This is a genomic window from Mesorhizobium sp. WSM4307 (assembly GCF_007003945.1).
GTDB lineage: Bacteria > Pseudomonadota > Alphaproteobacteria > Rhizobiales > Rhizobiaceae > Mesorhizobium.
This window is the reverse complement of the sequence record NZ_VFTB01000024.1, coordinates 1-57501: the sequence shown is the minus strand read 5'-3', so window position 1 is coordinate 57501 and position 57501 is coordinate 1. Positions and strand designations below refer to the sequence as shown.

Genomic DNA, 57501 nt, shown 5'->3' with positions numbered 1-57501 from the left:
TTCGCGCATCGGGACCTCCGAGGTCTCGATTGAAGTCGATCCATTCACAGATGCCGCACAGGTTATGTCGCCGCATTTGGGCGAAGCAGATATAAGGCCAGTGGGAAACCATCGAGGCAAAGTGACGGATCTAGCCCAGCTACGATCCGCATCCGACATTGTCGGACATCGGACAGCACCGCGATTCGCTGCATAGGAAGCCTGGAGTCGCGATTTCCCCTGGGGGAATCAGCGCATGAAAGGAGAGCTGGGTCGTGTCTGCCGAAATGAGAAATTGCTCCCCCTTATTGCATCACCGAGGAATGTTACCCAGCGCGATAGACGGACATGCCCTATCTCCCCCCGTTGCAGCTGAGGGAGATAGGGGCCAGCTCTTCATTCAACCCTCATGGAGGATGATCAGCCCAGCCATTTCCATGCGCCGGCCTTCACAAGCCGTGCACCATTCAGGTTCTTTTCCTTGAAGCGCGACGATCCTTGTCAGACGTCGCAACACTTGCTGCCGAGAGCACGAGCTCTTCCTCGAGCATGCCTTGATCTGCGCCTCGAACGGCTCGCACATGCTGGGTTTCAACGACTTCGCAGAGGTTGATATTCTGCAGTGACTTCGTCTCGCTGCTGCACGGCATTGACGCTGGGAGCCATGCTCGCGTGGCGCAATTGTGCTGAAGCCGGTGCCCACGGCAACGTTTCTTAACCCGCCCCAGATCCTGGCGTTTGGCTATTTCCGACATTCGTGTCCGGCTTCGGACAAAGGCCGGGTTTGCCGAACGGAGTCGCACCCAATTTCCAGTGCTGCTTGAGCAATAATATCGACCGGCATTACTGCACAACACGAAAGTTGCTGCAAAAACCGAAGTGAACCCAAGGCATCGGGTCAATTGGCATGGCGCTTGCGACTCGGTCGATAGAACGCAGTCAAAATCACGGTTGCAGACCATGCCTACCTCTCAAAGCTCGATAAAGCACGCGAGCAAAATTCCCCGTCTCCGCGGAAGCTCGTCGCCGTTAAACGTGCCTGCTCGGGGGCGGTCTTGCACAAGACCGGTCCGAGGCAACCACGCCAAGGCGCGAGGCTGCCGGAACTGTCGACCGAAGTCGATGCCGCTTCAGTTTAACCGAAAAATGCACCGTACCACTTTGGCCTGGAAGCAAATCAATGACCTATAGAAAGAACGTTCCTCTCGTGACCTTTCGCACGCGTGTTCGCGATGAGTCGATCGGGGGGCCAAATCCTTATCAGTGGGAGAACAAGACCTCCGACGATTATTTCGGGGGCAAGCGCATCATCCTGTTCTCGCTGCCTGGCGCCTTCACCCCGACCTGCTCGACCTTCCAACTGCCCGATTTCGAAAAACTCTATGATCAATTTCTGGAACTGCGAATTGACGCGATCTACTGCGTCTCGGTCAACGATGCTTTCGTCATGAATGCGTGGGGAAAGTCCTTGGGGCTGCAGAAGATCGAGCTGATCCCAGACGGGTCGGGCGAGTTCACGCGCAAAATGGGCATGCTGGTCGCGAAGGACAATCTGGGCTTTGGCATGCGCTCCTGGCGATACGCCGCTCTGATCGACGATGGCGTGGTGGAGCAGTGGTTCGAGGAGGAAGGCTTCTGTGACAACTGCGAGACGGACCCCTATGGCGTTTCATCCCCGCAAAACGTTCTCGACAAATTGAAGGCGGCGGCATGACCCAGAAGTGGAAAGTCTCACACAACCCAAGCACACACTAGAGCCTCCTCGGCAGATCACGGTTCAACATGCATCTCTCAGCAAGCCTGCTTCAACGCCAGAAGCAACGTATGGTCTTATCGCCTCAAGCCATTGAAGCTATTCGCTTGCTGCGATTGACGCATACTGAACTCCATCAGCTCGTGCAGCAGGCACTCGAGAAGAACCCCGTTTTGAAGCCTGACCCGTTTGACGACGATTCGCCGCTGCCAGGGGTGGATCAGCGGAGCAGTCAAAGCAGAAGCGAAATCGGCGAATCGCCCATTGGCGGGCCGTCTGGCGGGCGCGGGCAATGGAAGTCGCAACGCAGTAGCGGCAACGATCGACCTGCCGTCGAGGAGTTTACCGCCCACACCGAAACATTGCACGACCATGTCGCCCGCCAGGTCGCCCTCAACCCGTTCACCCCCCAGGAGCGGCTGATTGCCGGACAGCTCGCCGCTCATCTGGAGGACACTGGCTATCTTCAGGTAAACCTTTTCGATCTGGCCAGGACGTTAAACGTTCGGCAAGCTGATGTGGAACGGGTCATCGGAATCTTGCAGCAATTTGATCCGCCGGGCATTTTTGCGCGAACTCTCAGCGAATGCCTGGAGATTCAGCTGCGCCAGCAAGACCGGTTCGACCCGGCTATGGCAGCTTTGGTCGCCAATCTCGAGATGCTTGCACGGGGGGATTTTCAGGGATTGAAGCAGCGTTGCGGAGTCGACGAGGAGGATCTCCTCGACATGAGGAACGAAATCCGCGCGCTCGATCCCAAGCCTGGAGACCGGTTCCAGTCCGGGACGCCGGAAACCATCGTACCGGACGTCTGGGTAATGCCCAAGTCCGAAGGTGGATGGCGGGTGGAGCTTGATCCGGCCACGCTGCCCAAAGTGTTGATCAACCACACCTATGTCGCCGAAATCTCGCAGCTGACCAAGCAAAATCCGGAAGGCAAAGCGTTTCTCGACAATTGCCAGGAAAAAGGGAACTGGCTGATCAGCAGTCTCAAGCAGCGCGCTAAGACGATCCTTAAGGTTGCGACCGAAATCGTGCGCCAGCAGGATGCCTTTTTTACACACGGCGCCGCCCATCTGCGGCCTCTCTGTCTCAAAAATGTCGCTGACGAGATCGGCATGCACGAGTCGACGGTAAGCCGGGTGACTTCGAACAGGTACATGTTGACTCCGCGCGGGGTGTTCGAGCTGAAGTATTTTTTCGCTGCGCCAATCGCATCCTGCGAGGGCGGCGATGCGCACTCCGCCAAAGCTGTCTGCCATCGGATCAAGGCAATCATAGCCGAAGAATCGCTCGACAAGGTACATTCCGACGAAGACATCGTTGCTCAACTCAAGGAGACCGGCATCGATGTCGCTCGCCGTACCGTCACCAAATATCGCGAGGCGATGAACATCCCTTCCTCCATACGACGGCGCCGCGATAAGCGTTTGTCCGCAGCTGCGATCAAGCGAAGTGACTAACCGACATTCGTGGTCGGCGAGAGGCGACTCTCAACTTCCTCCGGGCCGAAGCAGCTTTCGAAGTCATGGCATTCCCCGCAACTGGGTGCTGTGCATGACGAAAAGCCTTCGGCCTCACACAGCTTGCGGTAAAAGTACTTTTTCCATTTCATGTTTTCTGTGTTGCCTGCCGCCAGCGCGGGAAAATGTCTGGCAAGCAGGCGGCTGAGCTCAGCGCGATTTGAGAGGCCAAGATCCCGCCAAAGATGGTCCATGCGCATCGCACGCCGGGCGATGATCTTGGCCAAGCGGGCGCTCGCCGGGTCGGCCGGCGCAGCATGCGCTAGCAGCAGCCGGCGTAGCAGTTCCTCTTCCAGTTCCGGCTCGGGCTCGCTCAACTCCTCCAAAGCGAATACGCTGCTGGAGGTAGACGGGAAAGTTGCGGCCAAGACATCACGCAATTCGACAGACGAAAGGCCTGTCCCCTCCGTCGCCAACACCTCGCCCGCCTGGACCTCCTCAAGCGAACGTGAATGTACGCAGGGCAGCACATGCTGATCGAAGCTCCTCCCTAGCTCGGACCCACGCCATTGCGCGCTGGATAGGCAGCCATCATCGTAACGGCCGGCTTCAGCTTCCGGCATGACAAAGCGCCTTGTTGACCGCAGGGATGATCTTGTCGCCCCAGAGCTCGATCTGGCGCAGCATCGTCTTTTGGTCGAAGTCGCCCAATTGAGTCTGAACTGCGATCTGGTCCGGTTTCAAGATATCGATCTCTTCCAGCAGGCGATCAATCACGCGATTTACGCTGCCAATCGGCAAATTTTTGCGCATGGTCTCGAAGGACAGATCCTGCTGGGTCGGTGTCTCCTGCAGCAGGTAGCCATCGTGGCTCTGTTGGCGACGCTGATGCAGGGCTTCAGAAAGCCGGCGCTGGAAGCGGGCATTGTCGAGATAGCTGTTGATCTCCAACTCGTCGTGGCTGGCATAGCAGCAGCGCAGCAGCGATATCTTGACGTCGGTGACGTTCTTTTCCTCGGATGCCGCCGCCCTCTCGACTGATTCACGCAGTGTGGTCAAAGTCTCTAAGCCGTCGTGGAAGGCTGTGACAAAAAAATTGTGCCCCTCGCGGTAGGCCCGAGCCATCCGTGCGGCTCCGCCAGCGATCCAGATAGGCGGCGTCGGCTGCTGGACTGTGCGGACCGAAATCGCTGTTGGGGGGATCTTCTCATACTGGCCGTCGTGTTCGAAGACGTTTTGGTTGAGGCCCTTGAGAATGATGTCCAGGTATTCCGAAAAGACGGCCGGCGCCTCATCGATGTCCACGCCGAACCGTTCGAACTCGAACTGCTGGTATCCCAAGCCTACGCCGAGCTCGAGACGGCCGTTCGCAACGATGTCGGCGAAGCCGATCTCGGACAGCAGGCGCTGCGGTTGGTAAAGCGGCAGCACGCAGACGGCAGTGCCCAGGCGAATCGTGCTTGTCAAGCCGCCGCAGTGCGCCACCATCATCAGCGGGGATGGTATGAGGCTGTAATTGTTGAAGTGGTGCTCAGCAAACCACGCGGTGTTGAACCCAGCCTGCTCCGAAGCGACGGCCTGTTCGATGGAGTTGCGGATGACGCTTTCTGAGGATTGGTGATAGCCACGCTGGGCGGCCAGAATGAAAGTGGCAAATTCCATGATTTCTCCTCGTTATAGACACGTCAGCCGACCGGGAATGTGCTCGGCATGCGCATGCTTGGATCTCAAGCACCTCAGGTGCGTCGTGGAGCCGAGGCTTCATAATGCTCGGCCGGTCGCCCTGCGAAGGCCTGGCAATTAACCTGCGGCCTCCGCAAAACATTCGTCATAGAGCTCGCTGGCGTTTCCCGCATCACCGAACGAGGTCCAGCCGCCGTCCACGTAGAGGATCGAGCCGTTGATGTATGAGGCGTCAGACGAAGCAAGGAAGAACGATGCATCTGCGACGTCTTCTGGCCGTCCCATCCTGCCCATGGGGATGCGTCGTCCGATTGCTGTCAGGTCGATGCGGCCGGCTTTGGCCAACTGAGCAAGTGCGGGCGTGCGGATGTGGCCAGGAGCGACGGTGGCTGTCCGAATTCCGACCGGCCCGAGTTCGGCCGCCATGCAACGGGTCAGCATATCCATCCCCGCCTTGGAGGCGCCGTAGGCATGGCGCGGCGCGAACGGCAGAAAGCTGTCGATCGACCCGAGATTGAGGATCACGCCGCCCGGGCGCATAGCCTTGATCGCTTCGCGCGCGCAGGTGAAGGCGCCGGTAAGGTTGACATCCAGGACGTGTTCGAGCTGTTTCGACAGTTGCTCGATCGCAGGCACAATCCTGTCGGCGGTATCAGCACTATTGACCAGAACATCGATATACCCGAAGCGTCCCCTCAGTTCTTCGAACATCGACACCACATCGCTCTCGACGGCCACGTCCAGCGATTTCGCCAGATGCTTGCCGGGGAGCGATGTAGCCAGCTCTGCCGCTGCAGTGCCATCTTTATCAGCAATCACGACGGTGTCGCCGTTCGCGGCAAAGCGGCGAGCGACGGCCGCGCCAATGCTTTTTGCGCCACCGGTGACGAGCACGATTCGCGCATCTGTGCATTCGGCCGGACAGGAGAGCTCGGCTTGGAGCGCACCATCCACCGGCGGGTGAGCATCCCCCGGCTGGTTGAATGACATCCAGCCTCCGTCGACTGCCAGCACCGAGCCGGTGATGTAGCGCGCCTGCGTGCTGCTCAGAAAACGCACGACCCTGGCGATCTCGTCGGGGCGAGCCAAGCGCCCCATCGGCACGCGGCGGCGTATCGCCGCGAGGTCCATTTTGCCAGCGCGTGCCAGTTCTGTGACCATTGGGGTGCGGACGGAGCCCGGCGCCACCGCCGTGACGCGGATTCCTCGCATAGCCCACTCGCATGCAAGGGACTTTGTCAACGAGATCACGCCAGCTTTCGAGGCTGCGTAGGCGTTGCGCCTGGGATTGCCGACCACGCCCGCCATCGAAGCCACATTGACGATCGCACCGCCCGGCTTCATGCGCCGCGCCGCTTCCCGGGCCATAACGAATGGCCCAATAAGGTTCACTGTCACGCCGCGTCGGAAGGTATCGACAGCGGTGTCGATGATCCTATCCATCGTGGGTCCAACCGCCGCATTGTTGATGAGGACATCGATTTGCGCGAACCGTGCTTCGACCTGGCCGAAAAGTGAGAGCATGTCCTTCTCTCGCGACACATCGCACTCCAGACCGACGTGCGGCGACCCGAGATCCCGAGCCAGTTCAACCACACCACTGCCCGGAAGGTCCACCGCAACTACAGTGTCTCCGTCCGCGGCAAGGATATCGACCAGGGCACGGCCGATCCCGCCCGCAGCGCCTGTGATGATTACGGTGCGTGCTGCCAGTTTCACGAGAGCTTCTCCACGATGACCGCTTGTGATCTCAGCCCATCAACCTTGGGCGGAATGAAGGGCCGAGCCAAATCGTTGCAGTGACCGCCAGTCGCGGCCCCACACAGATGTCGTTCCCGTAGGGCGCTCATCCTCCATTCCTACCCACTTATGCAGCTCCCAGTTGGGGACCCTCGACGCCATCTTGGTCGGTGGGGATGTGACCCTTGAGCAACTGGTAGATGGGATCGTCTGGATGTGGTGCTCCAATCGGCTGTCGCCGGCCGAACCTATCTGCCTCAAGAATCGCTGGCGGGATTTGCTCCTCAACCCAATCGTAGACGACTGTCCGTTCCGCAATTCGCCACTCGTCCTGCCTCTTCTGAAACAGATCGCAGTAACGGCCGCAAAGCAGCGTCTGACGTATTTCTTGGTCTGTATCCGGTCCGCGTTGCAGCGCGGTGAAATAGCTCTCGACCGCGGCCTCTGCTGAACTGATGAAGTCGATCAGGCTGTTCGTGATTTGATGGATGTTACGGTGCCCCGGCAGACCGAGAGCAAATTGGATGAAGTCCTCTGCCGGTCCGCAATAGGGACCGTGCCTGTCATACGCTTCGGGCCAGTATGCGCTACGCAGCGCCGCCTCATCGGCGCGGTCTATCCCGCGGCAGTACCGATACAGGCAGTTGCGGATCGCCTCTCGGTCACGCAGTTCGGTAATTTTCGCGTGGTCGACAGGGTCTGTCGCGAATTGTATGATTGTTTTGTCCTTCCCGATGCCAGTCTGCACTTTGCGTGTGTCTCTCTCTACAACTGAGTTAGCGGGGGGCTCGTCAACTTCCAGAGCTTGTTCGGGGCAGGCTCGTACCCCTTTTGAGGCAAGCAGTTGCTCCCCATCGGCAACATCAATATCACCGGGCAAGATGTAGCCGGCGTCATCAAGCTTGAAGACTCTCGGCGCCCGCGCCCAGCAGCGCGCATGACCCTGGCATCTGGCTTTATGTACGACGACACGCATAGCGAACTCCAATGTCGTTGGCTGAAACTTCAGGACCATTCCAGGATCAGATTCTCGATCCCGAACACATGGCCGCCGAAGGTGATAGGTTCAGTCCCTGTCTTGATCCGAAAGGCTGGGATGCGCGCCAGCCACTCCTCCAGGCCAATGACAATCTCCCGCCGGGCAAGGTGTGAGCCAAGACAACGATGGGGACCATAGCCAAAGGCAGCGTGCCGGTTGTCCTCGCGCGCCAGATCGATCTCATTCGGGCATTCGAATTCCGCCGGGTCACGATTGGCAATCATCGTGGCACAGGAAACATAATCTCCCTTGCGGATCGGCGCGCCTTTGAAGTCGACATCCTTCGTTGCCACTCGGATCATCTGAATGGTCGAATAGGCGCGCAGCAATTCTTCCGCAGCGACGGCAATCCGGTCAGGTTCGCTTCGTAGCAATTCCTGATCTTTGGGGTTGCGCGCGAGATGGGCCAAGTCGAAGCATATGGCTGCTGAGACCGTGTCGAGTCCCGCGACGAACACAAGCACGCCGATGCCACGGACTTCTTCGTCACTGAGCAGACGACCCTCGACCTTTGCCTTCACGATGAAGGTCATGAAATCATCGACCGGCTCCTTGCGGCGCTCGGTGGCAAGTTCGTCGATGAAGGCCACGATCGTCCGGGCTGCGGGTGGTCGTTGCTCCTTATCGCCGTGGAGCAGATCTCTAGCCCAGCCGACAAATGTTTCTAGTCCGTTGTCCGAAAGCCCAATAAAGCGAAGGAAGATATTGACCGCGAACGGAACTGCAAAATCCTTCATGATGTCGCAGCTCGTGCCTGATGCGGCGATCCTGTCGATCAGCTTGATCGCTCGTTCCCGGACAGCCGGCTCCAATGCCATTACCCGCTTTGGCGAAAGCAGCGGATTGAGCAGTGAGCGAAAAACACCGTGGAATGGCGGATCGAGCTCAAGCGGGATCATCGGCCAGCTCTCGCCGAGCACAGAGGCGAAGATGCTGCGATGGCTGGAAAACGTTTCGGTGTCCTGCAGCACCCGGCGCTGGTCGCTCGCGCGAGTGATGACCCAGGTACCCCGACCGTCGCGCGTGTTGCTGGTTGAATAAAAGATCGGAGGCCCGGCATGAACGCAAGCAACCGCTGCATGCGGATCCCCGTTAGCCGTCGGCAACATGCCGGGCGACGTAAACAGGTTGAAGTCCCTCACCATTTCGGGCGGGACATGATCTGGAACCGGCCGCGATTTAACCGCGCCAGAATCGAGAGACCGTTCATGAGATGCTGTCGGCATTTGCATGCAATCGTCGGTGCAAGCTCCGTGCCGAATTCGTCTTTCGATAATCCTTGCCGTTTGCTGGGCAACAGGTGGCGCCTGCGCTGACTTGCTGGTCGGGATTGCAACATTCTTGTCCAGCGTCGGACACAGAATGTAGAATGCTAGACAGCGACTTGGAGCAACTCAACTGGTGGGATCGCTAGCCGATCATGTGCCCGGGGAGCATCCAGTTCGAAAGCTTGCGCTAAGCGGCTTGGTGACTTGGCCGAGGTCACCAGGTGGAAACGACCAACACTTGGGGTGAGCCTAGTGGCGCTCCCCTCGATGATGTCTGGCGGGGTGGTTAGCCGCCTCCGTAGGACAAGATCAGTCTACACGAATGGACTATAGCCTCTCCTCGCATGCCTCATTGGCCGTCCTTCAGAGCCGGCCACACGAGCTTTTGTCTTTCAGCAGGGCGTTTTTCTCGCCAGCTACAGAGCCACACCGACGCCATTAATGAGCGTCCAGTCGACGGGTTGGATGGCCCTGTCCATCTTGCCCAGCACCTTGGCTTAGCATTTGCCGGTGCGGCGGAAGCCTTCAAGACGCAGTTCTTGACCTTCTCCAGATCAGCCTCGGATGGATATCGGCAAGGGTTCAGCTCGTCCTTTTGAACTTGCGCATCTTCGTGTTGGCCAACCCCAGGCCGCCCGACATATTTGCGGTCTATCCGGCACCTCAACTTCGAACAACCTTGCGGCAAGCTCTTGGGATAGCCCACGCTCGTGCCTCCACCACCCGCTCAGCAGAGCCAGATTTGTCGTTGATGGCACGGAACTTGCGGAGTCATTCGCAGATGCGTCACGGACCGAGAGTGTCGTCCCATGAATTCGATCACCAAAAAGGCCGCCCGACGTTGCTGGGACCGCCTGCAATTACCTTATCCCAGAATTGGGAGCAACGGCTTCAAAAGGGATAACTCATCACCTCAATTTTGTCGATCGCGCGGCCATCGAACCGCAGCCATCGATCAGACTTCCGCCTCGTTGCACTCATTGCGACCGCCTTGGTGCTTGCGACAACCGCTCAATTCTGGCTGCCAGGATAACCACATATGGCGACGGAACTTCCTGCTTCAAAGCAATATAGAGATCGTCGATCATCCCCCCATCAAGGCCTCGATCGAGGACACCGCGTTCGGCTTGCTTGGTTCGCAGTGAACAGACCGCACTTCGACGAATGCGATCGATGCGACCGCGCCGAGAACTCTCCCGCATTGTCGACGGTTGGGTCCGTCGGCCCTCCGATGAGGCCTCGGATGCGTCGGGCTCCGAGGCCTCGACTGATGCCGACTGGCCGCCGCCGGAAGGTCTCGCGGCTTTGATCCCCGGCGATGTAGCCACCCCTGCTGCAACAGCTCCTAGCCGGAGAACTCATTCATGACCGAATCGGCGACAGATTTAGTGGACGCGGCTTTGTTCGACCGAGATCGGCTTGACCCAGAAAGTCCCTATCAACGTTCTGGCCCTGCATGGGGTGCCATCATTTCGCTTTCCTTCGGCACCTTCGGGCTTGTGACGGCAGAGTTTCTGCCCGCCAGCGTTCTGACACCGCTCGCGCATGATCTCCGTATCACCACGGGCACGGCTGGACAGGCGCTAACAGCGGCCGCAATCGTCGCGGCGATCTCGGCACCGATAATCGCCATCGTGACAAAGCGTCTGGACCGCAGGGTCGTCATCTGGGCGATGACGCTCCTGCTGATCCTGTCGAACGTTCTGGCGGAGGTTGCGGGGTCGCTGCCGGTTTTGCTGGCGGCACGCGTCGTCCTTGGCATATCGCTTGGTGGTTTTTGGTCAATTTCGGCAGCGTTGGCGATGCGGCTGGTTCCAAGTCACCTCATGCCGCGCGCCATGTCGGTCATCCTCACCGGCGTTTCTGTCGCCTCCGTCTGCGCGGCTCCAATCGGCGCTTATGTCGGTGACATTTGGGGATGGCGAGCCTCGTTCAAGGTCGCCGCAATCGTGAGTGCCGTTGCGCTGCTCGTGCAACTCGTAACCATTCCGCCACTGCCTCCGATCGAAGTGCGCAGATTCCGCAGTCCGCTGGATGTCGCGAAGAATCCGGCGATGAAGGTTGCGGTGCTAGTCGTGCTATTGGTCGCTTCCGGCCATTTTGCCAGCTTCGCCTACATCCGCGCCTTTCTCGAGAGCGTTCCTGCGCTCGACAAGAAGTCAATCCCGCTCGTGTTCCTTGCTTTTGGCACGGCCGGCGTCTTCGGCAATTTAGCCGGCGCATTCCTCACCAAACACAGTCTCAAGGCGGTCGCGGCCCTGCCGCCCCTGCTCATTGCCGTAGCCGCTGTCTCGCTCCTGACCATGAGAGCATCGGCCTTGACCTCGGCAATTGCAGTTGCCGTATGGGGCTTTGCTTTTGGCGCGGTCCCGGTCGGATTGCAGACATGGATGGTGCTACGCGCCGCTCCGAAACAGGCCGAGAGCGCTGGTGTACTGATGGTCATAACCTTCCAAGTGGCCATCGCAGCCGGCACAACTTGCGGTGGCCTATTGGTGGATCACACGGGTATTGCCAGTGTCTTTGTCTACAGCGCGGTTGCCACGTTCCTCGCTGTCTTGACAGTATTTTTGCTCGGCCCGAACCGCAAAACCTGACCGCCTGGTGGGGAGTGACGGTCGGCGGCGTTCACGCTATTGTCACCTCTGAGCTCGGCCCAAAGGCCGCGGCTTCGTCGTAACCATGCGGTCGATGGGGCAGCGCCAAATTGCTTCCTGCTCATCGCGTTGCGATAATACAGCGCGCTTATTGCGTCATCGTGTCCCCGGTCTCGGCTTCAATGCCCGGCTACTGGCTGCGGAGGCAGATGGGCGCCGGCGTCCCACCGACGACGATCGGTCTTTTCTCATGTAGCTGTCGGGGAAACGAGGCAGGTTTTCCGCCAGAACCCGCCAGTCGTCGCGCTCGCGTTCGCCTTCCTTGCGCGCACCGAACAACTGGATGATGATCTTGCCGTCGGACCCATATGCTTCGAGCGAGGTGACGTGACTGTCATTGGTCGGCTTGCGCACGGCCCAAACCTCACGGATTTGGTGGGTCCTGAGATGCAGCCGGAACGTTTCGTCCAGCACATGGATGCACGGCCCGATCTGCTTGACCGACTTGATTAAGCCGGAATGGGTCTGGATAGAACCTCGGTTGCCGACGAAGCACATGATCGGCAATTCGTCTTCGGCCGCACGCTGGAGCACGGCGCCAACTGCGGCATTGTCGAGCAGCCAAGCGTAATCCTGGCCGACCATGCGCAAAGCCTGGCAGCGGCTGAGCTTGAGCGTCTTTAGAAGGTTGACGTCAGTCAGCCGGCTCCAGTACTCGCGTAGGTCGTCCACCGTGCCGGCCCAGTCCGCAGTCCTCGCGCCCAGGTCGGCTACTCTCGCCTTAAGCGACATGGTCGGCTCCTGGTTGGCGGATACGAGCTCGGCCACCAGCTTTCGATAGGCATGAAGGTTGGAGACCGGCCTGAGATGCACCTTATGCACTGCTGCGCCGGCGGCGTCGAAGAATTGCAAACTGCGCTGGATTCCGCCGCGATGGCGCCTTTCAACAGCGAAACCATACCTCCAAGCCTGCGGGAAGACGCGAAGGTCGAATTCGTCACCAAGGACCATGGCGTGATTGTTGCCGGTTATCACTCTGTTGAAGACGCCAATCTTTTCGTGCACGGCACCTTGATTGCGGGTCAGCGCCGTCACTTCGCCCACGAATTCGAGGCCCGTCAGAAGGTGATTGACGCGCGGGTCGATGCGTGCCGCGCCGAAACCGCAATGGGCCGCGACCAGTTCCGCTTCCGAAATGGCCAATTGGGCGGCGAAATCACGCGCGGGAATGTTCGGACAGACTTCCCACGCACGCCGGATTTCGTTGGGCGACCGCTTCTTGCGCTGATCCATGTTTTTACCCCTGCCCCGTTCTTCTTTTGACGATCGATCGAAAAACGGGCCTCAGGGATGTGCACGGCGGACGCGATCGATCGTCAGGCACATGCCAGTCGAATCCTGTCTCCGGGCGGTCAGCGGCCAATCGCCGGTAGCGAGCGATTGTTGGGTGGTCGGCGCCAATCGGCCGATCGAGCATTCGGGTACCACCGGCGGTGCTGCTTTCCCACCAAGGCGGGTCTGATGGATCATATTGCTTTCCTTCGTTCTTCGATTGCGAGGGCAACCCAAAGGTGAATCGGCCGGCAATTTTGCCGCCGCAACGAAGGCTTCACAAAAATCGTGCCAGTTGCTCCGCGGCAAGCTCTGAACATCTTTGGCTCTGTTCATTGCTTTACGCGTGAGTGCATCGCGAACTCAGGCGCCCTTCCTGTGACGCGGACGCGACAAACCCGACAGTAAGTGTCGGTTGTCGGACGTCTCCCCAGCAATCGAGCATAAGAGACGTCGGGATGTCCTACGGTTTTTGACACGTCTTCCCTTTGGCACGGTCCATGCGAGATGATCCACGAAAACGCCGGACCGAGGAGAAATCGAGCCATGATTACGCTCACCGACAACGCTGTTGCCGCCATCAAGGCCGCTCTTTACCGCGCCAGCGAGCCGGCGGAAGGATTTCGCATCATGGTCCATGCCGGCGGCTGCGCCGGCTTCCAATACTCAATGGGCCTGGAGAGCGTCTCACGTGAGGGCGATGCGATCATCGAGCGAGATGGGCTCAAGGTGTTCATGGATAGAGGCTCCCAACCCCATGCCGCCGGCATGACCGTGGACTTCGTCACTGGGCTCGAAACATCCGGCTTTGTTTTCGATAACCCCAATGCGCGTGAGACGTGCGGCTGCGGCAAGTCCTGCAAATGATTGCGAGGGAACAGGCTATGTTCGACTATAGCGACGCCAAGGAATACTGCGTCGAACCGGTAACCGCCGGCGCTCTGGAACCGGCCGACACGCACTGTCGGCCCGGAACAATTGCGTTCGGTGATGCACCAAATCGCGATCATCGATCGTTGCCGTGGGCAAGCAAACAAAATTGCCCGAAACAGCTGAATTCCCGGCGGATGCCGCCACCAAAGGGCAATGTCGACAGCGACCGGTCAGCCAAGCCATCGCTCCCCCGGCCGCCCACCTTACCAGATACGATATGCGCCAGAGGTTCAATGGCCCGACTACCCTTGAATCATTTCAGCAGTTGAAGGATCACTCCCATGAACCCTGTCTATCTCGACAACAACGCAACGACGCGGGTTGATCCTGCAGTCGTTGGAGCGATGTTGCCTTTCTTTACGGAGCAATTTGGCAATCATTCGTCCATGCACGCCTATGGCGCATCGGTTGCTGAAGCCGTGAGAAAGGCGAGGCAACAGTTGCAAGCCCTCATCGGCGCGGGATTCGAGGACGAGATCATCTTCACCTCGGGCGGGACTGAAAGCGACAGTACAGCCATCCTTTCGGCGCTGGAGGTGATGCCCGACCGAACGGAAATAGTGACTTCCGCGGTTGAACATCCGGCCGTTCTGAAGTTGTGCGCGCACCTTGAGAAGACGCGCGGCGTCAAGGTGCACATTATCCCAGTCGATCACTACGGCCGGCTCGACCTGGACGCCTACAGAACCGCCCTCACCCCACAAGTGGCAATCGTCTCGATAATGTGGGCGAACAATGAGACCGGTACGATCTTTCCCGTGGTTAAGCTTGCCGATCTAGCCAGGGAAGTCGGCGCGCTTTTCCACACTGATGCAGTGCAGGCGGTCGGAAGGCTTCCGATTGAGCTGAAATCGACCGCGATCGACATGCTGTCGCTCTCCGCCCACAAGCTGCATGGTCCAAAGGGGATAGGCGCGCTTTATGTAAGACGTGGCGTGCGCTTCTCCTCCATGATCAAGGGTGGGCACCAAGAGCGCGACCGGCGTGCAGGCACTGAAAACACACCCGGCATAGTCGGACTGGGCATGGCGGCCGAACTCGCCTTGAAATTCATGGACGAGACAAAACGAATAAAATGGTTGCGCGACCGCCTTGAGAACGGGATCATCCAGCGCATCCCAAACACATCCATCAACGGCGATCCGCAAGAGCGATTGCCAAACACTGCAAACATTGGATTCGAAGGTATCGAAGGCGATGCAATTCCAATTGTCCTGAGCCGGCTGGGAATCGCCTGTTCCGCCGGGTCCGCCTGTGCCTCTGGCTCACTGGAACCGAGCCATGTTCTGATCGCTATGAACGCGGCATGTGGGGCAGTCCGCTTCTCCTTGTCGCGTGACAACGGCGAAGATGACGTAGACCGCGTGCTTGAGGTCCTGCCTGCGATCACCGAGAAGCTACGGGCCGTTCCCAGTGCTGGACTGTGCGGGCGAGGTGCAGAACAGCTTCATTCCGGCCCGGGTCCGAGCGGCACAATAGCCGACGAGCCGTGAGGTCTTCCTCAACGTGACGACCCTGCGCAAGGAGAGCAGTTAAACTCGGGGTCGCCTTCACCACTTCAGAAAAGCTTGAGATCGCCAAGTCTCTTGCCCAGCCGCCGTGCCAGAGGTCGGCACGCCGTCAGCAATGTCACCAATGCATCGACACCACAATTTCGCGCCGGGAGAATACAATGAACTGCTCCGCTGATAGCCGCCCGATCGATCGCACCGATATCCTAGCGCGACTGAAGGGCCTGTCGGCCGCGGAGGACTTCTTCGCCTGCCTTGACGTCTCCTACGACCCGAAAGTGATGAATGTCTCGCGGCTCCATATCATGAAGCGCGTGGGCCAATACCTTGCCGAAGAAGATTTCTCCGGTCTGCCTAACCAGGTAATCGCCGCGCGGGTGCGCGCCAAGCTGGAACGCGCCTACGAAGATTTCGCGACTTCCTCGCCGCTCACGCAACGTGTGTTCAAGGTGCTAAGGGACCACGATCCAAACATATGTCCCGCACCTGGCCGCGCCTTCGTCCCGCTCGACTCTGCACTGAAGCGGTTCGGAAAGTAATGAGCCCGACACGGCTGCGACGCGACAATGTCGAGAAGTCGACAAATCCAGTCCTCATGACGCCTCCTCGGAAGCAAACGAAGCCACCTTCTGGAATAGAGGCAGGAAGACGACTTGGCATGAACGATGCAGGCAATGAGGTGAACCGCCAAGCACGAATCCGGACTGGGAGCTTAGAGAAACCGCCAATGCATATCGTAGTCTGCATCAAGCAGGTGCCGGATTCGGCACAGATCCGCGTGCACCCGGTGACGAACACGATCATGCGTCAGGGTGTTCCGACCATCATCAATCCTTACGACCTGTTCGCCCTCGAAGAAGCGCTCAAACTGCGCGACGTTCATGGTGGCGAGGTTACTGTGCTCACAATGGGTCCGCCCATGGCGGAGGACTCGCTGCGAAAGGCGCTCGGTTACGGTGCTGACCGAGCAGTTCTCTTGACGGACCGCTATTTTGCCGGATCCGATACGCTGGCGACTTCCTTTGCTCTTTCGCAAGCAATCGCAAAAATTGGGGAGACTTTCGGCAGGCCGGACATCGTCTTCACCGGCAAGCAGACGATTGACGGCGATACCGCCCAGGTCGGACCGGGCATAGCCAAGCGCCTAGATTTATCGCAACTTACCTATGTCGCGAAGATTGCCTCCATCGATCTCGATACGCGAGAGATCGAAGTCGCTCGTCGCGCCGAAGGCGGCACCCAGTTGCTGAAGAGCAGACTCCCTTGCCTCATTACCATGCTGGAAGACACCAACGAAATCCGCCGGGGCTCGCTCCAGCAGGCTCTGTGCGCGGCGCGCAGCCAAGTCGTGAAGTGGACTGCAGCCGACGCCGGCATTGACGATCTCACCCGGTGCGGTCTGCGTGGCTCGCCTACAGTCGTCAAGCGTGTTTTCGCCCCCACCGCACGGGCAGAAAGGGCGGCGCAGATCGACACCGCGGAAAGGGGCTTGCAGGACATAGCCGATGAACTCATCGCCGATATCTTAACCCGCCGGCCGGCGCTGGAACATGAGCTGGCCTTCAACAGCGGCACGTGACGGCCAGGAGCAGAAAATGTCGACCGCAAGCCAAACTACCCCTCGCATTGCCCCCGGCCGTGCCGGTGTAAAGAAAGAACTTCCCGACCGTTTCAAAGACTACCGGCACGTGTGGGTCTTCCTCGAGCTCGAACGCGGCAATGTGCATCCTGTATCATTCGAACTGCTGGGCGAAGGCCGCAAATTAGCCGACAAGCTTGAAGTCCAGCTCGCGGGCGTCGTGCTGGGACCGCCGGGCGAGATGGTCGAGGACGCTGTTGCCGAGGCCTTCGCTTACGGGGCGGATCTTGTCTACATCGTCGATGCGCCGCCGCTCGCCGACTACCGGAACGAGCCGTTCGCCAAGGCGCTCACGGATCTGGTCAATACCCATAAACCCGAAATCCTCCTTCTCGGCGCGACCACACTGGGCAGGGATCTTGCAGGCTCGGTAGCGACGACCCTGCAGACGGGGCTCACGGCCGACTGCACCGAACTTGATGTAGATTCCGACGGTTCACTCGCCGCGACCCGTCCGACTTTTGGTGGCTCATTGTTGTGTACGATCTATACACTAAATTACCGGCCGCAAATGGCGACGGTGCGACCAAGGGTCATGCCTATGCCGCAACGGGTGGATAAGCCGGTCGGGCGTGTCATGCGGCACAAGCTGTCGCTCGTTGAGGACGATATCGTCACCAAAGTCCTCGGCTTCCTACCGGATAACCAGTCGGCAATGGCAAATCTTGCCTATGCGGATGTCGTGGTTGCGGGAGGCCTCGGTCTCGGAGCGGCGGAGAACCTTCAGCTTGTGAAGAATCTTGCCCGAGCGATCGGCGCCGAGCATGGCTGTTCGCGCCCCTTGGTCCAGAAGGGCTGGATGCCGGCTGATCGACAGATTGGACAAACTGGCAAGACCATTCGACCGAAGCTTTACATCGCGGCCGGAATTTCCGGCGCCATCCAGCACCGAGTTGGGGTCGAGGGGGCCGATCTCATCGTCGCGATCAACACCGATCCGAACGCGCCGATTTTCGAGTTCGCCCACCTCGGGATCGTCACGGATGCAATCCGCTTCCTGCCCGCACTGACGGAAGCCTTCACCCGGCGGCTGTCGCCGCACAGTCGAGACAAGCTTGCGAGTTGAGGGAGAGGACATGATTGAACAATTCGATGCCATTGTGGTCGGAGCCGGCATGTCTGGAAACGCAGCTGCTTACACTTTGGCAAGCCAGGGGCTGAAGGTCCTGCAGTTGGAGCGCGGGGAATATCCGGGCTCTAAGAACGTCCAGGGTGCCATAATGTACGCGAACATGCTGGAGAAGATCATCCCGGACTTCCGGGATGATGCGCCCCTCGAGCGGCACCTGGTCGAACAGCGACTTTGGGTGATGGACGACACGTCTCACACCGGAATTCATTACCGGTCGGACGACTTCAATGAGGCGAAACCCAACCGCTACACGATCATCCGCGCCCAGTTCGACAAATGGTTTTCCCGCAAGGTGCGCGAGGCTGGCGCGACGGTCCTGTGTGAGACGACCGCGACGGAACTCGTCCGTGATGGCAATGGCAAGGTGATCGGCGTCCGCACAGACCGGGCTGGCGGAGTGGTCTTCGCGAATGTGGTCGTTCTCGCAGAAGGGGTGTCGGGATTGCTTGGCACTCGCGCAGGCCTGCGCGAGATGCCGAAGCCGGAGACCGTGGCGATTGCCGTCAAGGAAATGCATTTCTTGCCCGAAGAGGTCATTGGCCAGCGGTTCGGGGTGAAGGGCGATGAAGGCTGCGTAATCGAGGCCGTGGGCACGATCTCTCGCAGCATGGCCGGGCTCGGCTTCCTTTACACCAATAAGGAGTCGATTTCACTCGGCATCGGCTGCCTGGTCTCGGATTTCGCCGCGACGATGGAGAGCCCGTCCGCCCTCCTGGATGCGATGAAAAACCATCCTTCGATCCGGCCGCTGATCGCTGGCTCGGAGGTGAAAGAATATGCCGCCCATCTTATCCCCGAAGGTGGTTACAGGGCCATTCCGCAGCTATTCGGCGACGGTTGGGTCATCGTCGGCGACGCAGCGCAACTGAACAATGCCATTCACCGTGAGGGTTCGAACCTTGCCATGACCTCGGGTCGTGTCGCGGCTGAGGCGATCATCAAAGTCAAAAGCCGCAACGGTCCTATGACCAAAGCGAACCTTGCGCTCTACAAGACGATGCTGGATGACTCCTTTGTGATCAAGGATCTTAAGAAATACAAGGACATGCCAGCCTTACTCCACACCAATTCCAGCAACTTTTTTGACAGCTATCCGCGGTTGATGTCGCATGCCGCTCAGACCTTCATGCGTGTCGACGGCACGCCGAAGATCGAGAAGGAAAAGAACACCACGGCCGCCTTCATCAACGCGCGCTCGCGCTGGGGGTTGGTCAGCGACGCGGTCCGCCTGGCATTGGCATGGCGCTGAAGAGGGTACAAGATGACGATCGCAGTGACGAAGGTTCGTGTCGAGGACAAACTTTACCAGAACCGCTATCTGGTCGATTCCGGCCGCCCCCATATCATAGTGCGACCGCACGACAAGCCAAGCGCGAACTTGCTTGCGTTGACCTACGTCTGTCCGGCGAAATGCTATGAGTTGAATGACAAGGGTCAAGTCGAGATCACCGCCGACGGCTGCATGGAATGCGGCACCTGCCGGATATTGTGCGAGAAAGGCGGCGACATCGAGTGGAACTATCCGCGCGGCGGCTTTGGTGTCCTGTTCAAGTTCGGATGATCAGCCGGTGCCAAGAGCATGCCGGCAGCGAGCAACTGCGGCACACCATGAGCCTCTCCATCCACTTGCAAAGAGCTAGTGAATATTGGGTTTCGCAATTCAAGTTTCCTCGACTTGGTAGGGGTATCCTCAGGCCACGGGGCGCCTGTGCCGGACTTACCACCGGTAACGTGGTCGAGCCCCTTTGGACAATGTCCGGCCATCGTGCCGGATGGCAGCCACAACGGCCGGTGAGCAAATGGAACGGCACAATCCATGATAAAGACGTATGTGCTAGTGCATGGTGCCTGGCATGGCGGATGGTGTTGGCGGGACGTCGCCGCCAATCTTCGCAAGATGGGATGCCACGTGACCACGCCTACCCAGACAGGTGTCGGCGAACGCGCACGTTTGCTGTGCAAGGACATCACGCCCGACACATTCGTGACCGACATCGTCAACCACATTGTAACGGAAGAGCTGAGCGATGTGATCCTTGTCGGTCACAGTCTAGGCGGCATCAGCATCACCGGCGCCGCCGACCGGATACCCGACCATATCAGCCATCTCGTTTATCTCGACGGCGCCATCGTCGAGAGCGGTCAAAGTGTATTCAGCACCATGCCCCCCGACATCGTCGCCGCCCGTCGAAAATTGGTTGCGGAGGAAGGACGGGGTATCTTCATGCCGACTCCGCCGCCAACAGCATTCGGCACTCCCGAGGGACACTCGCTCACGGACTGGGTGCGGCGCCGGATAACACCGCATCCGGCAGGCACCTACGAAAGCGGACTTAAGCTCGAGCACCCGCTCGGCAACGGCAGACCCCGAACCTATGTCGTCTGCACTAATCCACTCCACCCGCCGATGGCGGGAGCGCGAGAATGGGTCGCGAAGCAGGATGGCTGGGCGTGGCAGGAACTCGCCACTGGCCACGACGCAATGATCCTCGCGCCGACGGAAGTTGCTCTCCTTCTTAGCGCTGTCGGCTGAGGAACCAAGTAGGGGGAGCGGCGGCCGATTCTCAGGCCGTGGCCTTGAGCTCTGGTGCAAGGATGTAGGCCCAACGGGTCGTTCCGGTGGCGCCACCGAAACCACTAGGCGGGAGTGGCCTGTCCTGCCGACGTCGCAAGCTTGCGAGCGTTCCGCCGCGGCCGCAGCCCGTAGCGCCGGGCAACCTCCGAGATCACCGCGTCGGCTCCAGGGTCTCGGAGATGACTCCGTGCCTTGTCGTCCATCGACCAATGCCGCCGACCAACAGCGCCGTTGATCACCCTCGAAAACGCCGAGGCTGCCGCTCAGGGTCAATCGTAAGTTCAAGTTCAGACACAAGCCGATCTCCGATCCACCTCAGAATCGGCAGGCCCACAGATCGCGGGTCCTCCTGGAAGGACACAGCGCTTACCCTTGAAATATGGAGAACCATGGCTTTGCGCCGTCGGCAGTTGAGCTGATCTCGCAATGCTATTTCCCCGGCAACGTCCGCGAGCCGGAGAACTGCGTGCTTGGCGTTCTCCTCTGGAAGGAACCAATCTTTCGGAACGTGGCAATGTCATCGACGAGCTCTCACGGGCCAGCACGATGCCGGTTCGGCGCATCGGCGCCCGCCTGAACACGAGATGGCCACTTGCGATTCTAACGATACGGCCGGACGGGGGCTGGGACCGCGGCGGACGAAGCGTGACGGCTGATCGACACAATGGAGAAGGCCGGCTGGGTTCAGGCTAATGCGGCTCGAATTCTCGGCCTCAAGCTGCGACAAGTCGGCTAGGCGATACGCCGGCATAGTATCGAGGTGAAGGAACTTCTAAGAGCCTGATGAGCCAATCGTCAGGCCAGTGGTCTTGCGCGCCCTGTGCGCGACAAGGAGTGCTTCGTGCTTCTGAACGGATTTGGACTTGCACTGTCGCAAGCAGGACAAAATTGTGTCGCGCCGGCCTGACACAATGCGATATCGACCCGAATAGTGAACTGAAGCCGCTTTTTTCAGTTGGTATGGCTCTTGCACCTTGAACCGCGACGTTACCAGCAACGGAGCCGTTTGATGTCCTCACCGACAGTTTCGATTGAGGGGCCGACTAGCACGACATCCGAGGGTCTTCTGGCAGCCGCGAAATCCGGTGGCTGCGCATCGTCTTCCTACGGCTCGTCGCCGACCAGCCCGGGCGAAGAGGATCCGGCTATTTGGGAAAGGATCAAGGATCACCCCTGCTTTTCGGAGGAAGCGCATCATTATTTCGCGCGTATGCATGTGGCGGTCGCGCCGGCTTGCAATGTCCAGTGCAACTATTGCAATCGCAAATACGATTGCGCCAACGAGAGCCGGCCTGGTGTTGTGTCTGAGAAGTTGACGCCCGACCAAGCGCTACGCAAGGTCATCGCCGTTGCCAACAAAGTTCCGCAGCTTTCGGTTCTTGGCATCGCTGGGCCGGGGGATGCCTGTTACGATTGGGAGAAAACGAAGGCAACGTTCGACCGCGTCATCAGGGAAATCCCCGACATAAAGCTGTGCGTCTCCACTAATGGGCTCGTGCTGCCGGACCATGTCGCCGAGCTTGCCGAAATGAATGTTGATCACGTGACGATCACCATCAACATGGTCGACCCGGAAGTCGGCGCGAAGATCTATCCATGGATCTTTTATGAAAATCGCCGCTACTTCGGCATCGAAGCCGCTCGAATCTTGCACGCGCGGCAGATGCTGGGCCTGGAGATGCTGAGCGCGCGCGGCATCCTCACCAAAATCAACTCGGTGATGATTCCTGGAGTGAACGACCAGCACCTGTTTGAGGTGAACAAAATGGTCAGGGAGCGGGGCGCGTTTCTGCACAACGTGATGCCTCTGATTTCGGACCCGGCGCACGGTACCCACTACGGACTCATCGGGCAGCGCGGCCCAACGGCAACGGAGATGATGGCTCTTCAGGATCGACTTGAAGGTGGCGCCAAGTTGATGCGCCACTGCCGGCAGTGCCGGGCAGATGCTGTCGGCCTGCTCGGTGAAGATCGTGGCCAGGAATTCACGCTGGACGGTATTCCCGACGATGTCGCCTACGATGCTGGCAAGCGTCAGGCCTATCGGCAGGTGGTCGCACACGAGCGCCGTGATCATGAGGCGGCGAGGAGCGAGGCCATCGGTATGGTCAAGGCAACAGACTCCGAAAAGTCGCTTCTGGTTGCGGTGGCCACTAAGGGAGGTGGACGGGTCAACGAACACTTCGGCCACGCGAAGGAATTCCAGGTTTATGAAGTCTCGCCTAGAGGGATCAGCTTGGTCGGGCATCGGAAGGTCGAGCGGTATTGCCTCGGAGGCGGGGGCGAAGACGCCATCCTCGAGGGCGTCATCGCAGCGCTCGAAGGCATACACATAGTGCTATGCGCCAAGATCGGAAATCGCCCGAAGGAACAACTCTCGCGAGTTGGACTGCGCGTAACCGACGCCTATGGCCATGACTACATCGAGACCGCAGTCAGCGCACTTTACGCGGCAGAGTTTGGGATCAGACCACTAGCGGCGACGGCCTGAGCCGTCTCGTCCGATAACCAGGAGTTAGAATGGCTTTAAAGATCATCGCATCCCAATGTACCCAATGCGGGGCCTGCGAGTTCGAATGTCCTTCGGAAGCGATCAAGTTCAAGGGCGACGCCTATGTGATCGATCCAAACAAGTGCACCGAATGCAAGGAGGCCTTCGATACGCAGCAATGCGTGTCGGTCTGTCCGGTACCGAAAACCTGCGTTCCCGCTTGATTCCTACCGAAACGGTCGGGTTCGCCGCACGACGACGCCTGCAACCCGCGACCACAACAAAAGCCTCGAGAAAGGAATGGACAGCATGTGGTCCAGACGCGAACAGGAGGTCGAAATCGGCAGACCGCCACGGTTCATGCAGGGTGAGCGGGTCCGTGCGATACGCCACATAAAAAACGACGGCACCTATCCCGGCAAGGAGATCGGCGAAAACCTCGTGCGGAAGGGCGACGAAGGCTACGTGCGCGACATTGGAACCTTTCTCCAGCAATTCTTCATCTATGCGGTCGAATGGATCGATCGTGGCACGGTCGTCGGCATGCGAGCGCGCGAACTCATTAGCCTCGACAAAGTCGAGGTTCCCTGCGGAGCTGAAGGCATTTCCAACGGGGGAACAGCCGGATGAAAGTAATGATTCGCAGGACCGCTACTGGCTTGTCGGCTTATGTCCCCAAGAAGGATCTCGAAGAGCCGATCACCGAGATTGAGAACGCTGACTTATGGGGCGGGACCGTGACGCTCAGGAACGGTTGGCGGCTCATGCTGCCCGACCTTCCGCGCGACACGCGTTTGCCGATCACCGTCGAGGCGATGAAGATTTCCGACGGGGCCTGATGCCGGTGGGTTCAGTGGCGGAGAGGAAACGCGTATGAACACGATGCTGAGCTGGGACCATCTCGTCGTCGTCCGGGGCAGTTTTGCCAAAAAACTGATTGACCTGCTGAACGGCGCTCTCAAGGCCGATCGAGTGATCCCCTATCTCGGTCCTGGTCTTCTGCAGCTTAACCCACCGGAATCCCCTGTACCTTGCACCCCTGAAGATGTCGCCGCGGCCCTCAACAAGCGGGCGCCTGCCCCTTCCAGGATTCGCACCAATATGTGGTCGGTCGCGCAGTTTATCGAGCAGCGCCGACATCGTCGGACTCTCCAAGCGTGGATGGCGGAGATATTCGCAGCCCCCGCCGAGCCGACCGTTCTTCACGCCTGGCTCGCAACCCTTCAACTGTCTGTCATCATCGACAGCTGGTACGATGGCGCCATGCGAGCAGCCCTTGCAGAGGCCGGCCAAACAGACGTTGTCGAGATACAAGGAACGACGCGCGCGACCGGAATCGGTAACATCTGGACGAGAACTTACGATTTGTCAGGAACAGAACTCGAGGCCGAACAAGTGGCTAGGACGGTGCTCTATGCGCCGCACGGCAGCGTCAGGCCGGCGGCAAACTTCCTCGTGGCTGATTCCGATTACGTCGAAGTCCTAACCGAAATTGATATCCAGACGCCGATCCCGGACGCGGTGAAGCAACGGCGCGTCAACCGGGGTTTTTTCTTCGTGGGCTGCCGCTTCAACGATCAGATGCTGCGCACATATGCCAGACAGCTGATGAAGCGCTCCACTGGCCCACATTTTGCGGTGATCGATTCGGCTACGCTGACCAGAAACGAACGTCGTTTCCTTGCCGAAGGCGCAATCACGGTCATCGACATGCCGATCCGCAACGCCGCGGCTCGCCTCGTCGGGGTCGATGCTAGCCAGGATTAATGGCCGGCGATTGCTGGTGAGTCGCTGCTTGCCTCCAAGGGCGAAAACTCAGTTGGGAATACATTCGTGAGCAGTAATGCTAGTGGCAGCACAACGTAGGCTCTGAATTCGTTGGGCCATGTGAAAGGGTCCGCTGCTGCGGGACGTGAGCACGTTGCGGCGGCATTACGCACATGATCTTGTGACCCCCGTGGCAAAAGAACTGAAGCGCCCGAGTCGCGACAACATATGCAGCGCTCAATGGCTTCGACAAAAATTCGGCACAGTTTCGACAGTTCGCATGCACCTCCAGGGTCAACGAGGTTGATTATGCCTGTTTATGTGGGTCGGCCACGCGAGCAGGAATTCCCACTACCTTTGCCCCGGCGGGAACATCTCGTGTGACCACGCAGCCAGCGCCTACCACTGCATTATCACCAATCGTGACGCCAGGCAGAATGATTGCTCCACCGCCGATCCAGACACGGCTGCCAATGTGAACAGGACGCCCGACCTGCAGGCCGGCCTGCCGCTGCTCGGCATCATGTGGATGATCGGCGGTATAAATCTGCACAGCAGGCCCAATTGCCGTTCCTTGCCCGATTTTGACCTCTACCACGTCAAGAATAACGCAGTTGAAGTTGATGTAGGCATTGGCTCCAATGCGGATATTGAATCCGTAGTCGCAAAAAAAGGGCGGACGGATGACCGTTCCGCGCCCAACCTCTCCCAGCCGCTCGGACAAAAGCTCATGCCAATGCCCCGTGGTCTGCCCCAGCGTATCATTGTACCGCTTGAGCCAAGCCCCGGTTGCCAACAGGTCAGCTTGGATCTCCGGATCCGCCGCATTGTAAAACTCGCCTGCGAGCATCTTTTCTTTTTGGCTACGCATCATAGTCTCCCGTCAGGTCGTGTCCCGTACAGTGATGCAGGAACGCACATCAAACTGCCTCGGCAACTTTGTAACTCGATCTTGCCGGGCGCGCGGTCGGTCACGAGCCGGGGCGACAGTTTCGTCTCGACCAACTTCCAAGAATTTGGATATCGGAGATCAACCGGTCGCAGGGGCCAATACCTGACGAAGTCGGCAACTGTCCAGCGGTCGAACTCACTTTCATGCCCATCTCAGATTGCGTGATATCGAGCGGTAAGCCATCAGCTAATGTATCGACCAGGTCCCGCCAGAGGATTACTCCTTTTTAGTTTGTCAGTCGCAGAGCCCCAGTACGACTGGTGGTAGAAAGCACACGGCCGGAATCTTGGCAGCGCTGTTCACACCCACTTCGTAAGCCTGGCCGATGGGCTCGGCGCCAGAGCACCAATGCTTGACCTGCTCCAGCTCTTGCTCGGCGGGTTGTTTCAGAGACGCTTGATCTCGATACCGCGTTTTCTCAGCACGTAGCCGATCTGGCGCGGGGTCAAACCGAGCAGGCGCGCCGCCTTTGCCTGCACCCAGCCACACTTTTCCATGGCAGCAATGACCGTATCGGCATCGGGCACCCTACCACGAGTCGTGGCAGGGCCTATCGGCGCTTGCCCGTCGCCGACGGGCGGGGCGGCACAGGCGGCGGAAGGCTCGATCGTAGTCGACTTCTCTGACGTCGGCTGTCCGTTCTTCCACAGCGCCGCGGCCAAGCACTGATCCGCGTAACAGGCAAAGTCAGTTCTGAGGATTGATGGACCCGTCGCCAGAACTGCCGTCCGTTGAACGCAGTTTTCGAGCTCTCGGATGTTACCTGGAAATTCGCAGTTCATTAGCACCTCAATCGCTTCGGGAGCGAAGGTCAGCGTGTGATCATTCTCAGTATTGAAATTCTTGAGAAACTGAGCGGCCAAGAGCGGAATATCACCTCGCCTTTCGCGCAATGCCGGCACGCGTAAAGTGACGACGTTGATGCGATAATAGAGGTCTTGCCGGAACTCCTTGCGTTGAACTGCCGTTTCCAAGTCCCTGTTCGTTGCGGCAATCACGCGAACATCAACTTTAATGGTGTGGTTGCTGCCGACGCGCTCAAACTCCTGCTCCTGCAGGACACGCAGCAGCTTAGCCTGGAACGAACCTGATATTTCGCCAATCTCGTCCAGAAACAATGTGCCTTTGTCGGCAGCCTCAAAGCGCCCCTTGCGCAAACTGCTCGCGTCGGTGAAGGCACCCTTCTCATGACCGAACAAGTCAGATTCCAGAAGCGTCTCGGTGAGCGCCGCGCAATTGACCTTGATGAAGGGCTGCTTGGCGCGAGGCGAGAGCTCGTGAATGGCTTTGGCAACCAGCTCCTTGCCGGTTCCGGATTCACCTCGCAACAGGACCGTAGTCTTCGCCTTGGCCACCTTGACAAGGTGCTCACGCAGCTTGCGCAGCGCCTGACTATCGCCAAGCATCTCCTTGCTGATCTTTTTACGTTCCATTTGGCAGCCCATCCCACTCCGCCACCCGCCGGTAGAACTGCACTGGACGGTGAGCTGTGTTGTATTTCGCCATCATCATTCTCGATCTCACCTTTGTTGCTTCGAAATTTCCGGCGCGCGGACCCCCTCGGCAAATGGCAATGGCGCCTGAGCATCGTTGTCTTTCACCAGGACGAGCGTCTTCTCCTCCGTGCGGGCGCCCGCAATATGCGCGCTTGTTTGCGCAGGCCTTTACTCGACCGGTCGCCGTTCTGTCCGGCTTCTGCCGCACCGCAGCCTGCAAACCCATCCTTGACAAGAAAGGAGGGGAGTCAATCGAGCTCTCCTTGCATTCGTGCAAGGAAAATTGTCAGTTTGATAGAATTCTATCAAAACGGCAGAAACGCCCCGCCCCCAATTTGGCTGTACCTGCGGCGTTCAGCTTACGTGACGACATGTGCGGACTTGTCCCAATTGCCGTCCGAGTTGTGCGGGAAACAGTAGCCGCTGCGCTGTTCGCTTCAACCGCGTGATGCCGCTGACAGTAGAGGCGGCGGCTCGTCGAGCGAGGCTTCATTGTTCGGCTACTAAAGCGGCTGTGCTTTGGTGGGAGTTGGTTTCGCCCAAGTTCTGGGCCTGGGGGCGTCTAGCCCGTTTCGCCGCACAGGCTCCTCCCACATCGTCGAGGCCGAGAAGGAGGGACCCCACAGCCCTCCCTGTATCACAATGCCCCGCCCCTCAAGCAGCTAGATACGACAGGTGACCTCGAATGAGGCGTCTTGCATGGCTTCTACACCTGCCTGAATGCCAGAACTGCGTTCGTACCGCCCATGGCGAAGGCGTTGCTCATGGCGACGCGCACCTTGCGCTCGCGCGGCACATTGGGTGTGATGTCGAGGTCGCAAGCGGGATCTGGCTCGCGATAGTTGGCGGTCGGCGGCACGACGTCCTCTTGGATTGCCATCACGCAGGCGATCATTTCAAGCGCGCTCGCTGCGCCGAGGCAATGCGCGTGCGTGGACTTGGTGGAAGAGATGGACATCGAATAAGCGTGGTTTCCAAACACACGCTTGATCGCCGCCGTTTCAGTCTGATCATTGCTCTTGGTACCGGTGCCGTGCGCGTTGAGATAGTCGACGTCCTCGGCATTCAGCCCGGCATCGGCAAGGCAGGCGCGCATCGCCGACGCTGGCCCCTCGACAGATGGCGCGGCAATGTGGAAGGCATCGGCGGAAAGGCCGACGCCGGCGATCTCGGCAAGAATTGTGGCACCACGCCTCGTGGCATGCTCGTAGCTTTCCAGCACGGCCATGCCCGCACCCTCGCCCAGCACCAGGCCCTTCCTATCGGCGGAGAAGGGCCGGCAGGTATCGGGTGAAAGCACGCGCATTGCTTCCCATGCTTTCAGCACGCCCCATGCGAAGGGTGCGTCGCTGCCTCCGGAAACCATTACGTCGGCCCGGCCCAGCTTGATCTGGTCCACCGCCGAGGCGATCGCATGGTTGGCCGAGGCACATGCGGAGGTCACCCCGAAGACCGGCCCGCGCAAGCCGAGGCTCAAGCTCACCTGGCCGGCGGCGGCGCTTGGCATCGTTTTGGGTACAGCGAGGATGCCAACTCGCCTCGCGCCGTCCAAAAGGAGGGCCCGGTAAGTTTCCTCCATCACATCCCAGCCCAAGCCGCCGACGCCCACTGTCGCGCCGAAGCGATGGGCATTCCCCTCGTCGCAGGAAAGTCCGGCCTGCCGCATGGCTTCGCGCGCTGCAAGCACGGCGAGCAAGCTGAAGCGGGCCATGGAGACGAGCTGCTTGCGATCGATGTCGTGCTGGGGCAGCGCCTTGATCTCAGCGCCGGTCATGCCCTCCAGGTCATGAAGCTCGGAATTGGCGATCGGGCCGATGGCGGAGCGGCCTTCGCGCATCTCTTTCCACATAGAGGCGGCGTCGGTGCCCAGTCCGCACAGGCCGCCCACTCCGGTGATAACGACGCGCCTGTCCATTCAAGCCTCCTTCGCAAGCAAGCCGCGGACGGCTTCCACGACGTCGCCGACATTCTTGAGATTGGACCAGGCATCGGCCGTGTTCATGTCGATCTTGATGCCGTAGGCCTGCTCCACATCCCAGAGGACGTCCGCCAAACCCAGCGAATCGAACCCGAGCGCGTCCAGTTCCGTGGCGATTGTTATCTCGCCGACGAATGACGCAGGCATTCCCTCACCGCTCTCCGACTCGGCGCGTTTCTTGATCAGGGCAATGACGTCCGTTGCGAATTGATCGGCCATTCTGTTTCCTGTCTTTCTTTCCCGCGTTTCGACCTGGACGCGGCTCAGTTCCTGAGGCGCGCCGCGTCGCGAAAGCCATCACGCTTGGGCAACTGACAAAGCCCAATGCTCATAAAGCCGGATCAGGTCCGGCCGGTGTGTGGCGTAGGTGCAGTATGACGATGTGAGCCGCTACACGTGCGCGTCTCCCGGTCTGTCCATAGGCTCGGAAGAAGTCGGACAGTTTGACATGGCCGGTCAGTTGCAACTCCCTTTCCCAGCACTCCACTGCCCGGTAGAGCGCATGAAAAATCTCCTTTCGGGCGGTTTCTTAAGACGCTCGCCACGCCATGAGGCAGTGGGGGCATCGGTGTCCATCAGGTGCTTCTGCCCATGCAGGATTCCAGAACATTGATGAAATCGTTTGTTTCGATGAAAGGCATCCACACTTTGGATGGTTGACCACGCTTTTCAAAGATCGTGAACTACATCTCCTCGTTGTGCTCGACGCACTCCGGACAAGTAACCTCATGGGCGCGGCATGCAGGATTAACCGAGCCCAGCCGGTCATGAGTGCGGCCGGCGCTCGGCTGCTCGATTTATTTGCGCGATAAGCTCGCGACCATGTCCGCGGAGGTATTCAAACTTAACGCTGCGTCCGGGAGCTCTTGCCCTCCAGTTTGCGACGCTCCCCCGCCCATCCAGTGATCGTTTATTTCGTCGGATAGTTTGACCCGGCTCTACCGAATCGCCGCTTCAGGATCATTCTTTCCGATTTCGTCACGCTCGTATTTCTGCCGCGTCCTACACCGATTGGGCGCGAACAAAACTGAGCGCCTTGGAACCCGAACCCGTGCGTCGTGACCGGGAGCATCCGGGGCGAACTCATCCGCTCGGGGGCATCGCATCACCGGACGGCGACAGGCACGGTCGACCGGCATCTCGGCATCGGCTGGGAATTCGTCCATGGTCTGCATTGGCGACGACGCTTCCTGAGGCCACGTAGCCCTTATGCCAAGCTGGGCGCCCGGGTCGAGCGCGTAATGACGACAATTGCTTCGCTGCAGGTCAAACGCTTTCCGGGCCACCTGCAAAGTCTTCACCCGGCCGTACAGCGCCCAAGACCACTGATGTGATCGACAAGAGCCTTTTTGATAAATCTGCGCTATTCTCCTGTCGCGCACGGACGACCGCGTGGCGAAGAGCAGGGTCCGAGATGAGAGCCCTGCCGCGCAGCTTCTATCGTCGCGCCTCGTTTGCGGCATCCGTGCCTACCCTCTTCGGACCTCGTGGGTTCCAACCGGCGACGAGGCGTGCATAGGCGCCCTCGGCCTGCTCCACCCAGCGGCGCTCTTCTTCCCGGTGGCTCTTTATGTTGTAGGCGTGCGCTCCCTTTTGGCCGCGCACAGCCTTGCTCCCGGCCTTGAGTTCCACATCGCGCAAGCTTCTTGGCATGCAGGGAGGGTCGAGCCCACGCGTAACTCTCGCCCTTCTCAACAGATGACAGATCACGACAGAGAGTTTGCGTGCGGTTGCCACGGCCGCGACATGCTGTCCGCGCCGGGCTCGCACGCCGCAGGGAGAAGGCTCGCAACGGTCCGGGAGCACGAGCGGCCGCCCAGGCCGCCTCGACGAGCATGCCGCGCGCATGACCACGGCCCTGCTTGGTGATCCGCCCATGGTAGGCCGGACCTGGCCGGACTGCTGGACGCTTGGGTTCAACCCGAGATAGGTCACGAGCTTCTGCGGATCGTCGAAGCGCGACACGTCGCCGATCGCCGCCCTTCATCGCCAGCGCGACGGTGATGTCGACGCCGGGAATGGTCATCAGCCGCTTCACGCCTTCATCCTCGAGAGCCGAGCGGACAAGATCGCGTTCGATGACCTGGAGGTCTTCGCCCAATCGGTCGAACTCGCGCAGATGCCCATCGATCGCGAGGCGCTCGTCCTGCGGTACGACCTGCTCGATTAACCAGGTCCGACCCTTGGCGCCGCACAGGTCAGCATGCGGGCAGGACGGATCAGGTGGCTATGAAGGATCGACTGGATGACGCTCTTCAATCGAGATCTCTGTCGGACAATCTGATTGCGCCGTGTCACCTGTCGACGCAGAGCCTGCGTCGGCTCGTCCGCAATCCAGACTTCTGGCAAGAAGCCGCTGGCATAGAGCTGCGCAAGAACGTCGGCGTCGATCGTCGTTTTGATCTTGGCATAGGCAACGATAAACACCTGTTTCGGCTTGGCGATCCCCACCTTCTTCACATGCGGCGCAACCACAGCTGCAGCGGACGTCGCGTTGCCGGTGGCCTCGATCACCCCGACATCGTTCGGCGACAGCTTCGCGGCGAACGCCGCCAGCAGATCGCGCCGCATGTCGACGCGGCCGAGTCGCCTGAGCCTGCCCTCCTCCCATGCCACTGCTTCGGCGAAGGCGCGGTGAATATCCAGTCCGATGATAAGCATGCCCGTTCCTCCTTCTTGGCTCGGTCAAAGACGGGAGCTGGCGGGCAACACGACATCTACTGATCCGCGCTCGCAGCGCATCCGGGAAAGTCGCGAGGGGCGGCCATGTAACGAGCTCGGGCTCTCAGCCCACGGTCTATTGACGGCCTGCCTGCACCTTTGTGCTCCCGGTGCCCCACGTCCCGGATGGGCTCACCATAAGGGCGTTCCAAAACAAGAACAGCAGGACGAGAAGGCACCACAGATCACATACCGGATAGCGGCAAGGCCAAGCGCTTCGTTCAGATAGGCTTGCGCCAATGGGCTTAGGCCGAGCCTACAACAGCTCTCAAAAACGCTGCCGGACTGCTGCATTGGCTCGCCGATACAATTGGCACAGGCCTCACGGCAGCTTAGGATCAAACCGCCCATCAGTCGCCTCGGACTGGAAAGGTGCACCCTATTAGGTTCCACGCCTAGCTAGGTCGGGGCCGCCGAAGACGCTGGTTGATAGACCGGCGCCATCGGCCCGGCGTTTCAAACTGCCAATCTCTGACCTGCACAGTACGAACGATTGCTCGCTTCGGCAGATCACGCGGCTCATATGTCGGACCTTAACGTCATCCATCATAAACTTTTTGCGACAAAAGATTGCAAGAATGCTAAATTGTTAAAGTCGTTTGTTTCGGTTAAAGGCATCCATCCCATGGATGGCTGATGACATGCGTTTCAAAGGACTTGATCTAAATCTCCTCGTTGTGCTCGACGCACTCCTGACGGAGCGTAATCTCTCGGCGGCGGCACGCAGGATTAACCTGAGTCAGCCCGCCATGAGTGCGGCCGTCGCCCGACTGCGCGATTATTTCCGCGATGAACTGTTTACGATAAGAGGTCGCGAAAGATTTCTAACCCCGCGTGCGGCAGCATTTGCCCCCGCAGTTCGCGACGCTCTCCAGCACATCCAGTGCTCGATTATTTCTTCGGATCCGTTTGACCCAGCTCGAGCCGATCGCCTCTTCAGGATCATTCTTTCCGATTTCGTCACGCTCGTGTTTTTCGAAAAGCTTGTGGAGCGTATTTCACGGGAAGCCCCCGCCGTCAGCTTCGAACTGCTGCCTGTCGACGATAGCCCCGATGAGCTTCTCCGGCGCGGTGACGTCGATTTTCTAATTCTACCGGATATGTTCACGTCGAGTGTGCATTCAAGCGTTGCGCTGTTTGACGAGAAGCTCGTGTGCGTAGGCTGTCCCACAAACAAGCAGCTGCCACAGCAGCTTACATTCGAGAGATACATGTCGATGAGGCACGTCGCGGTCAGGTTCGGGCGTACGATGAAGCCGTCTATCGAGGAATGGTTTTTGCTTGAGCATGGCCTTAAGAGACGTGTCGAGGTCGCCGTGCAGGGCTTCAGCATGATTCCACCTATGGTGTCCGGCACAGCTCGTATAGCGACCATGCCCTTACGGCTGGTCAGGCATTTCGAAAAAACGTTCCCCCTGCGGGTTATCGAACTTCCGCTGCCATTTCCCACATTCACCGAGACCCTCCAATGGCCGGCCCTCCACAATAGCGATCCGGCAAGCATCTGGATGCGGGAGATAATGATACAGGAGGCATCTCGGATGGCTGCCCCGCTGTGAACCCACGGAAAATTCAGGCGCACCTATAGTCACTACTCCTGTCACCATCTACTTTGACGACAATAGCCCTCGCCGGATAAAGTCGATGCTGGCGGCAAGTGCGCCTGCGAGATCGTCCAGAGAATGGACTTCCTCGACCAGCTCGAATGAGAAAGGTCCCGCGTAGCCGCCATCCAGCAGCGCCTGAATCTGGCTGCCATTGTCGGAACCTGCAAGAAAGCGATCGGGGTAAATCCAGAAGGTCGGGTCGTTTACGCTTGAAATGTGCACCAGGCCGGTAAGCTCGCAGAACAGGCATGTCTCCCCGGCCAGGGTGTGGTGGAACGTGTCGTGCACGAGGCGAAAGACGGACTGGCCATCAACCGCGGCAACGGCCTCGGCCGCTTCCTTCTTTGATCGAAGCGAGCAGGTTCGGAAACCCAGCGGCTCGATGAGACCGATCAGACCCCGCGACTGGAGGATTGGCTTGATCTCGTTTAGAGCGAAACGAAGATTGTCCTGGCGCTCGCTATTGGTGGGCCACGAGCTGCGGTTGGCCGGCACCAACACGAGCGTCTCCGCCCCGCACGCCGTCGCATAATCGGCGAGGTTGCTTGCCTCGGCCTGACGCGTTGGAGTCCAGTCGTTGAACCGCTGCAAGGCGTTGACAGAGATGATCGTGACGCCCGCTTCGGTAGCGGCCAACCGAACGTCCGCAGCCGGAATGCCGCGTGCGACAGGATTGCTGAAATGAGGGTAACGGATTTGGACGTCGGTCAGGCCTTGGTCACGGGCAAGCGCGAAAAGCGCACTGACGTCAAGGCGGGGCGCCGCCATGTGATCGAGTGCAAAGCGGGGCGATACCTGGCGCATTGCTTGACTTTCCTTCCATGAAGCGCGGCTGCCATTTCGGCATCCGGCTTCTTTCAAGACGGAACCACGCCGGTTCACAGATCGGACAGAGACGGCCGAGTCAATCGAGCTTTCCTTTCATCGGTGAAAGGAAAATGGGCGCTCATGATAGAAATCCATCAAGGTCAAATATTTTCCGGAAGATAAATGTCGAACGGCAGAAATGTCTGCCCCGGGCTCTCCGCGACGCCGGCTTTGATGGCCCGCTCCATTGCCATTATCAGCTCCTGGCAAAGTCGGCGCATTGGCGTGCCGACCGCCATCGTCAAGATGTCATCCGCAAGCGCCCCACGTGACTGCGGCGTCATTTCACTCACGATCGCGACGAGATCCTGACCGCTCCCCTCTTCTCGGAGCGCGGAAATTGCCCCCTCTATCCCCCCGCCGGCCATATAGAAGCCGACGAGCTCTGGTTCCCGCTGCATAAGATCCAGCAATTTTTCGTAAGTGAGCTGCCGTTCATCAAGGTTCACGAGCGCATCAAGCACCTCGAATTTTGGCGCGTTCTCACGAAAATACGCACGAAAGGCCGTTTCCCGCGTCGCATGCGCCTGGAAGCGATGGCTTCCGACAAACACCGCCACCTTGCCGGGCCGTTTTGCGGCCTTGGAAAACACCCAAGCGGCAGTCCGTCCGACCTTGCTGTTGTTGAGGCCGATGTAGCCCTCGCGCACGCCATCGGCGAAGTCGGATAGCAGCGAAAATACCGGGATACCTTTCGCCTTGAGCTCCTCGACTGATGCTGTGATTTTCGGGTGATCGGCCGCCACCATGGCGATCGCCTGGCAGCGGCTCCCAAGGTCCTTAAGAAGCGGGAGCAGGTCACGCGGCAAATGTGACTGCGCGAACTCGATGATCGGAAGGCCGTGGAAGGATTTAGCCATACTGACCGACTCTTCGATCTTGCGAGCGAAATCTTGGTAGAAATCGTGGGTAGGTTTTCTCAAGATGAAGCCCAGCTTGTAGTGCGGCAGGTGCTGCTGCAAGCGCTGTTTGATGAGACCGGCAGCATGATAGCCGATCGCGTGCGCGGCCGCATGGACCCGCTGGGCGGTCTCCTCTCGCACCGGAAGGCGGACGTTCAGAACCCGATCGACTGTTGCTACGCTGACTCCGGCTTCGCGGGCGAGATCGGCTATTGTGACGCGCTTTCCCCTAGCGATTCTGATCGGCCGGTCCTCCATCATCCGGTGCGCTCCCGCGACGGCTTGGGGCGGCAAGCTGAAATAGTTCCCCCACCCCGCGGATAGCGCATTCGACGAACAGCGCTCCATGCGCACCCAGATGAGTCTCCGTGAACCGTTCGTTTGCTTAGGGGCTTCATGGTGTTGTATTACTCACTGCGTTAGTACTCTATTTCCAGCGCTCTTTGGAGGCTGGCAATTCGACTGTTGTGTCAAGGCCGCTACTTACACGTCGCGCTGTTGCGATCTTGCTTGCGGGGAGCCAGTTTGATGTAACCCTAACCGCGGAAAGCGGTTTCCATCCGTGACTGGTCCAATTCGCCTTCCCAGCGAGCGACAACGAGCGATGCCACCGCATTACCGACTAAATTCGTCAGCGCGCGGCATTCCGACATGAAGCGGTCCACGCCAAGAATTAGAGCCATTCCGGCAACGGGAACACTCGGCACGACAGAGAGAGTAGCGGCCAATGTGATGAAGCCGGCGCCGGTGACGCCTGCCGCACCCTTCGAGGAAAGCATCGCAATTAGCAGCAGGAGGATCTGATCGGCAATTGACAAATCTGTGTTCGTCGCCTGGGCGATGAAGAGGGCGGCGATCGTCATGTAGATATTGGTACCGTCCAGATTGAATGAGTATCCAGTAGGGATGACGAGACTTACGACCGAACGGGCGGCGCCGGCCTTCTCCATCTTCTCCATTAGCGAGGGCAGCGCGGCCTCCGAGGAGGACGTTGCCAGGACAAGCAGCAGCTCGTCCTTGATGTAGCGGACGAGAGAAAAGATCGAGAAGCCGTTGTAGCGGCAGACCGCGCCGAGAACCCCGAACACGAAGAGGAAGGCGGTAAGATAGAACGTCGCGACCAGTATCGCGAGGTTGGCCACCGAACCGATTCCGTATTTGCCGATCGTAAAGGCCATTGCGCCGAAGGCGCCGATGGGTGCAGCCTTCATCAGAATGCCGACGAGCTTAAAAATGGGGGCGGTAAGCGCCTGGAGAAAGGTAACGACCGGCCTGCTCGTCTCTCCGGTCATCGCCAAAGCAATGCCGAACAGGACCGAGAAGAACAGGACTTGCAGGATGTCGCCTTCCGCGAAGGCACTGGCAATCGTTGACGGGATGATGTTCATCAGGAAGCTGGTCACGGACTGCTCGTGAGCCGTGGCCACATAGCCCTTAACGGCTTGGACATCGAGCGAGGCCGGATCGATGTTGAGGCCGGCGCCAGGTTGAACGATATTCGCGACAATCAGTCCGACAACGAGTGCAAGTGTCGAGAAGGTGAGGAAATAAACCATCGCCTTGGCGGCAACTCGGCCGACCTTCTGCAGATCGCTCATGCCGGCAATGCCGGTCGCAATTGTCAGGAAGATGACAGGTGCGATAATCATCTTGACGACTTTGATGAAGGCATCGCCGAGCGGCTTCAGGCTCTGGCCGGTTTCCGGATAGAGGTAGCCAATTGCGGCTCCCAGGACTATGGCGGCAAGCACCTGCACGTAGGTCCGGGCAAAATGGGGCTTGCGGGGCGCTGCGATCGCGCGGGGGACTCTTGGAACCAACACCGTTTCTCTCTCCCTGACCGGATCGGGGTGGGGGCTCCTCCTTCTCCCATGCTGCGCTCCGGTCGAGCGCTGCTGTCATCTCGGAGCAAGCGCCGTGCCAACTGGAGGCCTGTCCCGTCCAGCGAGATTGGTGCGGGTTGCGCACTGGAACCCTCCACCTTTGCCGGAATTTGCACTCAAGGCTCGCCAAAGATCGCGTCTGAAGAAGTGCTTCGCCAGAGAGGGAATTGACCAGGTCGCCTTGCGGCCGTGTCTTTGATGTCTGCCGCAGATCGACTGCCGGCCGATATCTCTGTCGTCTTGGTGACTTTGGTTTGTCAGTTTTGCGACGGAATGCGCGCAAACTGCAGGATATCCTACACGCCCATCAGAGCACGCGGTACAAGCGATTAAGCGTAGGAGCGCATTGAATCTCCGAGGTCAAAAAATCTTGAATAAGGTCCCCGTGCGAAGTGAATCCGCAACTCGTCAAAGTTCTCCACCGTTTGATCCAGCGGTCGCGTTTCCTGGCGCTGCAGGATGGCGTTATCTGATGGCTCAAGCGCTGGAACGCCCAGGAAATCCCAAACCGCTCCCAGGCATTGGGCAGGTTCGTGAAGTAGGCTCTCGTATTCCATTACAAGCAGGTTGGTCGACGTGAAGGAGTCCATAACGCGAGCGTGAAAATCGTCGGCGGCTTTGAAATAAGCCTCACAGTCGGCGATTGACAACCTGACGCTCGGTGGCCGAGCGGTATCGTTGTCCCAGCTGAACTTCAGCCAGTGACCGCTTTCCCTGGCCTGCACAAAGGATCGGAGCGATTCCAATACGTTTCGGCGAACAACAAGGATGACCTTGAGTGCTGGCCAACGAGCCAGTTCCGCAAAGAATGCGGGACGCTCGCGAAACTGAGGTTCATTGATCTTGCATCCAAGATGCGTCACATTCTTGTAGTCGCGCATAGGGCAGCGCACATAGGCAAGCTCAAGAAGCTCGCGATCCGTGCCTAGCAGGCGATCAGTGCTGGGCCAATTGGGATCATATTCGTTTAGCAACTCACCGTTACTCAAAACGGTCGGATGCTCGTTTAGCAATTCTTCTAAATAGTGTGTTCCGGTCCTTGGCATAGCAAGGATCACAAAAGGCTCAAGAGTTGCTTCGTTGTGGGTCATTGCATGTGTATCCAACTAAATAATGGCCGCGACGGTCTGTGGACGCGCACAAGAAGCTTGGCTGCTATCGATTGAACGCTCCGGGTGGGTCCGCGCCTCACCATCCAGCCTGTTCTTCGAGGTGTGGTCGCGAAGCTGGGCGGGTGCCTGCAGCGGCTGGGTGGCGCCCGGCTTCGGCGTTGTACCACTCGCGATTCCTAGCATACGCATGCCTCCGGGCCGCTGTGGGCAGTTTGCATCCGGCATTGCGGACCTCCTTCTGGTTAATGGGTGTAAGCAAGCGTCAACGCATTAGTCGTCGATGAAACAGTCCAGCCGACAGAAAAAAAGGCAATACAGCGAACATGCAAAGTGCGCCTATATGCAGCCCTACATTGTCGCCCAGGCGGCCGAGCATCACCGGACGGATTAGCTCGATAGAATTCGCCAGGGGCGAGAAGGCCGCAATCTGCTGAAACACTCCTGGCAATTGGCCGACTGGAAAAACCGCGCCCGAAAGGAACAGCATGGGTGTGATGACAAGCGTCTGATAGAAAATAAAATAGTGATAACTGGGCGCGAGCGCGATGACGAGCATGGCCAGGCTCGCAAAGGCGAATCCGGTGAGAGCGACGACCGGTAGCACGTAGAGAACCGACGTCCACGCGGCATAACCTAGCGCGGCCGCAACAATCGCAATTGTCGTACCGGCCAGAAAAGCCTTTGTGGCTGCCCAGGTCAATTCACCGAGAACGATGTCGCCGAGGGTAAGTTGTGTGTGCAGGATTGCTTCCCAAGTGCCCTGATCGCGCATTCGACCGAAAACCGCGTAAATTGTTTCGAAGGTTGATGCTGTCATCGCGCTCGTCGCAACCATGCCGGCTGCCAGAAAGGCGATGTAGGATGCACCTTCGATGCGGCCTACCAACAGTCCAAGGCCAGTGCCGAGCCCGAAAAGGTAAATCATCGGATCAGCAAGGGTGCCGAGCATTGAAGCAAATGCCACCTTCTTCCATGCCAGATGATTGCGGCGCCACACCGCCATCCAGTTCCAGGCGTTGGCGGGTAGAGCGGCCGCAAAACGTTCACCCATTGCTCACTTCTCCATCTCACGTCCGGTTAACCGCAAGAAAACGTCCTCCAGACTGGGTGGACGCTCTAGAATACGCAGACCCGCTCGACCGCGAAGCTGGATGCGCACATCCTCCGGCTCAGGCGCATAGCAAAAGAGCGTCTCGCCGCTTACCTCGACACGCTGAACGTACGGTCTGATCAGCGAAATCAGCTCCTGTGGATTACCGCCGAAGATCTCGATCACGTTGCACCCAATGTACTCGTCGATCAGCGCATGAGGACTGCCCTCGGCGATCTTGCGTCCCCGCTCGAGAACACACAGCCGATCACAAAGCCGCTCAGCCTCTTCCATGAAATGGGTGGTCAAAATGATCGTTTTTCCGCTCGCCAGCAGGAAACGAAGTCGCTCCCAGATCAGATGGCGGGCATGCGGGTCGAGGCCGGTCGTGGGCTCATCCATCACAAGCAACTGGGGGTCGTTGATCAGAGCACGTGCCAGCGTCAGGCGCCGCTTCATCCCGCCGGATAGCAGGCCGACACGTGAATCCGCCTTGCTCTCAAGGCGAGCGAACTCGAGCAGCCGTGGGATGACGGCGTTGATCTCTCTTGTACTCATGCCGAAGTAGCGCCCGAACACCAACAGGTTCTCACGTACCGTAAATTCCAGGTCGAGATTGTCGAACTGCGGGACCACGCCTATGCCCTTGCGGGCCAAGCGGCTGCGTGCCGGCACTGGTAGACCGAGGACTGTTATATCACCCGCGTCAGGCCGGGTCATACCGAGGAGCATACGCGCAATCGTGCTCTTGCCTGCGCCGTTAGGCCCCAGCAGACCGAAGCACTCTCCCGATGCAACGGTGAAGGACAGCCCGTCCACAACGAGCTTGTTTCCGAATAATTTGGTTACGCCGGTAAGGTCGATTGCTACATTGGACATGCGTCTATCTCAAGCGGAATGAGTCCGATTGGCCACCGGCAGCTTACTTGCGAATTCTGGTTCAGAGCAGGCCACCGCCTTGAGATGACACCTTTGGAAAGTCGCGGCCGGAGCGACGTGTGTATCGCTTCCGCCAAAGAATAACGTCAAGATGCCACGTGTCGCTTCCACATAGTCCCCGTTCTGACCATAGGTAACTCGACAAGCTTCACCCCGTGTCGACTGACACAACTTACTCGGTCACTCGGCGCTGCAAGGCCGTCAGACTTCACTAGCTGTGAGCGAAAGATCTGCAGTATGAAGTGACTCCGCAATTCCAGAATTGCCCGCAGCATTTGCTCCGCCAAGCGGCATCGCGCTTGTGATTTCCTTTGTGCTGCTGTTGGGCAGGGGAACACTTTTACGCGACAGCCAATCGCTATTGCTCAATGTACACAGGGCGTAAGCCTTCAAGGGGATCAACAGGAATATCCTGATTAACGCGTGCATTGAATAGCCGATGAATCGAAGCTGCCGAGTGCGGAAAGATAACACCGTAGATCTGATTATGGTCATCGTGACAATAGCCAGCACCGTCCACCAATTTACTGTATGTGAAAATAGTAACTCACCGAGCGCCGTTACTACCGCGATGCCGAGCAACAATGGGCCGAGATTCTCTCCCATCACATCCAAAGTTAGATAGCGATCCAGGCCACGCAGTAGACCTCGCGCAAGCATCGTGTCCCGGAAAGTGCTTCGTGCCCAGCGGAGTTGTTGGCGCAAATAAGGTCCCATCTTGTCCGGAACGACTGTCGCCGCGACGGCACCTGGAACGTACTCGGTTCGAAAGCCTGCTTTCAGCATGAGGATCGTAAGATGACGGTCTTCACCGAAGTCGCTTGGTTTCCCCCTGAACAGCTGCGTCTCGTATTGATCCAGCAGAGAAAGGAGACAAGACCGGCGGTACATTGCACATGGGCCGCAGCAGCACATGACCGCACCAAAGCGACCTTGCGCCGCGCGCTCCTCATTGCAAGCCAGCCAGTATTCCATATCGATCAATCGGGTCAACCAAGTGTCGCTGCGGTTGTATGCCGTCAGCTGGCCCATGGCCGCTCCGACCATGGAATCCCGCATTTTTACTGCAAGCTTCGTGATGACGTCGGACGCAAGTGTCGTGTCAGAGTCGACGCTGAGCACGAAATCTCCAGATGAGCGGCGGATGGCGGCGATCTGCGCCTTGCGTTTGCCAACATTTTCGCGGAGCAGAATGAAATTGAATCTCGGGTCGCCCTCGTAGGCGTGATGTACCGGGATGACGGCATTACGATTTCCAGAACCGTCGTCAACCAGATAGACCTGAAATGTTCCGGAGTAATCTTGATTTGCAATGGAAGCTAAACACGCCGCGAGTGTGCGCGGGTCCTCATTGTAGCAGGGGATAATGACATCCACGCTCGGCCAACGGTCGGATCCGAACAAGCTTTCCGACGGCGGCGTAACATTTTCCGGTTGGGAGTAGACCGCTTGCATGCCTCTGTAAACAGTCGAGAGCACCGCATAAGACGAAACGGCAACAGTACTGGCTGTGGTGAGAAGGTCCATAGGATCTCTGTTTGTTCAGGGATGTTGAGGAAGTGATCGGATTACAAATCCGCGGCCGTGCAATTCTGGAATTAGGCGTGACAACGCTGTCACCGTCTGGTCGCGCAGACTGGCTTGATTGCCTGGTTGCAATTCGTCGGGAGCGCACCCGTCGTGCAACAGCACGATTGCGCCCGGCCGGATATCGGCGAGCACTCTGTCGACGATGGCGTCAACGCCGGGGCGAGACCAGTCGCGTGGATCAATGGACCAATGGACGGGCGCCAATGCCTCACCCGCTAATGCAGCGATTACTTCTTCGGTCCAGATGCCATAGGGTGCACGAAAGTACCGAACCATGGCCTGCGGGCAAGCCATCCCTATGACTCTGTTTGCCTCAACTATCTGGCAGTCGACTTCGACGGACCCGCATTTAGCTAGGTCCGGATGAGTCATCGTGTGGTTGGCTATACCGTGGCCGTCTGTAATAATTCGGCGAACGAGTTCCGGCTCGTCGGCCGCGTAGGCCCCAACAACGAAGAAGGTCGCCGGCACCTGATGTTGCGCCAGCACATTGAGTATCTGCGGTGTGAAAAATGAATTGGGACCGTCGTCAAACGTCAGATAGACGCTGCGCTCTGCAATGCGATCGGCATTGTCACTCTGCCCTTCGCATATGTAGTCCAGAGGCTTCATAGTTCCGGACCGTTCCGGTCGATCAGGGTACCAGACGGCCACTCGTCCATCGAGCGTCCGATCGGCGAAACCAACACGAGTACGTCTTCCAGGCGCGTGGGCGGCAGGTCGGGATGCACATCTGGACGGGTCGACCGTACGCGAACGCCCGACACAATGTTCGCGAGGCCGGCTCTGCAGAATCTTTCGACATGGTTTCGCAGCGCGTGCCGAACCGTGCCGAAAGCGAATGGAACACCCAACTGATGGAGCACTGGGTACGCCACGCGCATCGAAAAACCGATTCCGAGCCCTTCAAGATCCGGACGAACCGCGTACAGGCCCAATTCAGCGACGATCAAGTCGACCTCGCCAACTTTGATGAAGCGCCGCAGCATGCCGATGTGAGCCGCTACCCCATGCGCGTCGTAGCCGATTGCGCGGAATTCCGGCCTCGCGCCGGCCCAACTGCGGCCGCCTTCGAATGGCTCCGCGTTGAAGGCGCCAGTCCGTCCATAGGTCTTTCGAAAAAAGTCGGAGAGTTCGACATGGTCGGCCAGTTGCAGCTCATTTTCCCAGCACAACTTCCACTCGACATTCGGACGCATGGAAGACCTCACCTTGTAGCTGTCTGGTTGAGATAAATGTCCAAGCATTGATTAAATAATTGGCGTCGCGCCAACGGGGCGTAACTTGTGGGGACCGCCGAAAGACCAAGCCGCAATGCAGATGCGACTGACTTTGTACGCCCCGCACACCAGATGATGCTCCTCAGATCCAACGCAACCATCGGAACTACCTATCTTTCCAACTTGAAGCGCTTCTATGGGACCTGCAGCAAAAACGGTAAAATCCTTTGTTTAGATGAAAGGTATCCACGCTTTGGATAACTGGGCGAATGCGTTCCATATGGCTGGTCAATTATCGTCGTCACGCTCGAGGCACTTCTGACGAAGCGCAAAGCTCACGCCCGCGGCACGCGCGGCCGTTGCCGGGCCGCGCGATTATCTCCGTAAGAGCCGAGTGGAGCTCAGACACGACGATTGATCAGAATCTGATTCGCGGGTTCAGTATCTCTTTCGTGTATCCAGCTCTGGGCTGTCCTTTGGCGGGAGTTAGGTTCGCCCAGGTTCTGAGCCTGGGGCGTTGGCCCGTTCGCCGCGCAGGCTCCTTCGCACATCGTCGAGGCCGAGAAAGAGGGGCCACACAGCTCCCCCTGTACTTTCCACCACCCGACACCAGCGCTCACCCAGGGCGCCGGCCTTGCTCACCTCAACGGATAGCGCACTCGCGCCGCTTCACGATTAAAAGAATTCTACAAGCAAGATGCCTGTTTGATCGAGAGACGTCCGCTGCCAATTCCCGCATCGCAGAGGCAGCCAATAGCGCTCGCTTTACATAGTGGTCCGGCAAGCAGCTAGATACGACAGGTGACCTCAAATGAGGCGTCTTGCATGGCTTCTACACCTGCCTGAATGCCAGAACTGCGTTCGTACCGCCCATGGCGAAGGCGTTGCTCATGGCGACGCGCACCTTGCGCTCCCGCGGCACATTGGGTGTGATGTCGAGGTCGCAAGCGGGATCTGGCTCGCGATAGTTGGCGGTCGGCGGCACGACGTCCTCTTGGATTGCCATCACGCAGGCGATCATTTCAAGCGCGCTCGCTGCGCCGAGGCAATGCGCGTGCGTGGACTTGGTGGAAGAGATGGACATCGAATAAGCGTGGTTTCCAAACACACGCTTGATCGCCGCCGTTTCAGTCTGATCATTGCTCTTGGTACCGGTGCCGTGCGCGTTGAGGTAGTCGACGTCCTCGGCATTCAGCCCGGCATCGGCAAGGCAGGCGCGCATCGCCGACGCTGGCCCCTCGACAGATGGCGCGGCAATGTGGAAGGCATCGGCGGAAAGGCCGACGCCGGCGATCTCGGCAAGAATTGTGGCACCACGCCTCGTGGCATGCTCGTAGCTTTCCAGCACGGCCATGCCCGCACCCTCGCCCAGCACCAGGCCCTTCCTATCGGCGGAGAAGGGCCGGCAGGTATCGGGTGAAAGCACGCGCATTGCTTCCCATGCTTTCAGCACGCCCCATGCGAAGGGTGCGTCGCTGCCCCCGGAAACCATTACGTCGGCCCGGCCCAGCTTGATCTGGTCCACCGCCGAGGCGATCGCATGGTTGGCCGAGGCACATGCGGAGGTCACCCCGAAGACCGGCCCGCGCAAGCCGAGGCTCAAGCTAAGATGGACGGAAGCGGCGCTGGGCATCACCTTTACTCCAGTGAAGAGTTCAGCACGGATTGCGCTACCCAAAAGCAGTGAGCGGTAAGTTTGTTCTGTTGCGTACGAACCGGTAAATCCGACGCCCACTGTCGCGCCGAAGCGATGGGCATTCCCCTCGTCGCAGGAAAGTCCGGCCTGCCGCATGGCTTCGCGCGCTGCAAGCACGGCGAGCAAGCTGAAGCGGTCCATGGAGATGAGATGCCCCCGGTTGATGTCGTGCTGGGGCAGCGCCTTGATCTCAGCGCCGGTCATGCCCTCCAGGTCATGAAGCTCGGAATTGGCGATCGGGCCGATGGCGGAGCGGCCTTCGCGCATCTCTTTCCACATAGAGGCGGCCTCGGTGCCCAGTCCGCACAGGCCGCCCACTCCGGTGATAACGACGCGCCTGTCCATTCAAGCCTCCTTCGCAAGCAAGCCGCGGACGGCTTCCACGACGTCGCCGACATTCTTGAGATTGGACCAGGCATCGGCCGTGTTCATGTCGATCTTGATGCCGTAGGCCTGCTCCACATCCCAGAGGACGTCCGCCAAACCCAGCGAATCGAACCCGAGCGCGTCCAGTTCCGTGGCGATTGTTATCTCGCCGACGAATGACGCAGGCATTCCCTCACCGCTCTCCGACTCGGCGCGTTTCTTGATCAGGGCAATGACGTCCGTTGCGAATTGATCGGCCATTCTGTTTCCTGTCTTTCTTTCCCGCGTTTCGACCTGGACGCGGCTCAGTTCCTGAGGCGCGCCGCGTCGCGAAAGCCATCACGCTTGGGCAACTGACAAAACCCAATGCTCATAAAGCCGGATCAGGTCCGGCCGGTGTGTGGCGTAGGTGCAGTATGACGATGTGAGCCGCTACACGTGCGCGTCTCCCGGTCTGTCCATAGGCTCGGAAGAAGTCGGACAGTTTGACATGGCCGGTCAGTTGCAACTCCCTTTCCCAGCACTCCACTGCCCGGTAGAGCGCATGAAAAATCTCCTTTCGGGCGGTTTCTTAAGACGCTCGCCACGCCATGAGGCAGTGGGGGCATCGGTGTCCATCAGGTGCTTCTGCCCATGCAGGATTCCAGAACATTGATGAAATCGTTTGTTTCGATGAAAGGCATCCACACTTTGGATGGTTGACCACGCTTTTCAAAGATCGTGAACTACATCTCCTCGTTGTGCTCGACGCACTCCGGACAAGTAACCTCATGGGCGCGGCATGCAGGATTAACCGAGCCCAGCCGGTCATGAGTGCGGCCTTGCCGGGTCGGGCGATAGGCAGTCATGCCCTGCCCTTCCTGCGGGTCAAGCACTCCGAAAAAACATTTCCCCCATAAATGCTAGATCTTCCGTTGCCTTTTCGCGTCACAGGCCGTCAAACGCCCGGCCGTTCACAACAGTGATCCGGCAAGTGTTTGGCTGCGCGAGACGATGCTGCAGGGAGTCGTCCTGCATGGCACTTCGCTATGATGCTGCGGTGCCGTCTAACGGCGCCTCGTGCTTGAACGCACTGAACGGCCACCGCGATCAAAATCGATGGTTCGAGGACCGTTGATCATCACCCCGCCAGCCTCGATCTTGTTTGCCGCCACGAGAGCGACACAGAGACTGCTGGTGAAGATGCCCGCCTGCCCGCTATGTTCCGGATGGTTGACCATCCCGGATGGACCCATCGAGGGTGTCAAGGCGAGCATGAGCACAGGCGCGAACAGTTCACGGGCAGGCGCGACGGTGGCCGCAAAGCAACGTCGCGCCAGCATGCGATCTCAGCAGGATCGGCACCATCCTGTCAGGGAGCAATGCGAGTGGCTGGCTTAGCCGCTGCGACGCTGCCCGGCATCGCGTTCAATTGATCTGGCGCCTTAAATGCAGGAAGGCTTCGCGGCCGGTACGAGGCGCATCCCTCCTCCGAAGCAGCACGCCCAAGTATCATCACAAGCCCCGAGCGCCCGCGTTCGGCGATGTCCAATTTCCGACAATGTCGGAATACAGTCAGATCTGCTGGATTGACTTTAAATGGTTTTCTCATTTGGCACAGCGCATGCTGGTTATCCGGAAACACGTGACCGACCAACAAGAAGTCGCATGACACAACCGAAGCCATCCATGTCTGACGGGCTGCCCAGGATACCTACTGCGACCGCGCTTGCCCGGTGACGACCGCTCCGGCTCCGCCCGTTACCGACGAGGCAAAGTGACGGATTTCCTGCGTTTCAACGACATGGAGGTGGTTGTCATTCCCGCTGGGGGACAGACTCGGCCTGTTCAAGGCATTGCGCGAAGGCGGCAAGATGACGGCCACCCGTGCGCGAACTCAAGGAGCGCAGCCTGTATCGTGTATCAGGCAAATAGGCCGTCGGTCAGTGACCTTGACACAGGGGACATGCGCAAGGTCCTGAAGTTTGATGCAGCGATAGAAGGGTGCCAATGACAACAATAGCTTACAGGAACGGAACCATGGCTGGCGACGGCCGAGCCTTGGGTTTTGACTCAGTATCCGTCGGTGAGAAAACGAAGGTGTTTCGCTTATGCGACGGCACACTCATCGGCGTTTCCTCTTCGTCCTTGGGTATTCCAAAGGCCGTTCGAGACTGGGTTGAGAAGGGCATGGATGTTTCTGATATTCCTGTGCCGCGCAACGACGACAATTTTGAATTTGAGGCGCTGATAGTGCGCAAAAATGGGGAAGCCGTATTGTTGGACGGCAATTGGCTGCCAAGTGATCCCGTGAAAGGTGAATATTATGCCATCGGGAGCGGCAAGCAGTATGCTTTGGCCGCGCTGGTTTTGGGCAAGTCAGCTAAGGAAAGCGTCGAAGTTGCCGCGAAACTCGACGTTTGGACTGGTGGCACAGTCACTGCCATAACTCACTAAACCCGCCTTTCGGCGGGAGTGTGACAGTGCGAGCGTGGAAGTAGGGCGCCACCCCGGGGCACGTCGAGCCCTGTCATGTGAGCTGGTCCATAAGCGCGCGAAAGCGTCCAGTTGTGGCCAAAAGCACGATTTGCGACAGAACCGGCCCGCTTCTATGAGTATGGGCCGCTTTTTGCGGCCAGCGTGCTTGCCATCCTGCCGCCAGTGGCCGTCGCCTTCTTCTTCCAAGGTTACCTCGTCATGAAGTAGAGCACCACGATCTTGTCGGAGAGATCGGAAGGCGGACGGCCCTTCCGTCCGCGTCGGCCAGTTCGAAAGGCGGCGCGGCCTGCTCGTCGATCGCCTGGAAGAACCTCTCCGCGCTGTCCCTCATCTTGTCGAGATCGGCGCCCGGATGGTGGGCCAGCGCGGAGGTCCCGAGGATCAGCGCCAGAAATTGAATCGCAAGCGACGGTTTCGCTTTCATGGACAATGCATTCCGGTTGGGGGCGTTCGAGGGCTCCGCGGCTAGGATTGGTCTCACTGTGTCTGCTCCCGCTCCCGGCGGCTCATCTGCCTGATAGGCGCGTTCCCGCTCGGGCCATGTGCTTTTGATGAAGGCCAGAACGGCCCGGATCTCCTCGTCGGTGAGGACATTCCCGAAGCCCGGCATGTCGCTCTGGTAGCCGCCGCCGACGACCGCGGCCGGTCCCGGCGCCGGCATGCGTCCCGAAGGCAGCGGGCTTTCCAATCGCGCTGACCTTCGCCTGGCTAAAACCGTCTTGCCTAGCGCTATCGCCGCGGCCGGGGCGCGGCCATCCGGTTGGCGAGCCAAGGCAATGTCCAGACCAATCCGAGGCCTGCCGCGGCCACGCATCGATAAGAGGACCGACGCCCTTCTCCTTTGCCGCCGCTGGAGAACAGGTATTTGATCAGCGCGGCCGTCCCGAGGACGAGCACGACGACGACAAGCAGCCACACCAGGCCCGTGCCGAACATCATCATGCCGCTCATGCATTCCATCATCGAAGCCTCCTATTCCGTGGCGTAGATGCCGCCGGTCGCGTCAGACTTTCGGATTTCGAGAATCTCGAAGGGCGCTTCCTTCGTGCCACTCATGCCGGGGGAGCCCATCGGCATGCCGGGCAGCGTCATGCCCTTTGATGTCGGGCCGCTCGGTCAAGAGCTTGTTGACCGTGCCGACCGGCACATGGCCGCTCACCACATAGCCGTCGATGAACGAGAGAAGGCAGCCATCGGCTTCCGGCGGAATGCCCTCTTCGCGGCTCATGGCGAAAAGGTCGTGAGTCGGCCTTGACGGTGATTCCTGGAAGGCCGATTCCAAGGCGAGCTGGCTTGAAGGCCGCGGTCCGGATGGTCGACTAGGCAGCTTGGTTCCACGATCGCAATGCTTGATCGCTTCATTGCAGGCCATGGGCTCTCGCCCCCTCCTTTTGCCACACGAGGCGCCAGCTCACGTGTTGTTGTTGGCGTGCGCCCCGGCAACCGCTTTCACCAGCCGCTCCAGCGATCCCGCGCGCTCCAGCTCCGCAAAGAATGATGCGGCGTGACGCTACCCAGCCGGTGCTTCTCGGCCTTCCAATTAAACTGTCTCGACGAAAGAGCCGTCTCCGTTGCTCCGGTCTCGGTGTTGAGTTCTCTAAGGCTGCGCCACACCTTGGTCCCCACGCCGGCAAATGATCTCACTATGCAGCCCGTGCTCGCACGCTCTCAAACTAATTACCGCTGCTGCAACACGCCGCCTGGCGGCCTGCACCGAAAAGCCGACAGGGGTGCATCTGAATAGCCGTGAACCCAGGTCTCAAAGACCATCCGGCGCGACGAGCGGACGCACCGCACGTGTGACACCCGCCTTGTGGGGCAGGGTTGCCTTTCTCAATCCCGGCGTTGGTCGGCGTCCCAATGAGCAGCAAGCTATTATCGGCCGCCGAATCTTAGTGGCTTCGTCGAGAGCCTCAATCAACCAAGCGGCGAAAGCCCCGCTAGAGTCTCCGCCCGCCTGTCGCTATGAAGCAGTTGCAGCCAGCGCTGCTTCAGGCGCATGAACTCGCCCGATGCAATGATTTCCGTCGCCCTGGGTCTTTCGAAGGGCACTGTTTCTATTCCCTTCTTCTTCGGCGCGCGGCTTGATGCCGACATACGGTTTCTTGACCTGCCGCCTGAACTGGCTGCCGAAGCGGGTGCCCCGCCAGCGACCCCGACAATCCCCTGTTCCGCAACTGCTGAAGAGCCGACTGCGCTCGCATCCCGATATTGCGCAACGGCACTATGCCGACATTCTGGAGACCGCAGCCGCATGAGCCTCGAGATGTTCCGCCGACCGTCGACAAAGGCGTCCTCTCGCCTGCGTCCGCCATTTGTCAGTGCTCGATCTGATTGGGGAGACGCCGGTCGTCGAACTGAAGAGATTCGATACCGGCAGGTGTCGTCGCTTCGTCAAGATCGAAAGCCAGAATCCCGGCGGATCGATCAAGGATCGCATTGCGTTGTCGATGATCGTTAATGCCGAACAGCGTGGCACGCGCGGGGCGGTACAATCATCGAAGCGACCGCTGGCAACACAGGGCTCGGCCTGGCCATCTGGCGGCACGAAGCGCGTGATCGCGTGTCCAAAAGCTGACAGCGTCAGACAAATGTCAGGTTCATTACAACCAACATCTGGGCACTGACGAGGTTTTTCGAAGCAATGGGCGCTAACTGCGCGCTGAGCGCGTTGGCATGGCTTTTGAGACTGAGTGACTGTGACTGCACTCAATGGGGCAAGACGAGCGATGCGCTCCTCCCTGAACCCGTGTGCCGTCTCTGAGAGGAAACCAGCTCGTGCAGAAACCTTTGGAAATAGCTTTGGACCGCAACGTGGTATTGCAGATGGAGTCCCCGGCTCCTTCGATTAGAGTCGAGAACTGGCTGCATGGCGAGCCCCTCACGAGCTTTGAGCCCGGCAAGTGTACATAGTCGAATTTTGGGCAACTTGGTGCGGCCCATGTGTGGACGGGATGCCCCATCTGATCCAGCTGCAGGGCGTCGCCAGGCGCACCATCTGGACAGCAGGAACTGGACTATGGGCAAGGTAACAGGCTTTCTCGAAATCGACCGGCAGGTGCACAAGTACCAGCCGGCCTCCGACCGCATCCGGCATTTCCGCGAATTCACGCTGCCGATGTCCGACAAAGAGGTCGAGAAACAGGCCGCGCGCTGCATGGATTGCGGCATTCCGTTCTGCCATGGGCCGACGGGCTGCCCGATCCACAACCAGATCCCGGACTGGAACGACCTCGTCTACAATGGCGACTGGGACAATGCGATCCGCAACCTGCATTCGACCAACAATTTCCCGGAGTTCACCGGCCGCATCTGCCCCGCACCTTGCGAGGAAGCCTGCACGCTGAACCTCGAGGACATCCCCGTCGCCATCAAGACGGTCGAGCAGGCGATCGCCGACAAGGCTTACGAGACCGGCCATATCAGGCCCTATCCGCCGGAGAAGAAGACCGGCAAGCGCGTCGCCGTCATCGGCTCCGGCCCGGCCGGCATGTCGGCTGCCCAGCAGCTCGGCCGCGCCGGCCACGACGTCCATGTCTATGAGCGCGAGAGCCGGCCCGGCGGGTTGATGCGTTACGGCATTCCCGACTTCAAGATCGAGAAGCACTATATCGACCGGCGCATCGAGCAGATGCAGGGCGAGGGCGTCACCTTCCATTGCGGCGTCAATGTCGGCGTCGACAAGCCGGTTGCCGAGCTGCTCGCCGAACATGACGCCGTGCTTTATTGCGGCGGTTCCGAAACGCCGCGCGCGGCCGGCATTCCCGGCGACGATCTCGGCGGCGTGCATGACGCGATGCCCTATCTGGTGCAGCAGAACAGGCGTGTCGGCGGCGAACCGATCCAGTCGGTGGCGTGGCCGTCGCATCCGATCCTCGCCGGCGGCCAGCATGTCGTCGTCGTCGGCGGCGGCGACACTGCCTCCGACTGCGTCGGCACCGCCTTCCGCCAGGGCGCGGTGCGCGTCACCCAGCTCGACATCCGGCCGCAGCCGCCGGAAAAGGAAGACAAGCTGTCGGTCTGGCCATACTGGGCGACCAAGATGCGCACGTCATCCTCGCAGGCCGAAGGCGCCGAGCGCGAATTCCAGGTGGCGACGCTTGAATTCATCGGCGAAAACGGCCAGCTGACCGGGGTCAAATGCTGCGAAGTCGACGAAAAGCGCAAGCCGATCGCCGGCACCGAATTCGTCATCCGCGCCGATCTCGCGTTCATCGCCATCGGCTTTGCCGGGCCAGCCGCTCGCGGGCCGGTGTCGGAACTGGCCGGCCAGATGAAGATCGCCATTGACAGCCGCCGCTCGAAGAATGTCGAGGCCAATGACCGGGACTACAGGACCAGCGTCGAAAAGCTCTATGCGGCGGGCGACGTGCGGCGCGGCCAGTCGCTGGTCGTCTGGGCGATCCGCGAGGGCCGCCAGGCGGCGCGCGCCATCGATGAGGCGCTGATGGGATCGAGCGTGCTGCCGCGCTGAGTCCGTCTCGAGACCCTACTTGTGCGGCCACCTGAAGGCGCTTTCCGCCCTTCCGCTGCCCCGGGCAGCTTACGGACTGATCGCCGTGGTCGTTTCGGTTGTGGCCCCGGCCGCAGGCTGCCGCCTTGGCGGCCAAGAAAAATCGTCGGCGCGGCCGGGCGCAGCAGCGGGCGCCTTGCCCTCGACGACGAATTTTTCACCGGGCCCGTCCGGCTTGGCCGGCGCTGCGGCACCGAGAAGTTCCGAACCGCCGTCGAGTGCCGGTGATTGCGAGTCGGCGTCGGTAGCCGGGTCGGCGGCCTCAGTCTTTTCCTTCGAGGGTGGACTACGTTACTGGCCAGTACCGGCAACGCATCGAAGGAACTTTACAATCATAAAGGTACGTCACTGGTCTCGCGGCTCACCTATGACGATCTAGACGCGCATTCGAGTCCACAATCCGACTGGCATTTTCGTAAAGGCCTCCTCGGTGCGGGCGGCATCAGGGAGGATTTTCTCATGACGAGGACTTCTTACGGAAATGGGGGGCTACTCAAACACATTCAGTGATCAGCGCGGGGGCGGCGTCAGCTATTTCACCGCCGATCTTGGATATAATTTCTTGAACTCACCGCGCTACCGCATCGGTGCTTTTGTTGGCAACAATTTCTGGCACGAGAGCTACGATGCTTTCGGTTGCACGCAGCAGGCGACCAACTGGGGAACCTGTGTGCCAACCGTCCCACCTACGTCAACCTCTCAGCCAGGACAACGATTGGCATTCGCTGCGACTCGGCTTGGCCGGGCAGACGCAACTCACCGAGCGACTCAGCCTTTCTGGTGACGTGGCGTTCCTCTTCACGCGGCTCGACGGCAAAGAGCAGCACCACATGCGCCCAAGATCAAGCTAATTCCCGAAGACGGCGATGGGCATGGCGTCCAGCTCGAGGCGGTGTTGCGGCCGTGGCGAATAACGGCACCGCTCATTTCGAAGAGGCAATGGGCGGTCGTGGTTCCCCGCAGGCCGACGATTGGAAGGCAAAGCGCTACGGCGTTTTCGTGCAGGCTAGCATCAAGTTCAACTGAGAGAGCAAGAACCGAGGAGAGCGGCGATGCCACTCCAGCTCATTACGATCATTGGATCAACAGAAGGAAGTTTTCCGAAGAGTTTTGCAAGCGTGCGCAAAGTCGCCAGACAAAGTTCTCTCGGTCCATAGTGTACGTGCCGTCACGCCCGTTCTCGACATGGTTGAATGATACGTCCCGCGCGATCGATCAAAGTCGTTTTTCATTGGTTTTCCGGAAATCGCGGGGAGCACAGCGTGCTGTGACCCTCGCCTGCTGGTTTTCTGTCAACGCGCAGATGAGGGAGAATGAGCGTACAGCAAAAATCATCAGTGCTGTCGCTTTCGCCAAAGCCCGCCGCAGCTAAACGGGGTCCCACGCCCGGTAGCGCCCCCTGCCGGTCACCTCACGGATGCCGAGTTCGGCACCAGCCCGAGCGCAGCGCGCTGGCTAATTTTCAGCTCGGCCGCGACCAGACCTGCCGACACCAGCGGCCGCGCCAGCACCAGCTCGATCAGCGCCGGCAGGCTCGAGTTTTTGCGCCGGTTCCTGAGCCGGCGCTCCATCTGGCTTTTGGCCAGCGCCTGGATGATTGCAAGGCTGAAACAGTCGATGGAACGCCCCTCCAGCGAAGCCGAACCGGACGAGGCGCGCGCGCCAGGTCCTTCGGCTGCCATCGGCACGCTGGGTTTAAGTGCTTGGGGTGACACGGCGTGATCTCCGCCGTTGGCGGGAACAGGGCAGTGCAATAGTACTGCCCTGTTCCTTTTGATCAGAGGCCAGTGCGGATTTCTTCGGCAAGCGCCCTCAACGTCGTCTCGACGTCATCGCCGTTTACCATCTTCTGCATCGCCACGGCCCATGCGTTCATGGCTTCGCCGAAGCCGACACGCGGTGTGAAAGCCAGCGCGGCTTGGTCCTGTATCTTTTTGAAGCTGTCAACGAAGTTGTTGAACTCGGGCTGCGAAGCGTACTTAGTCCAGGTGTCGTCTGCCAGGTCGACGTGCGCGGCGGATTGACGAGCTGGCCAGCAAGGGCACCCTTGAGCGCCACCTGCTTGGAGGTGGCCCACGGGATGAACAGCCAGGCCGTGCCCTTCTTTTCGGAAGCCGCGTTCATGGCGAGAGCCCAGATCCAGATGTCAGACTCCAAGCTCGTGGCGCTCGGTGCGTGCAGCGGCGGAGCGAAGGCGATCTTGCCGGATGCCGGCTTCCCCGCAACATCGTTCCAGAAGCCGAACATATTTGAGTCGATCGTCATCGCGCTGCGGCCGGACGCGAAGGAAGGAGCCGCGCACTTCTTGATCATGTCCACGTAATGTAGTCGTATCCAGCATCGGTAAGCTTCCAATCGCTCAGGTATTTGTCCAGCGGCTCCAGGGCGCCACTCGGAGCGAGGTCCTACGCGGGCTGAATGCCAGTGCCGAACACATCCCATGCTGGCGACTTCGTCGTCAGTTGGATCGTCATCTTGTTCCAGTAAGAATCGTCTGGGTAGAGTTCCGGCGTGACCTTGATGCCGGGTCAGCTTCTCGAACTCCGGAAATTGCGCAGCGAGAGCATCCGCATAGGGGTGGATGTCGTAGGCCCAAGTTATGCTGGTCCCTTCGAATTGACGCCAGTTCACGGTGTCGGCAGCGGCCGAATTAGTGAGCGATGCCGAGACGGCAAAAAACGCCAAGTCAAAAGCAAGCTGTTTGCGAAGCGACGCGCACCTGTAACGAGTACGGGGAATGAGCGACCCATGTAATCCTCCCTGGGGCATTTTGCCAATTTTTGGGTCCACTCCTCCATCCCGAGTTCGCTCATAGCCACAATAAGCGGTTTCCAACGAGCTCGCTCTGAATGCACCAGGCCAACTGGGTAAAAACGGGTAACCGGCACTAAAAGGCGTTGTAGTATCGCCACCAGAAATACTGCTCCGTGGTGCTGGCCTTTGCCTGGGGGCGCAACACGGCAACTACCCGCTCAAAACGGTTGGTCCTCTACCTCTTATTCACCGTCGCTTTCCTCGCGGCCTAACCCGGCCGGAATATCCGTTGCCAGAAAAAGGCCTCGCGGCCGGTTCGAGGCTCATCCCTCCTCCGAAGCAGCACGCTCAAGTATCGTCACAAGCCCCGAGCGCTTCGCGTTCGGCGATGTCCAAATTCCGACAATGTCGGATACAGTCAGATCTACTGGATTGCGTTTGAATGGTTTTCTCATTTGGCACAGTACATGCGGGTCATCCGCAAAACACGTGACCGACCAACAAGAGTTCGCATGATCACCTTACCACAACATACAGCCGCCGCGGAACAATCACTTGGCCCCTGATCGCCCACCCCGGCACCACAACCGGAGTCATCGATGTTCTGACAGGCTGCCCAAGGATACCTGCTGCAACAGGGCTTGCCCTGGTGACGACCACTCCGGCTCCGCCGGTTACCGACGAGGGCAAAGTGACGGATTTCCTGCTTTTCAACGGCATGGAGGTGGCTGTCATTCCCGACCACCGCGCCGGTCGTCACCCATATGGTCTGGTGCAGGATCGGCAGCGCGGAATGAGCCGCCGGGGATATCTGCATGTCTTCGAGCATCTGATGCTCAAGGCGCCTCATGACGAGCACGGCTCCGTCGCCTGGAGAGATTGAACCCAAAGGGAGATTCAGATGTCTGAAGCGAATCAGGAAAAGTTGGACGCATTCTTGGGGAAAATGGTCGGCGATCTCGGTGCGATCGCAACGGGCGCGGGAGTCCTGCTGGGGGACAGACTCGGCCTGTTCAAGGCATTGCGCGAAGGCGGCAAGATGACGGCCGCCGAACTTTCGACACGCACCGGCACCCAGGAACGCCTCGTAAGGGAATGGCTTTCCGGGCAGGCGGCGGCGGGTTACGTCGACTACGATGAAGCGAGCGACAAATTCTATCTCAACGCCGAGCAAGAGCTGGTGTTCGCTGATGAAGACAGCCCGGCCTTCATGGCAGGCGCATTCGAGTTCCTGTCCGCGCTGTGGCTCGATGAAGAAAAGGTGAGGCAGGCATTCCAGTCCGGCAAGGGCGTCGGGTGGCACGATCATAGCGCGTGTCTGTTTCGCGGTACGGAACGGTTCTTCCGTCCAGGCTACAATGCCAATCTGATCGACTCCTGGCTGCCGGCCTTGGAGGGCGTCGTCGAGAAGCTCGAACGCGGCGTGGACGTCGCGGATGTTGGATGCGGTCATGGTGCATCGACCGTGCTCATGGCACAGGCCTTCCCCAATTCGCGCTTCGTCGGCTTCGACTATCATGCCCCTTCGATTGAGCGCGCCCGCAAGGCGGCCGAGGTAGCCGGCGTCGGCGTTAACACGCGGTTCGACGTGGCGGCCGCCAAGAGCTATCCCGGAACCTATGACCTCGTCACATTCTTCGATTGCCTTCACGACATGGGCGACCCGACGGGCGCCGCCACCCATGTCCACGGATCGCTCAAGCCGGACGGCACGTGGATGATCGTCGAGCCGTTCGCGCATGATCATCTGGCGGCGAACCTCAATCCCGTCGGCCGCGTTTACTATGCCGCTTCCACTTTCGTGTGCACGCCCGCATCCGTGTCGCAGGAAGTCGGGCTCGCGCTTGGAGCCCAGGCCGGTGAGGCGAGGCTGCGCAAGGTTGTGACCGGCGGCGGCTTCAAGCGATTGCGTCGCGCCGCGGAGACACCGTTCAACATGGTGCTGGAGGCCCGCCCTTAGCGTGGCCGTCGCCAGAAATTGCAGCTCATCGCATTTGATGAAGATCACCGCCAAAAATCCGGACGCATCGGGCACATTTTCAAGGCGTCTGGGTTCACGCAGAGGTCGCTGCCGAGTTGTGTGCCAAGAGTCCCATACGTTGCGGCTCAGAAAGGACCCCACGCACGGCGACGAACATGCCCATAGCGATGGCCGCTATAATCACATATGTCCACCATGGCGCGTTCACAAAGCTGGTAAGCCACGTCGCACCGAACGCGCTTACGACAAAAACGAGAGCCTCGATAAAAAGACTGAGCCTGTACACATTCAGTCGTCTCATCCTCATACCACCCATCCAAAGACTGAGCTTGTTGCGCTACTGCGACAGAGCCTAACATATTGGAGAGTGCTCACTAGTCGACCGTGAACAATCCGAGCCCTAAGCGGCGACCGGCTTCGGCCGGATTTGAAGCAGGGCAATCAAGAGCGACAA

Annotated in this window: 47 protein-coding genes and 10 pseudogenes; 26 read left to right on the top strand and 31 right to left on the bottom strand. The window is 59.2% G+C overall.

Annotation, left to right across the window (positions count from 1 at the left end; all coding sequences use genetic code 11):
• Positions 1–1159 precede the first annotated feature (1159 nt).
• The gene (locus tag FJV83_RS35570; RefSeq protein WP_063169380.1) at positions 1160–1693 is read left to right on the top strand and encodes a peroxiredoxin; all 534 of its coding nucleotides are present in this window, start codon (positions 1160–1162) and stop codon (positions 1691–1693) included.
• Between the two features lie 68 nt (positions 1694–1761).
• Complete coding sequence (gene rpoN, locus FJV83_RS35565; RefSeq protein ID WP_063169381.1) at positions 1762–3195, top strand: RNA polymerase factor sigma-54; 1434 nt, start codon at positions 1762–1764, stop codon at positions 3193–3195.
• Here the strand turns inward: rpoN and FJV83_RS35560 are convergent.
• From FJV83_RS35560 to FJV83_RS35540, 6 genes and pseudogenes are all read right to left on the bottom strand, one after another.
• On the bottom strand, positions 3192–3818 hold the full coding sequence (locus FJV83_RS35560; protein WP_063169382.1) for a nitrogen fixation protein NifQ: 627 nt from the start codon (positions 3816–3818) through the stop codon (positions 3192–3194). The two genes, rpoN and FJV83_RS35560, sit on opposite strands and share 4 nt — an antisense overlap.
• A complete protein-coding gene (locus FJV83_RS35555; protein WP_063169383.1) occupies positions 3805–4857 on the bottom strand; it encodes an LLM class flavin-dependent oxidoreductase in 1053 nt (350 codons plus the stop codon). The genes FJV83_RS35560 and FJV83_RS35555 overlap by 14 nt, the downstream gene beginning before the upstream one ends.
• A 138-nt stretch (positions 4858–4995) precedes the next feature.
• The gene (locus tag FJV83_RS35550; protein WP_063169384.1) at positions 4996–6597 is read right to left on the bottom strand and encodes an SDR family oxidoreductase; all 1602 of its coding nucleotides are present in this window, start codon (positions 6595–6597) and stop codon (positions 4996–4998) included.
• A gap of 148 nt (positions 6598–6745) precedes the next feature.
• The gene (locus tag FJV83_RS35545; protein WP_050580531.1) at positions 6746–7333 is read right to left on the bottom strand and encodes a nuclear transport factor 2 family protein; all 588 of its coding nucleotides are present in this window, start codon (positions 7331–7333) and stop codon (positions 6746–6748) included.
• A 138-nt stretch (positions 7334–7471) separates the two neighbouring features.
• Positions 7472–7594 (bottom strand): annotated as a pseudogene (locus FJV83_RS37435) (ferredoxin); the annotation flags it as partial.
• 29 nt (positions 7595–7623) lie between these two features.
• Complete coding sequence (locus tag FJV83_RS35540; RefSeq protein WP_063169385.1) at positions 7624–8802, bottom strand: cytochrome P450; 1179 nt, start codon at positions 8800–8802, stop codon at positions 7624–7626.
• Positions 8803–10289: 1487 nt separating this feature from the next.
• Here FJV83_RS35540 and FJV83_RS35535 point away from each other — a divergent pair.
• On the top strand, positions 10290–11522 hold the full coding sequence (locus tag FJV83_RS35535; protein WP_063169386.1) for an MFS transporter: 1233 nt from the start codon (positions 10290–10292) through the stop codon (positions 11520–11522).
• A 156-nt stretch (positions 11523–11678) separates the two neighbouring features.
• Here the strand turns inward: FJV83_RS35535 and FJV83_RS35530 are convergent, their stop codons facing one another.
• Together FJV83_RS35530 and FJV83_RS35525 are read right to left on the bottom strand one after the other, a co-directional pair.
• Entirely contained in the window at positions 11679–12815 is a 1137-nt protein-coding gene (locus tag FJV83_RS35530; protein WP_082826587.1) for a ChuX/HutX family heme-like substrate-binding protein, read from the bottom strand.
• A gap of 51 nt (positions 12816–12866) precedes the next feature.
• On the bottom strand, positions 12867–13190 hold the full coding sequence (locus FJV83_RS35525) for a hypothetical protein (protein ID WP_126066777.1): 324 nt from the start codon (positions 13188–13190) through the stop codon (positions 12867–12869).
• A 210-nt stretch (positions 13191–13400) separates the two neighbouring features.
• On the opposite strand from FJV83_RS35525, the gene FJV83_RS35520 reads away from it, so the two are divergent.
• The 14 genes and pseudogenes from FJV83_RS35520 to FJV83_RS35450 all read left to right on the top strand — a co-directional run bounded on the left by FJV83_RS35520 (position 13401) and on the right by FJV83_RS35450 (position 24902).
• Entirely contained in the window at positions 13401–13721 is a 321-nt protein-coding gene (locus FJV83_RS35520; RefSeq protein WP_029356570.1) for an iron-sulfur cluster assembly accessory protein, read from the top strand.
• A gap of 347 nt (positions 13722–14068) precedes the next feature.
• Positions 14069–15280, top strand: a complete 1212-nt coding sequence (gene nifS / locus FJV83_RS35515; protein ID WP_063169388.1) for a cysteine desulfurase NifS — start codon at positions 14069–14071, stop codon at positions 15278–15280.
• A gap of 179 nt (positions 15281–15459) precedes the next feature.
• The gene (nifW, locus tag FJV83_RS35510) at positions 15460–15837 is read left to right on the top strand and encodes a nitrogenase stabilizing/protective protein NifW (RefSeq protein WP_063169389.1); all 378 of its coding nucleotides are present in this window, start codon (positions 15460–15462) and stop codon (positions 15835–15837) included.
• Between the two features lie 188 nt (positions 15838–16025).
• On the top strand, positions 16026–16877 hold the full coding sequence (locus tag FJV83_RS35505; protein WP_063169390.1) for an electron transfer flavoprotein subunit beta/FixA family protein: 852 nt from the start codon (positions 16026–16028) through the stop codon (positions 16875–16877).
• A 16-nt stretch (positions 16878–16893) separates the two neighbouring features.
• A complete protein-coding gene (locus FJV83_RS35500; RefSeq protein ID WP_024505237.1) occupies positions 16894–18003 on the top strand; it encodes an electron transfer flavoprotein subunit alpha/FixB family protein in 1110 nt (369 codons plus the stop codon).
• A gap of 10 nt (positions 18004–18013) precedes the next feature.
• On the top strand, positions 18014–19318 hold the full coding sequence (locus FJV83_RS35495) for an FAD-binding protein (protein WP_063169391.1): 1305 nt from the start codon (positions 18014–18016) through the stop codon (positions 19316–19318).
• Between the two features lie 12 nt (positions 19319–19330).
• A complete protein-coding gene (locus FJV83_RS35490; RefSeq protein WP_024505235.1) occupies positions 19331–19630 on the top strand; it encodes a ferredoxin family protein in 300 nt (99 codons plus the stop codon).
• A gap of 255 nt (positions 19631–19885) precedes the next feature.
• Positions 19886–20602, top strand: coding sequence for an alpha/beta fold hydrolase (locus FJV83_RS35485; protein WP_063169392.1), 717 nt, complete (start codon positions 19886–19888; stop codon positions 20600–20602).
• Between the two features lie 691 nt (positions 20603–21293).
• Positions 21294–21380, top strand: a pseudogene (locus FJV83_RS35475) (helix-turn-helix domain-containing protein); the annotation flags it as partial.
• Positions 21381–21653: 273 nt separating this feature from the next.
• The gene (gene nifB / locus FJV83_RS35470; RefSeq protein WP_063169393.1) at positions 21654–23135 is read left to right on the top strand and encodes a nitrogenase cofactor biosynthesis protein NifB; all 1482 of its coding nucleotides are present in this window, start codon (positions 21654–21656) and stop codon (positions 23133–23135) included.
• Between the two features lie 29 nt (positions 23136–23164).
• On the top strand, positions 23165–23359 hold the full coding sequence (locus FJV83_RS35465) for a 4Fe-4S binding protein (protein ID WP_024505232.1): 195 nt from the start codon (positions 23165–23167) through the stop codon (positions 23357–23359).
• A gap of 85 nt (positions 23360–23444) precedes the next feature.
• Entirely contained in the window at positions 23445–23765 is a 321-nt protein-coding gene (locus tag FJV83_RS35460; RefSeq protein WP_024505231.1) for a nitrogen fixation protein NifZ, read from the top strand.
• Entirely contained in the window at positions 23762–23974 is a 213-nt protein-coding gene (nifT, locus tag FJV83_RS35455) for a putative nitrogen fixation protein NifT (RefSeq protein ID WP_024505230.1), read from the top strand. Before FJV83_RS35460 ends, nifT begins: the two co-directional genes overlap by 4 nt.
• Before the next feature lie 34 nt (positions 23975–24008).
• On the top strand, positions 24009–24902 hold the full coding sequence (locus tag FJV83_RS35450; RefSeq protein WP_024505229.1) for an SIR2 family protein: 894 nt from the start codon (positions 24009–24011) through the stop codon (positions 24900–24902).
• A 307-nt stretch (positions 24903–25209) separates the two neighbouring features.
• Here the strand turns inward: FJV83_RS35450 and FJV83_RS35445 are convergent, their stop codons facing one another.
• The 5 genes and pseudogenes from FJV83_RS35445 to FJV83_RS35425 all read right to left on the bottom strand — a co-directional run bounded on the left by FJV83_RS35445 (position 25210) and on the right by FJV83_RS35425 (position 31989).
• Positions 25210–25776, bottom strand: coding sequence for a sugar O-acetyltransferase (locus FJV83_RS35445; RefSeq protein WP_024505228.1), 567 nt, complete (start codon positions 25774–25776; stop codon positions 25210–25212).
• A gap of 464 nt (positions 25777–26240) precedes the next feature.
• Positions 26241–27284 (bottom strand): annotated as a pseudogene (gene nifA / locus FJV83_RS35440) (nif-specific transcriptional activator NifA); the annotation flags it as partial.
• 772 nt (positions 27285–28056) lie between these two features.
• Positions 28057–29265, bottom strand: a complete 1209-nt coding sequence (locus tag FJV83_RS35435; protein ID WP_063169394.1) for a beta-ketoacyl-[acyl-carrier-protein] synthase family protein — start codon at positions 29263–29265, stop codon at positions 28057–28059.
• Positions 29266–29547, bottom strand: a complete 282-nt coding sequence (locus tag FJV83_RS35430) for an acyl carrier protein (protein ID WP_029356603.1) — start codon at positions 29545–29547, stop codon at positions 29266–29268.
• Positions 29548–30765: 1218 nt separating this feature from the next.
• Positions 30766–31989, bottom strand: a pseudogene (locus tag FJV83_RS35425) (IS110 family transposase).
• Between the two features lie 701 nt (positions 31990–32690).
• On the opposite strand from FJV83_RS35425, the gene FJV83_RS35420 reads away from it, so the two are divergent.
• The gene (locus FJV83_RS35420) at positions 32691–33608 is read left to right on the top strand and encodes a LysR family transcriptional regulator (protein ID WP_063170390.1); all 918 of its coding nucleotides are present in this window, start codon (positions 32691–32693) and stop codon (positions 33606–33608) included.
• 48 nt (positions 33609–33656) lie between these two features.
• Here the strand turns inward: FJV83_RS35420 and FJV83_RS35415 are convergent, their stop codons facing one another.
• The 12 genes from FJV83_RS35415 to FJV83_RS35360 form a co-directional block, all read right to left on the bottom strand.
• Complete coding sequence (locus tag FJV83_RS35415; RefSeq protein WP_063169395.1) at positions 33657–34460, bottom strand: TIM barrel protein; 804 nt, start codon at positions 34458–34460, stop codon at positions 33657–33659.
• Positions 34461–34624: 164 nt separating this feature from the next.
• Positions 34625–35686 carry a LacI family DNA-binding transcriptional regulator gene (locus FJV83_RS35410; RefSeq protein ID WP_051695606.1) on the bottom strand — a complete coding sequence of 354 codons (1062 nt, stop codon included), beginning with the start codon at positions 35684–35686 and terminating at the stop codon, positions 34625–34627.
• Positions 35687–35961: 275 nt separating this feature from the next.
• Positions 35962–37245 carry a dicarboxylate/amino acid:cation symporter gene (locus tag FJV83_RS35405; RefSeq protein WP_210326678.1) on the bottom strand — a complete coding sequence of 428 codons (1284 nt, stop codon included), beginning with the start codon at positions 37243–37245 and terminating at the stop codon, positions 35962–35964.
• A gap of 392 nt (positions 37246–37637) precedes the next feature.
• Complete coding sequence (locus FJV83_RS35400; protein ID WP_063169397.1) at positions 37638–38399, bottom strand: sulfotransferase domain-containing protein; 762 nt, start codon at positions 38397–38399, stop codon at positions 37638–37640.
• Positions 38400–38682: 283 nt separating this feature from the next.
• Positions 38683–39471 (bottom strand): ABC transporter permease, encoded by a 789-nt coding sequence (locus FJV83_RS35395; RefSeq protein ID WP_063169398.1) that lies wholly within the window; start codon positions 39469–39471, stop codon positions 38683–38685.
• Positions 39472–39474: 3 nt separating this feature from the next.
• The gene (gene nodI, locus FJV83_RS35390) at positions 39475–40389 is read right to left on the bottom strand and encodes a nodulation factor ABC transporter ATP-binding protein NodI (RefSeq protein ID WP_024505873.1); all 915 of its coding nucleotides are present in this window, start codon (positions 40387–40389) and stop codon (positions 39475–39477) included.
• Positions 40390–40650: 261 nt separating this feature from the next.
• Positions 40651–41976, bottom strand: coding sequence for a chitooligosaccharide synthase NodC (gene nodC / locus FJV83_RS35385; protein WP_063169399.1), 1326 nt, complete (start codon positions 41974–41976; stop codon positions 40651–40653).
• Between the two features lie 15 nt (positions 41977–41991).
• Positions 41992–42651, bottom strand: coding sequence for a chitooligosaccharide deacetylase NodB (gene nodB / locus FJV83_RS35380; RefSeq protein ID WP_063169400.1), 660 nt, complete (start codon positions 42649–42651; stop codon positions 41992–41994).
• On the bottom strand, positions 42648–43238 hold the full coding sequence (locus FJV83_RS35375) for a NodA family N-acyltransferase (RefSeq protein WP_063169401.1): 591 nt from the start codon (positions 43236–43238) through the stop codon (positions 42648–42650). Before FJV83_RS35375 ends, nodB begins: the two co-directional genes overlap by 4 nt.
• An 853-nt stretch (positions 43239–44091) precedes the next feature.
• The gene (locus FJV83_RS35370) at positions 44092–45300 is read right to left on the bottom strand and encodes a beta-ketoacyl-[acyl-carrier-protein] synthase family protein (protein WP_063169402.1); all 1209 of its coding nucleotides are present in this window, start codon (positions 45298–45300) and stop codon (positions 44092–44094) included.
• Positions 45301–45582: an acyl carrier protein gene (locus FJV83_RS35365; RefSeq protein WP_029356603.1), complete on the bottom strand. Its 282-nt coding sequence runs from the start codon at positions 45580–45582 to the stop codon at positions 45301–45303.
• 785 nt (positions 45583–46367) lie between these two features.
• Positions 46368–46643, bottom strand: coding sequence for a hypothetical protein (locus tag FJV83_RS35360; protein ID WP_063169403.1), 276 nt, complete (start codon positions 46641–46643; stop codon positions 46368–46370).
• A 697-nt stretch (positions 46644–47340) separates the two neighbouring features.
• Between FJV83_RS35360 and FJV83_RS35355 the strand changes: the two genes are divergently transcribed.
• Positions 47341–47757 carry a hypothetical protein gene (locus FJV83_RS35355; protein WP_063169404.1) on the top strand — a complete coding sequence of 139 codons (417 nt, stop codon included), beginning with the start codon at positions 47341–47343 and terminating at the stop codon, positions 47755–47757.
• Between the two features lie 238 nt (positions 47758–47995).
• Here the strand turns inward: FJV83_RS35355 and FJV83_RS37820 are convergent, their stop codons facing one another.
• From FJV83_RS37820 to FJV83_RS35340, 3 genes and pseudogenes are all read right to left on the bottom strand, one after another.
• Positions 47996–48487, bottom strand: coding sequence for a cytochrome c (locus FJV83_RS37820; protein WP_244514239.1), 492 nt, complete (start codon positions 48485–48487; stop codon positions 47996–47998).
• A 41-nt stretch (positions 48488–48528) separates the two neighbouring features.
• Entirely contained in the window at positions 48529–48762 is a 234-nt protein-coding gene (locus FJV83_RS37420; protein WP_127312611.1) for a hypothetical protein, read from the bottom strand.
• 9 nt (positions 48763–48771) lie between these two features.
• Positions 48772–49051 (bottom strand): annotated as a pseudogene (locus tag FJV83_RS35340) (DUF411 domain-containing protein); the annotation flags it as partial.
• An 801-nt stretch (positions 49052–49852) separates the two neighbouring features.
• Here FJV83_RS35340 and FJV83_RS37415 point away from each other — a divergent pair.
• The 4 genes and pseudogenes from FJV83_RS37415 to FJV83_RS35320 form a co-directional block, all read left to right on the top strand.
• Positions 49853–50057: pseudogene (locus FJV83_RS37415) on the top strand (isopenicillin N synthase family oxygenase); the annotation flags it as partial.
• Positions 50058–50065: 8 nt separating this feature from the next.
• A pseudogene (locus FJV83_RS35330) lies at positions 50066–50335 on the top strand (pyridoxal-phosphate dependent enzyme); the annotation flags it as partial.
• Positions 50336–50613: 278 nt separating this feature from the next.
• A pseudogene (locus tag FJV83_RS35325) lies at positions 50614–50777 on the top strand (thioredoxin domain-containing protein); the annotation flags it as partial.
• Between the two features lie 41 nt (positions 50778–50818).
• Entirely contained in the window at positions 50819–52273 is a 1455-nt protein-coding gene (locus tag FJV83_RS35320; protein ID WP_063169408.1) for a glutamate synthase subunit beta, read from the top strand.
• Between the two features lie 69 nt (positions 52274–52342).
• On the opposite strand, the pseudogene FJV83_RS37410 reads toward FJV83_RS35320, so the two are convergent.
• The 3 genes and pseudogenes from FJV83_RS37410 to FJV83_RS37405 all read right to left on the bottom strand — a co-directional run.
• Positions 52343–52537 (bottom strand): annotated as a pseudogene (locus FJV83_RS37410) (DUF459 domain-containing protein); the annotation flags it as partial.
• 1181 nt (positions 52538–53718) lie between these two features.
• Positions 53719–54027 (bottom strand): helix-turn-helix domain-containing protein, encoded by a 309-nt coding sequence (locus tag FJV83_RS37815; RefSeq protein WP_236473435.1) that lies wholly within the window; start codon positions 54025–54027, stop codon positions 53719–53721.
• Between the two features lie 62 nt (positions 54028–54089).
• Positions 54090–54389, bottom strand: coding sequence for a hypothetical protein (locus FJV83_RS37405; RefSeq protein ID WP_224571022.1), 300 nt, complete (start codon positions 54387–54389; stop codon positions 54090–54092).
• Positions 54390–54392: 3 nt separating this feature from the next.
• On the opposite strand from FJV83_RS37405, the gene FJV83_RS37400 reads away from it, so the two are divergent.
• The 3 genes and pseudogenes from FJV83_RS37400 (at position 54393) to FJV83_RS35295 (ending at position 57026) form a co-directional block, all read left to right on the top strand.
• Complete coding sequence (locus FJV83_RS37400; protein WP_224571023.1) at positions 54393–54635, top strand: hypothetical protein; 243 nt, start codon at positions 54393–54395, stop codon at positions 54633–54635.
• A gap of 1053 nt (positions 54636–55688) precedes the next feature.
• Positions 55689–55910: pseudogene (locus FJV83_RS35300) on the top strand (insulinase family protein); the annotation flags it as partial.
• Between the two features lie 57 nt (positions 55911–55967).
• The gene (locus FJV83_RS35295; protein ID WP_024504268.1) at positions 55968–57026 is read left to right on the top strand and encodes a class I SAM-dependent methyltransferase; all 1059 of its coding nucleotides are present in this window, start codon (positions 55968–55970) and stop codon (positions 57024–57026) included.
• Positions 57027–57501 lie beyond the last annotated feature (475 nt).

What these genes read in the sequence shown, in the direction of transcription:
- FJV83_RS35570 (WP_063169380.1), top strand. Translation starts at nt 1,160, where the DNA reads ATGACCTATAGAAAGAACGTTCCTCTCGTGACCTTTCGCACGCGTGTT.
- rpoN (WP_063169381.1), top strand. Translation starts at nt 1,762, where the DNA reads ATGCATCTCTCAGCAAGCCTGCTTCAACGCCAGAAGCAACGTATGGTC.
- FJV83_RS35560 (WP_063169382.1), bottom strand. Translation starts at nt 3,818, where the DNA reads ATGCCGGAAGCTGAAGCCGGCCGTTACGATGATGGCTGCCTATCCAGC.
- FJV83_RS35555 (WP_063169383.1), bottom strand. Translation starts at nt 4,857, where the DNA reads ATGGAATTTGCCACTTTCATTCTGGCCGCCCAGCGTGGCTATCACCAA.
- FJV83_RS35540 (WP_063169385.1), bottom strand. Translation starts at nt 8,802, where the DNA reads ATGGTGAGGGACTTCAACCTGTTTACGTCGCCCGGCATGTTGCCGACG.
- FJV83_RS35535 (WP_063169386.1), top strand. Translation starts at nt 10,290, where the DNA reads ATGACCGAATCGGCGACAGATTTAGTGGACGCGGCTTTGTTCGACCGA.
- FJV83_RS35530 (WP_082826587.1), bottom strand. Translation starts at nt 12,815, where the DNA reads ATGGATCAGCGCAAGAAGCGGTCGCCCAACGAAATCCGGCGTGCGTGG.
- FJV83_RS35525 (WP_126066777.1), bottom strand. Translation starts at nt 13,190, where the DNA reads ATGAACAGAGCCAAAGATGTTCAGAGCTTGCCGCGGAGCAACTGGCAC.
- FJV83_RS35520 (WP_029356570.1), top strand. Translation starts at nt 13,401, where the DNA reads ATGATTACGCTCACCGACAACGCTGTTGCCGCCATCAAGGCCGCTCTT.
- nifS (WP_063169388.1), top strand. Translation starts at nt 14,069, where the DNA reads ATGAACCCTGTCTATCTCGACAACAACGCAACGACGCGGGTTGATCCT.
- nifW (WP_063169389.1), top strand. Translation starts at nt 15,460, where the DNA reads ATGAACTGCTCCGCTGATAGCCGCCCGATCGATCGCACCGATATCCTA.
- FJV83_RS35505 (WP_063169390.1), top strand. Translation starts at nt 16,026, where the DNA reads ATGCATATCGTAGTCTGCATCAAGCAGGTGCCGGATTCGGCACAGATC.
- FJV83_RS35500 (WP_024505237.1), top strand. Translation starts at nt 16,894, where the DNA reads ATGTCGACCGCAAGCCAAACTACCCCTCGCATTGCCCCCGGCCGTGCC.
- FJV83_RS35495 (WP_063169391.1), top strand. Translation starts at nt 18,014, where the DNA reads ATGATTGAACAATTCGATGCCATTGTGGTCGGAGCCGGCATGTCTGGA.
- FJV83_RS35490 (WP_024505235.1), top strand. Translation starts at nt 19,331, where the DNA reads ATGACGATCGCAGTGACGAAGGTTCGTGTCGAGGACAAACTTTACCAG.
- FJV83_RS35485 (WP_063169392.1), top strand. Translation starts at nt 19,886, where the DNA reads ATGATAAAGACGTATGTGCTAGTGCATGGTGCCTGGCATGGCGGATGG.
- nifB (WP_063169393.1), top strand. Translation starts at nt 21,654, where the DNA reads ATGTCCTCACCGACAGTTTCGATTGAGGGGCCGACTAGCACGACATCC.
- FJV83_RS35465 (WP_024505232.1), top strand. Translation starts at nt 23,165, where the DNA reads ATGGCTTTAAAGATCATCGCATCCCAATGTACCCAATGCGGGGCCTGC.
- FJV83_RS35460 (WP_024505231.1), top strand. Translation starts at nt 23,445, where the DNA reads ATGTGGTCCAGACGCGAACAGGAGGTCGAAATCGGCAGACCGCCACGG.
- nifT (WP_024505230.1), top strand. Translation starts at nt 23,762, where the DNA reads ATGAAAGTAATGATTCGCAGGACCGCTACTGGCTTGTCGGCTTATGTC.
- FJV83_RS35450 (WP_024505229.1), top strand. Translation starts at nt 24,009, where the DNA reads ATGAACACGATGCTGAGCTGGGACCATCTCGTCGTCGTCCGGGGCAGT.
- FJV83_RS35445 (WP_024505228.1), bottom strand. Translation starts at nt 25,776, where the DNA reads ATGATGCGTAGCCAAAAAGAAAAGATGCTCGCAGGCGAGTTTTACAAT.
- FJV83_RS35435 (WP_063169394.1), bottom strand. Translation starts at nt 29,265, where the DNA reads ATGGACAGGCGCGTCGTTATCACCGGAGTGGGCGGCCTGTGCGGACTG.
- FJV83_RS35430 (WP_029356603.1), bottom strand. Translation starts at nt 29,547, where the DNA reads ATGGCCGATCAATTCGCAACGGACGTCATTGCCCTGATCAAGAAACGC.
- FJV83_RS35420 (WP_063170390.1), top strand. Translation starts at nt 32,691, where the DNA reads ATGCGTTTCAAAGGACTTGATCTAAATCTCCTCGTTGTGCTCGACGCA.
- FJV83_RS35415 (WP_063169395.1), bottom strand. Translation starts at nt 34,460, where the DNA reads ATGCGCCAGGTATCGCCCCGCTTTGCACTCGATCACATGGCGGCGCCC.
- FJV83_RS35410 (WP_051695606.1), bottom strand. Translation starts at nt 35,686, where the DNA reads ATGATGGAGGACCGGCCGATCAGAATCGCTAGGGGAAAGCGCGTCACA.
- FJV83_RS35400 (WP_063169397.1), bottom strand. Translation starts at nt 38,399, where the DNA reads ATGACCCACAACGAAGCAACTCTTGAGCCTTTTGTGATCCTTGCTATG.
- FJV83_RS35395 (WP_063169398.1), bottom strand. Translation starts at nt 39,471, where the DNA reads ATGGGTGAACGTTTTGCGGCCGCTCTACCCGCCAACGCCTGGAACTGG.
- nodI (WP_024505873.1), bottom strand. Translation starts at nt 40,389, where the DNA reads ATGTCCAATGTAGCAATCGACCTTACCGGCGTAACCAAATTATTCGGA.
- nodC (WP_063169399.1), bottom strand. Translation starts at nt 41,976, where the DNA reads ATGGACCTTCTCACCACAGCCAGTACTGTTGCCGTTTCGTCTTATGCG.
- nodB (WP_063169400.1), bottom strand. Translation starts at nt 42,651, where the DNA reads ATGAAGCCTCTGGACTACATATGCGAAGGGCAGAGTGACAATGCCGAT.
- FJV83_RS35375 (WP_063169401.1), bottom strand. Translation starts at nt 43,238, where the DNA reads ATGCGTCCGAATGTCGAGTGGAAGTTGTGCTGGGAAAATGAGCTGCAA.
- FJV83_RS35370 (WP_063169402.1), bottom strand. Translation starts at nt 45,300, where the DNA reads ATGGACAGGCGCGTCGTTATCACCGGAGTGGGCGGCCTGTGCGGACTG.
- FJV83_RS35365 (WP_029356603.1), bottom strand. Translation starts at nt 45,582, where the DNA reads ATGGCCGATCAATTCGCAACGGACGTCATTGCCCTGATCAAGAAACGC.
- FJV83_RS35360 (WP_063169403.1), bottom strand. Translation starts at nt 46,643, where the DNA reads ATGCTGGCGCGACGTTGCTTTGCGGCCACCGTCGCGCCTGCCCGTGAA.
- FJV83_RS35355 (WP_063169404.1), top strand. Translation starts at nt 47,341, where the DNA reads ATGGCTGGCGACGGCCGAGCCTTGGGTTTTGACTCAGTATCCGTCGGT.
- FJV83_RS37420 (WP_127312611.1), bottom strand. Translation starts at nt 48,762, where the DNA reads ATGATGGAATGCATGAGCGGCATGATGATGTTCGGCACGGGCCTGGTG.
- FJV83_RS35320 (WP_063169408.1), top strand. Translation starts at nt 50,819, where the DNA reads ATGGGCAAGGTAACAGGCTTTCTCGAAATCGACCGGCAGGTGCACAAG.
- FJV83_RS37400 (WP_224571023.1), top strand. Translation starts at nt 54,393, where the DNA reads ATGAACAGCCAGGCCGTGCCCTTCTTTTCGGAAGCCGCGTTCATGGCG.
- FJV83_RS35295 (WP_024504268.1), top strand. Translation starts at nt 55,968, where the DNA reads ATGTCTGAAGCGAATCAGGAAAAGTTGGACGCATTCTTGGGGAAAATG.